55 protein-coding genes (1 of these 55 running past the window's edge) are annotated in these 57,671 nt (G+C 33.1%); 16 read left to right on the forward strand and 39 right to left on the reverse strand.

The features are described 5' to 3' along the window. Window positions 1-67 precede the first annotated feature (67 nt). Complete coding sequence (locus tag AAC024_RS06225; protein ID WP_339894363.1) at window positions 68-583, reverse strand: RNA polymerase sigma factor; 516 nt, start codon at window positions 581-583, stop codon at window positions 68-70. A 434-nt stretch (window positions 584-1,017) separates the two neighbouring features. On the opposite strand from AAC024_RS06225, the gene AAC024_RS06230 reads away from it, so the two are divergent. From AAC024_RS06230 to AAC024_RS06245, 4 genes are all read left to right on the forward strand, one after another. Beyond that, window positions 1,018-2,763 carry a hypothetical protein gene (locus AAC024_RS06230; protein WP_339894364.1) on the forward strand — a complete coding sequence of 582 codons (1,746 nt, stop codon included), beginning with the start codon at window positions 1,018-1,020 and terminating at the stop codon, window positions 2,761-2,763. Window positions 2,764-3,485: 722 nt separating this feature from the next. Continuing rightward, window positions 3,486-4,814 carry a signal recognition particle protein gene (gene ffh, locus AAC024_RS06235; RefSeq protein WP_339894365.1) on the forward strand — a complete coding sequence of 443 codons (1,329 nt, stop codon included), beginning with the start codon at window positions 3,486-3,488 and terminating at the stop codon, window positions 4,812-4,814. Between the two features lie 113 nt (window positions 4,815-4,927). Beyond that, window positions 4,928-5,806, forward strand: a complete 879-nt coding sequence (locus AAC024_RS06240; protein ID WP_339894367.1) for a tetrahydrofolate dehydrogenase/cyclohydrolase catalytic domain-containing protein — start codon at window positions 4,928-4,930, stop codon at window positions 5,804-5,806. Window positions 5,807-5,834: 28 nt separating this feature from the next. Then, window positions 5,835-6,575 (forward strand): TIGR02206 family membrane protein, encoded by a 741-nt coding sequence (locus AAC024_RS06245; protein WP_339894368.1) that lies wholly within the window; start codon window positions 5,835-5,837, stop codon window positions 6,573-6,575. On the opposite strand, the gene AAC024_RS06250 is transcribed toward AAC024_RS06245, so the two are convergent. The 8 genes from AAC024_RS06250 to AAC024_RS06285 all read right to left on the reverse strand — a co-directional run bounded on the left by AAC024_RS06250 (window position 6,568) and on the right by AAC024_RS06285 (window position 13,069). Beyond that, on the reverse strand, window positions 6,568-6,993 hold the full coding sequence (locus AAC024_RS06250) for a VOC family protein (protein WP_339894369.1): 426 nt from the start codon (window positions 6,991-6,993) through the stop codon (window positions 6,568-6,570). The genes AAC024_RS06245 and AAC024_RS06250 overlap by 8 nt on opposite strands. 71 nt (window positions 6,994-7,064) lie before the next feature. Further along, window positions 7,065-7,823, reverse strand: coding sequence for a 23S rRNA pseudouridine(2604) synthase RluF (rluF, locus tag AAC024_RS06255; protein ID WP_339894371.1), 759 nt, complete (start codon window positions 7,821-7,823; stop codon window positions 7,065-7,067). A 20-nt stretch (window positions 7,824-7,843) separates the two neighbouring features. Next, window positions 7,844-8,671 (reverse strand): alpha/beta hydrolase, encoded by an 828-nt coding sequence (locus AAC024_RS06260; RefSeq protein ID WP_339894372.1) that lies wholly within the window; start codon window positions 8,669-8,671, stop codon window positions 7,844-7,846. Then, entirely contained in the window at window positions 8,672-9,040 is a 369-nt protein-coding gene (locus AAC024_RS06265; RefSeq protein ID WP_339894374.1) for a cupin domain-containing protein, read from the reverse strand. Between the two features lie 50 nt (window positions 9,041-9,090). Beyond that, the gene (locus tag AAC024_RS06270) at window positions 9,091-10,062 is read right to left on the reverse strand and encodes a YitT family protein (protein WP_339894375.1); all 972 of its coding nucleotides are present in this window, start codon (window positions 10,060-10,062) and stop codon (window positions 9,091-9,093) included. 12 nt (window positions 10,063-10,074) lie between these two features. Further along, window positions 10,075-10,632 (reverse strand): hypothetical protein, encoded by a 558-nt coding sequence (locus AAC024_RS06275; RefSeq protein ID WP_339894376.1) that lies wholly within the window; start codon window positions 10,630-10,632, stop codon window positions 10,075-10,077. Window positions 10,633-10,732: 100 nt separating this feature from the next. Next, entirely contained in the window at window positions 10,733-12,274 is a 1,542-nt protein-coding gene (locus AAC024_RS06280) for a helicase HerA-like domain-containing protein (protein ID WP_339894378.1), read from the reverse strand. A 72-nt stretch (window positions 12,275-12,346) separates the two neighbouring features. After that, window positions 12,347-13,069: a hypothetical protein gene (locus AAC024_RS06285; protein WP_339894380.1), complete on the reverse strand. Its 723-nt coding sequence runs from the start codon at window positions 13,067-13,069 to the stop codon at window positions 12,347-12,349. Window positions 13,070-13,245: 176 nt separating this feature from the next. On the opposite strand from AAC024_RS06285, the gene AAC024_RS06290 reads away from it, so the two are divergent. After that, window positions 13,246-13,875 (forward strand): 7-carboxy-7-deazaguanine synthase QueE, encoded by a 630-nt coding sequence (locus AAC024_RS06290; RefSeq protein ID WP_339894381.1) that lies wholly within the window; start codon window positions 13,246-13,248, stop codon window positions 13,873-13,875. Window positions 13,876-14,168: 293 nt separating this feature from the next. Beyond that, the gene (locus AAC024_RS06295; protein WP_339894382.1) at window positions 14,169-16,799 is read left to right on the forward strand and encodes a chondroitinase-B domain-containing protein; all 2,631 of its coding nucleotides are present in this window, start codon (window positions 14,169-14,171) and stop codon (window positions 16,797-16,799) included. A 201-nt stretch (window positions 16,800-17,000) separates the two neighbouring features. Here AAC024_RS06295 and AAC024_RS06300 read toward each other — a convergent pair whose 3' ends face one another. From AAC024_RS06300 to AAC024_RS06320, 5 genes are all read right to left on the reverse strand, one after another. Further along, complete coding sequence (locus AAC024_RS06300; RefSeq protein WP_339894384.1) at window positions 17,001-17,534, reverse strand: DUF2911 domain-containing protein; 534 nt, start codon at window positions 17,532-17,534, stop codon at window positions 17,001-17,003. A 327-nt stretch (window positions 17,535-17,861) separates the two neighbouring features. Continuing rightward, window positions 17,862-18,638: an agmatinase gene (speB, locus tag AAC024_RS06305; protein WP_339894386.1), complete on the reverse strand. Its 777-nt coding sequence runs from the start codon at window positions 18,636-18,638 to the stop codon at window positions 17,862-17,864. A gap of 30 nt (window positions 18,639-18,668) precedes the next feature. Then, the gene (locus AAC024_RS06310; RefSeq protein WP_339894387.1) at window positions 18,669-19,196 is read right to left on the reverse strand and encodes a lactoylglutathione lyase family protein; all 528 of its coding nucleotides are present in this window, start codon (window positions 19,194-19,196) and stop codon (window positions 18,669-18,671) included. Window positions 19,197-19,876: 680 nt separating this feature from the next. Beyond that, window positions 19,877-20,665 carry a PhzF family phenazine biosynthesis protein gene (locus AAC024_RS06315; RefSeq protein WP_339894389.1) on the reverse strand — a complete coding sequence of 263 codons (789 nt, stop codon included), beginning with the start codon at window positions 20,663-20,665 and terminating at the stop codon, window positions 19,877-19,879. Window positions 20,666-20,834: 169 nt separating this feature from the next. Continuing rightward, the gene (locus AAC024_RS06320) at window positions 20,835-21,371 is read right to left on the reverse strand and encodes an acyl-CoA thioesterase (RefSeq protein WP_339894390.1); all 537 of its coding nucleotides are present in this window, start codon (window positions 21,369-21,371) and stop codon (window positions 20,835-20,837) included. Between the two features lie 113 nt (window positions 21,372-21,484). Here AAC024_RS06320 and AAC024_RS06325 point away from each other — a divergent pair, with 113 nt between their 5' ends. After that, the gene (locus tag AAC024_RS06325; RefSeq protein ID WP_339894391.1) at window positions 21,485-22,039 is read left to right on the forward strand and encodes a DUF4440 domain-containing protein; all 555 of its coding nucleotides are present in this window, start codon (window positions 21,485-21,487) and stop codon (window positions 22,037-22,039) included. A gap of 137 nt (window positions 22,040-22,176) precedes the next feature. Here AAC024_RS06325 and AAC024_RS06330 read toward each other — a convergent pair whose 3' ends face one another. From AAC024_RS06330 to AAC024_RS06355, 6 genes are all read right to left on the reverse strand, one after another. After that, complete coding sequence (locus tag AAC024_RS06330; protein WP_339894393.1) at window positions 22,177-22,611, reverse strand: DUF1801 domain-containing protein; 435 nt, start codon at window positions 22,609-22,611, stop codon at window positions 22,177-22,179. A gap of 52 nt (window positions 22,612-22,663) precedes the next feature. Further along, window positions 22,664-23,176 (reverse strand): RidA family protein, encoded by a 513-nt coding sequence (locus AAC024_RS06335; protein ID WP_339894394.1) that lies wholly within the window; start codon window positions 23,174-23,176, stop codon window positions 22,664-22,666. A gap of 86 nt (window positions 23,177-23,262) precedes the next feature. Beyond that, window positions 23,263-23,895 carry a DUF2306 domain-containing protein gene (locus tag AAC024_RS06340; RefSeq protein WP_339894396.1) on the reverse strand — a complete coding sequence of 211 codons (633 nt, stop codon included), beginning with the start codon at window positions 23,893-23,895 and terminating at the stop codon, window positions 23,263-23,265. A 48-nt stretch (window positions 23,896-23,943) separates the two neighbouring features. After that, window positions 23,944-24,936 carry a HipA domain-containing protein gene (locus AAC024_RS06345; protein ID WP_339894397.1) on the reverse strand — a complete coding sequence of 331 codons (993 nt, stop codon included), beginning with the start codon at window positions 24,934-24,936 and terminating at the stop codon, window positions 23,944-23,946. A gap of 8 nt (window positions 24,937-24,944) precedes the next feature. Continuing rightward, window positions 24,945-25,265, reverse strand: coding sequence for a HipA N-terminal domain-containing protein (locus AAC024_RS06350; RefSeq protein ID WP_339894398.1), 321 nt, complete (start codon window positions 25,263-25,265; stop codon window positions 24,945-24,947). After that, the gene (locus AAC024_RS06355) at window positions 25,265-25,471 is read right to left on the reverse strand and encodes a helix-turn-helix transcriptional regulator (protein WP_339894400.1); all 207 of its coding nucleotides are present in this window, start codon (window positions 25,469-25,471) and stop codon (window positions 25,265-25,267) included. The genes AAC024_RS06350 and AAC024_RS06355 overlap by 1 nt, the downstream gene beginning before the upstream one ends. Before the next feature lie 708 nt (window positions 25,472-26,179). Here AAC024_RS06355 and AAC024_RS06360 point away from each other — a divergent pair. Both AAC024_RS06360 and AAC024_RS06365 read left to right on the forward strand, forming a co-directional pair. After that, window positions 26,180-26,527, forward strand: a complete 348-nt coding sequence (locus AAC024_RS06360) for a hypothetical protein (protein WP_339894401.1) — start codon at window positions 26,180-26,182, stop codon at window positions 26,525-26,527. 21 nt (window positions 26,528-26,548) lie between these two features. Next, window positions 26,549-27,559, forward strand: a complete 1,011-nt coding sequence (locus tag AAC024_RS06365) for a type II toxin-antitoxin system antitoxin SocA domain-containing protein (protein WP_339894402.1) — start codon at window positions 26,549-26,551, stop codon at window positions 27,557-27,559. A gap of 457 nt (window positions 27,560-28,016) precedes the next feature. On the opposite strand, the gene AAC024_RS06370 is transcribed toward AAC024_RS06365, so the two are convergent. The 4 genes from AAC024_RS06370 to AAC024_RS06385 form a co-directional block, all read right to left on the reverse strand. Continuing rightward, a complete protein-coding gene (locus AAC024_RS06370; protein ID WP_339894404.1) occupies window positions 28,017-28,370 on the reverse strand; it encodes a DUF6567 family protein in 354 nt (117 codons plus the stop codon). Between the two features lie 217 nt (window positions 28,371-28,587). Next, on the reverse strand, window positions 28,588-31,920 hold the full coding sequence (gatB/aspS, locus tag AAC024_RS06375; protein ID WP_339894405.1) for a bifunctional amidotransferase subunit GatB/aspartate--tRNA ligase AspS: 3,333 nt from the start codon (window positions 31,918-31,920) through the stop codon (window positions 28,588-28,590). An 87-nt stretch (window positions 31,921-32,007) separates the two neighbouring features. After that, a complete protein-coding gene (locus tag AAC024_RS06380) occupies window positions 32,008-33,408 on the reverse strand; it encodes an amidase family protein (RefSeq protein ID WP_339894407.1) in 1,401 nt (466 codons plus the stop codon). A gap of 2 nt (window positions 33,409-33,410) precedes the next feature. Beyond that, the gene (locus tag AAC024_RS06385) at window positions 33,411-33,680 is read right to left on the reverse strand and encodes a hypothetical protein (protein ID WP_339894409.1); all 270 of its coding nucleotides are present in this window, start codon (window positions 33,678-33,680) and stop codon (window positions 33,411-33,413) included. A 1,361-nt stretch (window positions 33,681-35,041) separates the two neighbouring features. On the opposite strand from AAC024_RS06385, the gene gyrB reads away from it, so the two are divergent. From gyrB to secDF, 5 genes are all read left to right on the forward strand, one after another. Further along, entirely contained in the window at window positions 35,042-36,991 is a 1,950-nt protein-coding gene (gene gyrB, locus AAC024_RS06390) for a DNA topoisomerase (ATP-hydrolyzing) subunit B (protein WP_339894411.1), read from the forward strand. Window positions 36,992-37,241: 250 nt separating this feature from the next. Next, a complete protein-coding gene (locus AAC024_RS06395; RefSeq protein ID WP_339894413.1) occupies window positions 37,242-38,249 on the forward strand; it encodes a DUF6588 family protein in 1,008 nt (335 codons plus the stop codon). A gap of 202 nt (window positions 38,250-38,451) precedes the next feature. Further along, window positions 38,452-39,378 (forward strand): malate dehydrogenase, encoded by a 927-nt coding sequence (gene mdh / locus AAC024_RS06400; RefSeq protein ID WP_339894415.1) that lies wholly within the window; start codon window positions 38,452-38,454, stop codon window positions 39,376-39,378. A 436-nt stretch (window positions 39,379-39,814) separates the two neighbouring features. Continuing rightward, window positions 39,815-40,432, forward strand: a complete 618-nt coding sequence (locus AAC024_RS06405; RefSeq protein ID WP_339894416.1) for a hypothetical protein — start codon at window positions 39,815-39,817, stop codon at window positions 40,430-40,432. A gap of 227 nt (window positions 40,433-40,659) precedes the next feature. Next, the gene (gene secDF, locus AAC024_RS06410) at window positions 40,660-43,650 is read left to right on the forward strand and encodes a protein translocase subunit SecDF (RefSeq protein WP_339894417.1); all 2,991 of its coding nucleotides are present in this window, start codon (window positions 40,660-40,662) and stop codon (window positions 43,648-43,650) included. 384 nt (window positions 43,651-44,034) lie between these two features. On the opposite strand, the gene AAC024_RS06415 is transcribed toward secDF, so the two are convergent. The 10 genes from AAC024_RS06415 to AAC024_RS06460 all read right to left on the reverse strand — a co-directional run bounded on the left by AAC024_RS06415 (window position 44,035) and on the right by AAC024_RS06460 (window position 53,612). Then, window positions 44,035-45,231, reverse strand: a complete 1,197-nt coding sequence (locus tag AAC024_RS06415) for an acyltransferase family protein (RefSeq protein WP_339894419.1) — start codon at window positions 45,229-45,231, stop codon at window positions 44,035-44,037. 56 nt (window positions 45,232-45,287) lie between these two features. Continuing rightward, a complete protein-coding gene (locus AAC024_RS06420) occupies window positions 45,288-45,860 on the reverse strand; it encodes a DUF664 domain-containing protein (RefSeq protein WP_339894420.1) in 573 nt (190 codons plus the stop codon). Between the two features lie 76 nt (window positions 45,861-45,936). Further along, window positions 45,937-47,517 carry an L-serine ammonia-lyase, iron-sulfur-dependent, subunit alpha gene (locus AAC024_RS06425; RefSeq protein WP_339894422.1) on the reverse strand — a complete coding sequence of 527 codons (1,581 nt, stop codon included), beginning with the start codon at window positions 47,515-47,517 and terminating at the stop codon, window positions 45,937-45,939. A gap of 327 nt (window positions 47,518-47,844) precedes the next feature. Then, the gene (locus tag AAC024_RS06430) at window positions 47,845-48,417 is read right to left on the reverse strand and encodes an inorganic phosphate transporter (protein ID WP_339894424.1); all 573 of its coding nucleotides are present in this window, start codon (window positions 48,415-48,417) and stop codon (window positions 47,845-47,847) included. 470 nt (window positions 48,418-48,887) lie between these two features. Beyond that, window positions 48,888-49,343 (reverse strand): GNAT family N-acetyltransferase, encoded by a 456-nt coding sequence (locus AAC024_RS06435; protein WP_339894426.1) that lies wholly within the window; start codon window positions 49,341-49,343, stop codon window positions 48,888-48,890. A gap of 106 nt (window positions 49,344-49,449) precedes the next feature. Next, window positions 49,450-49,863 (reverse strand): DUF192 domain-containing protein, encoded by a 414-nt coding sequence (locus AAC024_RS06440; protein ID WP_339894427.1) that lies wholly within the window; start codon window positions 49,861-49,863, stop codon window positions 49,450-49,452. A gap of 79 nt (window positions 49,864-49,942) precedes the next feature. Beyond that, complete coding sequence (lgt, locus tag AAC024_RS06445) at window positions 49,943-50,872, reverse strand: prolipoprotein diacylglyceryl transferase (RefSeq protein ID WP_339894429.1); 930 nt, start codon at window positions 50,870-50,872, stop codon at window positions 49,943-49,945. 55 nt (window positions 50,873-50,927) lie between these two features. Continuing rightward, window positions 50,928-52,055: a peptidylprolyl isomerase gene (locus AAC024_RS06450; RefSeq protein ID WP_339894430.1), complete on the reverse strand. Its 1,128-nt coding sequence runs from the start codon at window positions 52,053-52,055 to the stop codon at window positions 50,928-50,930. A 2-nt stretch (window positions 52,056-52,057) separates the two neighbouring features. Further along, entirely contained in the window at window positions 52,058-52,600 is a 543-nt protein-coding gene (gldI, locus tag AAC024_RS06455) for a gliding motility-associated peptidyl-prolyl isomerase GldI (protein ID WP_339894432.1), read from the reverse strand. Further along, a complete protein-coding gene (locus AAC024_RS06460) occupies window positions 52,593-53,612 on the reverse strand; it encodes a bifunctional oligoribonuclease/PAP phosphatase NrnA (protein ID WP_339894433.1) in 1,020 nt (339 codons plus the stop codon). The genes gldI and AAC024_RS06460 overlap by 8 nt, the downstream gene beginning before the upstream one ends. A gap of 252 nt (window positions 53,613-53,864) precedes the next feature. Between AAC024_RS06460 and AAC024_RS06465 the strand changes: the two genes are divergently transcribed. Then, on the forward strand, window positions 53,865-54,284 hold the full coding sequence (locus AAC024_RS06465; RefSeq protein ID WP_339894434.1) for a nucleoside-diphosphate kinase: 420 nt from the start codon (window positions 53,865-53,867) through the stop codon (window positions 54,282-54,284). A 144-nt stretch (window positions 54,285-54,428) separates the two neighbouring features. Here the strand turns inward: AAC024_RS06465 and AAC024_RS06470 are convergent, their stop codons facing one another. The 5 genes from AAC024_RS06470 to AAC024_RS06490 all read right to left on the reverse strand — a co-directional run bounded on the left by AAC024_RS06470 (window position 54,429) and on the right by AAC024_RS06490 (window position 56,973). Then, window positions 54,429-54,620 (reverse strand): cold shock domain-containing protein, encoded by a 192-nt coding sequence (locus tag AAC024_RS06470; protein ID WP_339894435.1) that lies wholly within the window; start codon window positions 54,618-54,620, stop codon window positions 54,429-54,431. A 301-nt stretch (window positions 54,621-54,921) separates the two neighbouring features. Continuing rightward, window positions 54,922-55,113, reverse strand: coding sequence for a cold shock domain-containing protein (locus AAC024_RS06475; RefSeq protein WP_072402704.1), 192 nt, complete (start codon window positions 55,111-55,113; stop codon window positions 54,922-54,924). Window positions 55,114-55,241: 128 nt separating this feature from the next. Beyond that, the gene (locus AAC024_RS06480; protein WP_339894440.1) at window positions 55,242-55,433 is read right to left on the reverse strand and encodes a cold-shock protein; all 192 of its coding nucleotides are present in this window, start codon (window positions 55,431-55,433) and stop codon (window positions 55,242-55,244) included. A 97-nt stretch (window positions 55,434-55,530) separates the two neighbouring features. After that, window positions 55,531-55,827 (reverse strand): DUF721 domain-containing protein, encoded by a 297-nt coding sequence (locus AAC024_RS06485; protein ID WP_339894441.1) that lies wholly within the window; start codon window positions 55,825-55,827, stop codon window positions 55,531-55,533. A 393-nt stretch (window positions 55,828-56,220) separates the two neighbouring features. After that, the gene (locus AAC024_RS06490) at window positions 56,221-56,973 is read right to left on the reverse strand and encodes a DUF6090 family protein (RefSeq protein ID WP_339894443.1); all 753 of its coding nucleotides are present in this window, start codon (window positions 56,971-56,973) and stop codon (window positions 56,221-56,223) included. Between the two features lie 204 nt (window positions 56,974-57,177). Between AAC024_RS06490 and AAC024_RS06495 the strand changes: the two genes are divergently transcribed. Beyond that, window positions 57,178-57,671: the 5' portion of a transposase gene (locus AAC024_RS06495; protein ID WP_339894445.1), read on the forward strand. It continues 430 nt past the right edge of the window; 494 of the gene's 924 nt are visible here — the first part of the coding sequence; it begins with the start codon at window positions 57,178-57,180; its stop codon lies beyond the right edge, outside the window.

The following is a 57,671-nucleotide window of genomic DNA, read 5'->3' on the forward strand; positions in this document are numbered from 1 at the left end:
GTCTTCCGTCTTCTGTCTTCCGTCTTCCGTCTTCTGTCTTCCGTCTTCCGTCTTCCGACTTTTTCCCTCACAACTCCTTAATATCCTTCCGCAATTTCGCTAAAGCTCCATAAATTCGTTTTTCAACCGCTTTGGTCGAAATTCCTAAAATCTCAGCAATTTCCTTAAAGCGTTTGCCTTCAACACGGTTCATCATAAAAGCTTCACGTTGCGCATCCGTTAAATTAGAAAGTGCTTTTTGTAATTTATCATGATACTCAGATTCCTGCATTAAAAACTCAGGATTCTCGTTGGTTGACGTTTTAGGTTTGATTTGCTGATGCTTTAAAACTACTTTTTGATGCGCCACTTCATTCAGCATTAAATTATTGGCAGTAGTAAACACAAAACTCTTTGCTTTCTCTGGCGAAATTTTGGCGCAGTTCTCCCATAACTTAATAAAAGCTTCCTGTACTTTATCTTTTGGGTTCAGTAAATCTCCAAACTTATAGTATAAGAAGTTGTGTAAATCCTTAGCGTGTTTATTAAAGATGGAAGAAAATAAGTGTTCTTCGCAAATATTTTCATGTAGTTGTTTGCTCATTATTATTGGTAGTTGGTCAGCATCATTAAATTAAATCGTATTGCTAGTCTGAGCGCAGTCGAAGACCAATGGAGTTGCGTTTTCATTAGCATTTCGTCTGCGCTCAATGTGACAAAGCAGTAGTGTTTCATAAGCTTTAATCCTCTAAAGTAAGCCTTTTTTGGATTTTAGTTTTTGGAATTTTTTAAATTTTTTTCAAAAGTGGGGTAGGAATTTTTAAAGTTAACCTGTTTTATAATAAAATGCTTGAACTCATCTTGACTTTTAGCGTTTAACCGAAAATGAGAAAAAATTAATACAGATGAGGCAGTTTTTGAAATGCATAGCAACGATACGCATAAGGAAACTAACAAAATATGGATTAATTTTAGCCATTTTTTAGAAAATTATAAAAGTCAAGATGAGTTCACAAGTTTAACCCAAAATCATTTACTATGAAAACTACTATGAAGACATTTTTACTAATTCCTTTTTTTGCCCTTTTATTATTCACATCTTGTCAAGATGAAGTCACTGAGATTTCTCAACCAGAAGAAAGTGAAGCCCTTACTGCCGAATCTGAGCTTACAAGCTTAATGTTCTCCACATCTATCATGGACGGATCTGCTGACAATATTATCGATAATGCCAGTTGTACTTCCGTTAAACTTCCTATAACTGTGAAAGTTAACGGTCTTGAAATTATTATTGACTCTAGAGAAGACTTTAAAGTTATTGAAGCTATTTTTAATGAGTTTGAAGATGATGATGACCGTTTAGACATTATATTCCCAATTACTATTATTCTATCAGATTATGAAGAAATTGTACTTGAAAATCGCGAAGCTTTGGAAGCACTTATTGAAAAATGTAGAGGAGATAATGAAGATGATGACGATATTGAGTGTATCGATTTTCATTACCCAATTTCATTTTCAGTATTTGATACAGACTTTCAAATTATTGATGTTGTAACTATTGAAAACGACAGACAATTATACCATTTTTTAAAGCGTGTAAAAAACCATACCGTTATTGCAAGTCTTAATTTCCCTATTACACTTGAGTATGCTGATGGTACAACAGTTGAAGTTTATAACAACGAAGAATTAGCAAGAACAATTAAAGAAGCCAAAGATACTTGTGATGAAGATGACGATAATGATTACGGTGATGACGATTTCACTAAAGAACGTTTAGATGAGTATTTAAAGATTTGTCCATGGGTAGTTCATGAGTTTAAAAGAAACAATCAAGATAACACAGCAGAATATAAAGAGTATGCTTTAAACTTTAAAGAAGATGGTGTTGTGGTAATGCGAGCAAGAGGAGGTAACATGCTAACAGGTACGTGGAGCACTCGAGTAACTGATAGAGGTGCACTTTTAAAATTAGAATTTGAAACTTTAGCAGATTTTACTTTAGAATGGATTGTTTATGATATTGAATACGGTACCATAAAACTTTTTGAAGTTGGAGGTAACAGAATCATAATGAAGAAAAACTGTGATGTTGTTATAGATGTAACCAAGGAGCGAATTGAAAACTTTCTACAAGCATGTTTATGGAGAGTAGCGCGATTAAATATTGATGGTACAGATAATGAAAAAGACTATATAGGAACGCCACTTAAATTCTACGAAGATAATGTTGTTAAACTTAGAATTAACGGTGAGTTAGTACAAGGTACTTACGAGATAGGAGTTAGAAATGCTGGTTTCATCTTACAAATCAATTTAGATGGCAGACCAAATTTAAAACTAGAATGGTTAATTACATTCTTAGAAGAAGATTTAATCAAGCTTGAAAATGTAAATAATCAAATGATATTAAAGAGACATTGCCCTGATGCAGACGACGATTTAACCTATGTTGACGGCGTACTTGTAAACGGTACTTGGGAAGTTGCTTTGTATCAAGATGGTCAAGAAAATAAAACAGAAGACTATTTGGGTTATGTAATTGGTTTTAATGAAAACGGACAATTAATAGCAGAGGGTAATGGAGAAAACTTCTGGGGATCTTGGTTGTCATTCAGAAATGATGGTTTGTTTTTAGGATTGAATTTTGATGAAAAATTACCAATGGACATATTAAACCACAGATGGAAAATTAGTGATATTTCGCCTAATAGAATAGAATTAAAAAATTTCAATGCAAATGGAGAAGTAGAACGTATCCTAGTTCTAGAAAAGAAATAAACTAACATGTTTGCTTAAAAGAGAAACTTATCTTTTCGGTTGGTTTGGTTAATTAACAAAGTTTCCTTTTCAAAGGCTGTCAATTTAAATTGGCAGCCTTTTTTTTATTTGGGCGTTACCACAAGGGTCGGGCTATTCGTTACAAGTCCTCGCTCGTACCTCGCTGTGGGCTTTCCACTGCTATCCCTAACGCGCCAGTCAGCAGTTAGCAGTCATCAGTCTGCAGTCAGCGAGCATATTTGCAACGCATTAAAAAGAAATAAAATATACATTGGGCTAAAACTATGACTTAGCAAATAGTAAAGTCCTTAATCAATTCGAGGAATTGACAGCCAAGGTGCAGAATAGATTTGAAAAGCTCCGAGAACAGGAGAACGGAGTTCGACACGGAGTTTTCAAATCGGTTTTCATTCCGATAAAAATCGGGATGAAAAATTCCTCGGCTTGGGCTTGATTTTTTGGTTCGTTTTGCATCAAGGCAAAATGAACATAATAAAAAGAAATCCTATTTGGTTATTTTCATAGATTATCATGAATCCGAGACTATATTCCAATTTTAATAAGTTTAGTATTAAAAATCAATCTTTTCCAAGTAAAACAACTTTAAGTAAAAGCCTAATTCAACCCTATAAAAACAAAATATTTAGTTATTTTTGCATCTTTAAATGCAATCATATACGGCAAACTGCCCACTGCAGGCTGCCCACTGAATACTAAATACTATGTTTAATAATTTAAGCGAAAAATTAGATAAAGCCTTACACGTTCTTAAAGGACACGGTAGTATTACCGAGGTAAATGTAGCAGAAACTTTAAAAGAAGTAAGACGCGCATTACTTGATGCCGATGTTAACTTCAAAATAGCTAAGGATTTTACCAACAGAATAAAAGAAAAAGCACTAGGTCAAAATGTATTAACTACGTTACAACCAGGGCAGTTAATGGTTAAAATCGTAAAAGACGAGTTAACCGAACTTATGGGTGGCGATGCTGAAGGTCTTAACCTATCAGGTACTCCAACGGTTATTTTAATGTCTGGTTTGCAAGGTTCTGGTAAAACAACATTTTCTGGTAAGCTAGCAAATTATCTAAAAAATAAAAAGACTAAAAAACCATTGTTGGTAGCCTGTGATGTGTATCGTCCGGCAGCGATAGACCAATTACACATCGTTGGAGAACAAATAAGTGTTGAGGTTTTTAGTGATAAAGGAAATAACGATCCAGTTGCCATTTCTAAAGCAGCTCTAGAGCATGCCAAAGCAAACGGATTTAACGTCGTAATTATAGATACCGCTGGTCGTTTAGCAGTTGATGAAGCGATGATGGCCGAAATATCAAACATCCACAAAGCCGTTCAACCACAAGAAACCTTGTTTGTTGTCGATTCTATGACAGGTCAAGATGCTGTGAATACCGCAAAAGCCTTTAATGATATCTTGAATTTTGACGGGGTTATCCTTACTAAATTAGATGGTGATACTCGTGGTGGTGCAGCTATTTCTATTAAATCTGTAGTTGATAAACCAATCAAATTTATTGGTACTGGAGAGAAAATGGAGGCCATTGATGTGTTCTATCCATCACGTATGGCAGATCGTATTCTGGGGATGGGTGATGTGGTGTCTTTAGTTGAAAGAGCACAAGAACAATTTGATGAAGTAGAGGCTAGAAAACTTCAAAAGAAAATTGCAAAAAACCAATTTGGTCTTGATGATTTCTTAAAACAGATTCAGCAAATTAAGAAAATGGGGAATATGAAAGACCTTATGGGTATGATTCCTGGTGCTGGTAAAATGATGAAAGATGTTGATATTGATGATGATGCTTTCAAAGGTATTGAAGCTATTATTCATTCTATGACTCCTAAAGAACGCAGTAGCCCATCAATAATAAATTCAAGTAGAAAAATAAGAATAGGAAAAGGATCTGGTACTTCTGTACAGCAAGTCAATCAACTTTTAAAACAGTTTAACCAAATGAGCAAAATGATGAAGATGATGCAAGGTGGTGGCGGTAAAAAGATGATGCAGATGATGCAGAATATGAAGTAAGTTGGCAGTAAGCAGTCAACAGTATTCAGTAAAATAAAAAACAGATAAACTTTGCGCCTTAGCGTCTTTGCGAGAAAAAACATTCGTGAATTCGTGGCAAAAATGAATAAATCATGACAATCCTAGACGGTAAAAAAGTAAGTAACGATATTAAAGATGAAATTGCTGAACATGTAAATGCAATGATTTCTAAAGGCGAAAAAGTGCCACATCTTGCAGCAATTCTTGTGGGATCTGATGGTGCAAGTATGACTTATGTAAATGCTAAAGTAAAAGCTTGTGAGCGTATTGGTTTTAACTCGACACTTATTGAATTACCAGAGTACACTTCAGAAAAAGAATTACTAGAAAAAATACATGGTTTAAATACCAATAATGATATTGATGGATTTATAGTACAATTACCTTTACCAAAACAAATTGATGAGCAAAAAGTATTAATGGCTGTAAACCCAGATAAAGATGTGGATGGCTTTCATCCTACAAATGTTGGAAAAATGGCTTTAGACTTGCCTACTTTTTTGCCGGCAACACCTTATGGGATTCTTGAATTATTAGAACGCTATCAAGTGGAAACTTCTGGTAAAAATGTAGTTGTAATGGGACGAAGCCATATTGTTGGCCGCCCCATGAGTATATTAATGAGCCAAAAACGAAAAGCTGGAGATGCTACGGTTACAGTGGTTCATAGTCGCTCAAAAAACTTAACAGAGATTACTAAAGGAGCCGATATTATTGTTGCTGCTATTGGGATTTCAGAATTTTTAACGGGAGATATGGTAAAAGAAGATGTTGTTATTATCGACGTTGGAATTACACGTGTTCCTGATGCAACTAAAAAGAATGGTTACAGACTTGCTGGTGATGTACACTTTGAAAGCGTGAGCCAAAAAGCAAGTTATATCACCCCAGTTCCTGGTGGTGTTGGACCAATGACTATAGCTATGTTACTTAAAAACACCTTGCTGGCTAGAGAAAGACACAATAAATAGGATCAAAAATATTTAACTAAATTGCATTATGAGTTTTATAATTTATAATGCATTTTTTTTATTTAGTAGAGTTACTATAGGTAGCTTTCAACATATCTTCCCAATAATAATTGCGTTTTTGTTTAGTATTGTTTTTATAAAATATGCGCAACGCAAATTAAATAAAACGCAACAAAAACATGTGTTTCACATATTTGCCTGTACTATTAGTTTAATAGTCATTGTGTTTCACGCCCATAAAATTAGTCTAGGTTTTTATAATATATCTACAGATTTGCCTTTGTATCTATGTAGTTTATTAGGGTTAATAATTCCTGTTTTTACCTATTACAGAAAATACTGGATGTATGAAGTTTTAGTCTTCTGGATTATTGGAGGTACATTACAAGCTGTTTTAACACCAGATATACCCTTGGGCTTTCCTAGTTTTGATTATTTTAGATATTGGGTAGTTCATTTAGGACTTTTAATAGTTATTTTTTACGCCACTTTTGTTTTTGATATGCAACCAAAATTGAAGAGTGTGTTTAAATCTTTTTTGGCATTGCAGATTTATGTTATCACAATGGTTTTTATAAATAAGATTTTAGGAGCCAATTATTTTTATTTAAATGAGAAACCTCAATCAGCATCTTTGCTAGATTATTTTGGTGAATGGCCTTGGTATCTTATCATGCTACAAATACTAATTATACCCTATTTTTTGTTGATTTATTTGCCTTTCTATCTATTACAAAAAAGGCAAAAGAAGCAAAAGATATTTAGTTAGCAAACAACTGTTTTATGTCTTTAAAAGCTTTGAACTCTAAAGCATTTCCTGAGGGGTCGTAAAAAAACATGGTAGCTTGTTCTCCAACTAAACCTTTAAACCGAACATAGGGTTCTATCACAAATTGAATATGCTTGCTTTTTAATTCTTCCGCGAAAGCGTGAAAAACAGCCCAAGATAAAACAACTCCAAAATGAGGTACGGGAACATCTTTTCCGTCCACAGCATTTGTATGTAAAGCGGTTGATGTTTCTTTCGGTTTGTAGTGAATTACTAATTGATGCCCGAAGAAATTGAAATCTACCCAATGCTCGCTACTTCGGCCTTCATCACAACCTAAAACATCTCTATAAAACGTTCGGCATGCCCTTAAATTATGAACGGGTATTGCTAAATGAAAAGGTGATGTATTTTCCATATAAAAATTTAAGCAGTTTTAATTTTACTATATTTTATCAAAGAAACATCCCGTTTAAAGAACATGTAACCTTAACGTTTCTGTTTATTATTTTTAAGGAAGGTTTTTGTCGAATCTTCTAAAAGCGTGTTCAACTCGATAAATTCTTCTTTAGTTAATTCTCGATATTCACCAACAGGCGTGTTTAATTTAATATTCATAATCCTAACACGTTTCAAGCTTTTTACCTCGTAATTTAAATAATCACACATTCTACGAATTTGTCTATTTAAACCTTGTGTTAAAATGATTTTGAATTTAAATGTGCCAAGTTTTTCTACTTGACATTTTTTAGTGGTTTTGTTTAATTCAGCTAGAGGAATACCACCAGACATCCGCTCAATAAAAGTTTGAGAAATTGGCTTATCAACCGTTACCATGTATTCTTTTTCATGATTGTTACTAGCGCGAAGAATTTTGTTTACAATATCGCCATCATCTGTTAAAAGAATTAAACCTTCACTTGGTTTATCTAGCCTTCCAATAGGGAAAATACGTTTTGGGTAATTTATAAAATCAATGATATTGTCTTTTTCAACACCAGTATCAGTTGTGCAAACAATACCAACAGGTTTATTAAAAGCTAGGTAGACAAAAGATGTTTTAGTATTCTTTATTTCTTCACCATCAACGGCAACAACATCGTGAGGAGCAATTTTAGTTCCCATTTCAGGAATAACGCCATTGATGGTTACTCGACCTGCTTCTATGAGTTTGTCGGCTTCTCTTCGAGAGCAAAAACCCACTTCACTTAAAAATTTATTAATACGTTTTAATGCTACTACTGCCATGCATCAAAAGTACAATAAACTTAGTCGTTTAAAAAGTCTAAGATATGCTGATAAACTTTTTCTGATTTAAGGCTATGCCCAAAGCCTTTAGTGGTAATAAACTCAGAATTCGCATAGTTTTGTTTAAATTTTAAGCCGTCGTTATAAGGAATAATTCTATCTTTTTTATCATGAATAATGAGTCCTTTTGCTTTAATTTCTTTTGAAAAAACGGCTGGTGAGAAATATTCTGGCAGATGCTTGTAATGTTTTAGAACGTGGCTTTCAAGCGCTTTTGATACACGTGTGTTATAACCCATCATATTTTCGTAGCGATTAAAAACGCCAATAAAATCGGCGGGAGTACCTAATAAAATAAATTTCTCAATAGATTTTAGTTGATATTTATGCTGAAAAAACACAGATGCCATTCCGCCTACTGAATGACCAATTATAGTATGAACATTAAATTTTTGTGCAACCACATTAATGCATTCCGAATAAAGTAGGGCATTAAATAGTTTTCCGCCTGAGGCACCATGTGCAGGTGCGTCTAAGGCAATAATATTGTAATTTAAAGATCTTAATGTTTCAATTAAATCCATCCATCTAAATGAATTGCTTTCCCAGCCATGTACAAGTAAAATAGTTTCTTTGTCCCCTTTCCAGTTATATGTTTTTATTGAAAGGCCTTCAAAATAAACATGGTCTTGTGTTGCAGATTTGAGGTATTCAGATTCTTTAGGTTGAATATTACCTTTCTTTGGCATTGAAAATAAATCTATAGCTAGTTTCGCTGCAAAACGAGGAGAAATGTAACTTGTAAAGTTAATCGAGCCGCCTATGATTTTCGGAAGATTATTATTCATTTACTCTTCTCTGTTTACTAAATCCATAGAAAAGGCTGGAGTGCAGATAGCTATATATTCGCATACCTCGGTAAACGGATTAGAATATTGAACTCTGGTATGTCTTTCAATTTTTATAGACTGTCCTGCTTCTAAAACAATCTGTTCTCCTTCAATAATGAATTGTTTTTTACCGCTAATTATAAATGTAAATTCATCAAATTCTGGCGTTTGAAAAGGCTCGCTCCATCCTGCTGGAGCTTTCATATGAGCAATACTTATTTTAGAATTACCATCAGTTGTATTACCGAAGTGTTCTTTTATGATTTTACCATCAGTTGTTGGTACAACAAATGGATTATTTTGAATAGTGTATTTCTTTTGATTCACAATTTTAATTTTTCTTCTAACTTCTAACTTCTAACTTCTAACTTCTAACTTTATTTCATTGGTTTTTTCTTAATCATGCCGCCTTTTAAATCTTTTACAACCCCCATAATAACAAAGGCATCTCTATCAATTTTATCAATTTCGGTTTGTAGTTTAGCGAGTTCCAAACGGGTTACAACGGTATAGATGATATCTTTGTCATAGCTTTCACCACTTGTGCCATAGCCACCTTTTCCTGCATAAATAGTACAAGCACGTTGCAATTTTTTAGTTAACATGAACCTTAGTTCTTTATGTTTATTTGATATGATAGTAACACCTACATATTCTTCAACACCATCAACTACAAAATCTACGGTTTTTGCAGCAGCTAGATATGTTAAAATTGCATAAAGTGCAGTTTCAACGGATAAAACATAAGCACCAACGGAGAATATGACGATGTTAATAAGTAATAACACATCGCCAATAGTAAGTGATAGTTTTCGTCCTAAATAAATGGCTAAAACTTCTGTGCCATCAATAACACTGCCACCACGCATAGACATTCCAATCCCTAAACCTAAAAAGAATCCACCAAAAACAGCAATAAGTAACTTGTCTTCGGTTATGGTTGGATAGTTTACAAAATGTACAACAAATGCTAAAAGTGTTATGGCTATAATACTCTTTATAGCAAATTTATTACCAATAGTTTTAGATGCTAAATAGATAAATGGTAGGTTGACGATAACTAATAAAACTCCAAGGTTTAATGCCGTTATATTTTCTAAAAGTAAAGAAATACCCGTGGCGCCACCATCAATAAAACTGTTAGGCAGTAAAAACCCTTTTAAACCAAAACCGGCTGAAAATACACCAATAATAATAAAAATATATTCTTTAATAGCATGAGATACTTCTACTTCATACTTTCTTACCAACGGCACTATTTGCCTTTGTGTTATAGGCTTGTTTGCTTTTTCTTTTTCAAGCCGTTTACGCGCTACATCAATTAGTATTTTTACTAAGAAAGGATTCATTTTGCTTTTTTATTAATTATTCCAACTGATAAAAAAGTATTTTACTTTAGCGTGTTCTGGAATATGCGTGGCTTCGAATTTTAAATCCATATCAAACCTAAGGTTAGCAGGAAGTTCTTTTTTATCAATCGTAAAATTGGCATTAATTTCATCTACCGCAATGACAATAGAATTGATTAAATTGCTAATTCTTGAAATTTTATAATTGGCTTTTAAGTCTTTAAAAGTGCTTATTGCTGAAATATTTTTATTTGTTTTATAGCGTTCATCAAGTATGCGTATGCTGGCAATTGTAGAGGTAGAGTCCAAAGATTGTTTAGGTGTAAGTGTTAATAGTTTTTTTCCACCTTTCTCAAAAATTTCTATGTTATTAATATTGCCTGTAAATTCATCTCCACCAATAAATTTAACAATAGAATCATTTACGTAAACACTTTTTAAGTCTTTAACTTGCGTTGAATCGGTTAGTAAACCTATATGTTGTTTACTAATCTCAAAAGGATTTTGTTCTTTTTTACAGCAATTGAACAGAAAAGTAATAATAATGAGGCCTAAAATTGATTTATACATAAATTGAATTGGGTTTTATACTTTTATCCCTAAGTTGATTATAATATTCTCTTTTGGGGAACGGTTATGAGTTATAGCTTAATAAAAGTCCATTATCGACTTATCTTTTCATCACTTTAGTTAAAATACCAAACACACTGCGTATAAAAGTAGCACTAGTTAATACTTTAACAATGGGATTCATTGCAGTACTTTTTCGACGTGTGCTAGTTGTTCTTTTCTTCGATTCTGCTTTTTTAAGCGCTTCTTTTTCCTTTAGTGCTTTTTCTTTGGCATCTTCAGCCTCAGCTTGCTCTATTTTTTTATTGAGCATTTCATAAGCACTTTCCCTATCAATGGTTTCGTTATATTTTTTAACCATTTTAGATTTTGAAAGCAACGAACTCAATTCTATGTCGTTTAAAATATCCATTCTGCTCATGGGCGCACGCATCATGGTTGCTGCAAGTGGCGTTGGACGTCCTTTTTCATCTAAAGCAGACACTAAAGCTTCTCCAATTCCTAACGATGTTAAAACCTCTGTAGTATCATAATACTCAGAATCTGGATAATTTTGTGCTGTTAACTTTATAGCTTTTCTGTCCTTGGCTGTAAACGCTCTTAAAGCATGCTGAATTTTTAAACCAAGTTGTCCCAAAACGGCTTCTGGAACATCAGTTGGGTTTTGTGTTACAAAATATAAACCAACACCTTTACTTCTTATAAGTTTTACAATACTTTCAATTTGATTTAAGAGTGCTTTTGAAGCTTCATTGAAAATTAAATGGGCCTCATCTATAAACATAATAAGTTCTGGTCTATCACTATCGCCTTGTTCAGGGAATGTAGAATAGATTTCAGCTAACAAACTTAACATAAACGTTGAAAACAGTTTTGGTCTATCTTGAATATCTGTTAATCTTAAAATGTTTATATAACCACGACCATCGTTATCTACACGTAATAAATCATCAACATCAAAAGACGTTTCACCAAAAAACAATTCAGCACCTTGTTGTTCTAGCTCAATGACTTTACGCAAAATAGCCCCAGTTGATGCTGTTGAAATTCTTCCATAAGCCTCTGTAAATTCTGCTTTACCTTCTTGAGTGGCGTATTGTAATATTTTTTTGAAATCTTTTAAATCAAGAATAGGCATTTTATTATCATCACAATATTGAAAAATTACTGCAATTACACCCGATTGGGTTTCTGATAAATCTAGAATTCTTGAAAGTAAAACTGGTCCAAATTCACTAACTGTTGCTCTTAAACGTACACCATCTTGTTCAGAGAGCGTTAAAATTTCAACTGGAAAAGGTTTTGCTTCAAAAGGAAGACCAATTTTTTCGTGGCGTTCATCAATTTTGGCATGCCCAGGACTTGGTTGCGCTAAACCGCTTAAATCTCCTTTTATATCCATAAGCAATACAGGAATACCTTTGTCGCTTAAATTTTCAGCTAAAACTTGTAATGATTTTGTTTTACCAGTTCCCGTAGCACCAGCAATTAACCCATGACGATTCATAGTTTTTAAAGGTATTTTTACATAGGCTCCAGTTACTGTTTCGCCATCCAACATAGCAGAACCAATAGGGATGTAGTCGCCTTTAGTTGTGTTACCTTCAGTGATGTATTTAAAAAACGTTTCCTTTTTAGTCATGCCGTATAATTTTGCATAAAAATACAGGAAAAATGAAGAAGAAAAAAATAGGGTTATAAGTATAAAAGTTTACTAAATTTTTTCAACATAAATATTAGAAGAACCAGCCGATCTTAAATTTACATTCCCACCATTAGCTGTTCGACGAATGGATATGGATAGAACATCATTGGCAGTTAATTCAAAAACCTCAGTGATATGAAGCGAGCTTTCTTGATGGCCTTGATTAGTTCTAATATAACCCGTAGAACCAAAAGTGCCTCTTTGAGTACCATTAACCGATATCCACATTTCTGGTGTTAATCGGTCAGTGCCCGAAGTGGTAGATAAAGAAACATTAATACTGATGCGATATCGTCCAGTTTCGGTTACGGTAATGGTATTTGTTGCTGCATTTACGGTATATAATGTTGTATCGTCATTCCATTCTATAGTACTTATAATGGGAGCGCGAATAGTTGAATTCGAATTTACATTTACTGAAGTATCTGAGGCATCATTACTGTACTTAACAGAGGCGTTTCGAGATGTTTTAATCCAACTTGGAGAAGCGGTTGTGCCTTTATTAAACCTAAATTCTTTACGTTCGGTATTGTAAATTAACAGGCCTGTTGCTGGATTTACAATAGCATTTTCTTGTAATGTTGTTAGTCTTGGGACTAAAATGCCTTGATTGGTAGATACTACATCTAGTATTGACGAAGTGTCAGGAGCAGTTGTTCCAATACCAACTTGGGCGAAACTATAATTCAAGGCAAAACATAGCAACAGCACTAAAGACGCAATTTTTTTCATTCTTGAGAGATATGAGAGCAATTTACATTTACATATAATGTGACAAACGTAAATAAAATAAATTAAAAATACAAAATAATGTTTAACTATTTTTAACAAACATTAAACGATGCTTCGATTATTGCTGTTAGTCTTTCTTTTAAATATATGTACATTTGCACCCAAAATTATTTTGGATGAATCAAGAGGTGTTAAAATTGGTTGAAAAAGGTGAGATGTTGCCTTTAATGGAGGAGTTTTATACCATTCAAGGTGAAGGTTTTCATAAGGGAACTGCAGCTTATTTTATACGTATTGGCGGTTGCGATGTAGGTTGCCATTGGTGTGATGTGAAGGAAAGTTGGAACGCCAATTTACACCCACCAACCGAAATCAAGAAAATAGTTGAAAACGCTAAAAAATATAGCGATACCATTGTAGTTACAGGAGGCGAACCTTTAATGTGGGATATGACTTCGTTAACTACCCAATTAAAAGCTGAAGGATTGCAAGTGCATATTGAAACCTCTGGAGCTTATACCTTAACAGGCAGTTGGGATTGGATCTGTTTATCGCCTAAAAAATTAAAATTACCTACTCAAGAAGTTTATGATAAAGCTCATGAACTTAAAGTAATTGTTTATAATAAAGACGATTTCCGCTTTGCTGAAGAACAAGCTGAAAAAGTTAATAAAAACTGTATCTTATATTTACAACCAGAGTGGAGTAAACGCGATAAAGTAGTTCCTGAAATTGTAGATTATGTTATGGCTAATCCAAAATGGAAAGTGTCGTTACAAACTCATAAATATTTGAATATTCCTTAAAGTTCAAAATACTATTAACTTTTCATTCAATTTAGCATTATAGTCATAATTGTTATGCGTCATTTTGATTATCAAATATTTAAAGAACCACTTTAAAATAGGAATTTTCGACTTCATCTTATTCTGAAAAAACGACCAAACGCCATTTTTAAACGATTAAAAATAAGCAAGTTATGGCTTGTTTCAGATTCCCTTCATTTTTAACATTAATATTTTGAATTGGTTGAATTAAATCTTATATTTGGTTTACCAAATTGGTTCACCAATTATATTCACACTAAACTAAACATAAAATGATAAAAACTACGATCCCTTTTAGAACCCCAAATTTTAAATTGTCAAGTATTAAGCTTTATTTAATGGTTCTAATGGGCTTATGTTGTTCACTCAGCGGTTTTTCTCAAACTACTTATAACATTACTGACCCTGAAGCTTTAGAGGATCAGACTTACGTAGCAGGAGATATAATTATATTAGCAAATGGCACTTATAGTACCGATGCGCGCATAGATTTTATAGGTAATGGAACATCAGACGATCCAATTACTTTTAAAGCACAAACACCAGGCGGTGTTGTTTTTACGGGTGGATTACAAATGAATATTGGAGGAGATTATGTTGTTGTTGATGGTTTTCATTGGCAAGGTGGTTATGGAGCTAGTAATTTTATTCAATTCAGAAATGGCACTGATTATGCTAATTATAGTACCATTCAAAATTGTGCAATTGATGGTTTAGCAATACATCCAGATGATGTCGCCGACGATATAGCCAATGGTTCGATTACAAAACACAGATGGATTGTTCTGTACGGTACTTACAATAAAGTAATTAACTGTTCATTTATGAATAAAAATAGTGCAGGCGCTTTAATTTTAGCAGAATATCAATATAATGCATCGCCTGATGATGATGTAACAAACACGCGTTGTAACATTGTTGGACATACCATAAGCAACAATTATTTCTATAACTATGCGAAAATTGATAATACGTTAAGCAATTCTGGCGATAGTGAAACGATACGTATTGGTGCTAGTGATGATCAAAATGTAAATAGTAATGCAATAGTAAGTAATAATTATTTTGTTGAGGCTGATGGTGAAAATGAAATTATCACTAATAAAAGTAAAGGTAACACCTATACAAATAACACGTTTAGAAGATGTAGAGGGTCTTTAGTACTTCGTCATGGATCTGATGCTACAGTTGATGGAAATTACTTTTTAGGTGAAGATGTTGATGGTACTGGAGGAATTAGAATCACCGATAGTAACCACGAAATCACTAATAATTACATTCAAGATTGTATTACCGTAAACAGTCAAGCTAAATGGAATAATGGTATAACATTTATAGGAGGAGGCGATAGTGCTGCCGTTGACTGTAACTCTACTAGTGTTTCAAACGGCTATCAAAAATCTGAAAATATTATCCTATCAAATAACACAATTATAAACACGAATGCGCCTTTGTTTTATAACACTGATAAAGGGTCAACCGATCCAACAGGAACAGTTTCAAATAACTTAATTTATTTTGCTGCTGCTGATCCAAATTTATCAGACATTATTTCTGGTGATACGCCTACTTCGTATGCCGATATGGGTACAGCCTTAGCATACGCTGATAACGTTTATAACGGAACTGTTTTGGGTGTAACGAACGCAGGTTTTTCTGAAGAGACCGGAATTACGGCTACTGCTGCTGGTGAAATTTTTACTTTTTCAGAAGAAGCAGATGGTAAAGGTGCTGATATGGGTACTTATACACCAACAACTGATGCTATGGTTGGTTACGGAATTGGAGCTTGTTTTTTAGATAATTTAGGAGCTACAATAATTGATGGTGACTGTACTATTGTAATAAGTGAAACGCTAACTGTTAGTAGTTTGCCAACGCTGACTTCAGTTGCGGGTAGTTACGACGTTTCTGTTAATGCTAATGTAAGCTGGACGGCTATGTCTAACGATACTTGGGTCTCTATTGATATTAATTCGGGAACTGGTAATGCAATAGTTTCAGTTACCGTTACAGAAAATGTAGACGCAAGTAGTAGAACTGGTTCTGTAACTTTTACTCAAGATCCAGGAGGTGAAGATATTGTAAGAACGTTAACTGTAGTGCAAGAAGGTGCAGATTTAACAGCTTTGTACGATCTTATTAATACAGGTGTGGCAGGTGATCCTGTTACCGTAGATTCTTTTTCAAAAGAAGAAGTAAACGGTACTACAAAGTTTAATTATGCTGCAAATACTTTAGATAAAGATAATGGCACAGTTTGGGCTGCCGATGATGGCGCTATTTTAGCAGGAGATTACAAAGGTGATGGAGAATATATTATTTACGATTTAGGAAGTATTCACAATCTTGATTTAATTCAATTCAGCACCACAAATAAATCAGATGCTTTTGGTTTTCAAGTATGGGTGTCTACAACAGGAACCGATGTTTCAAATTTTTCTATGACTTTACCTACTGCTGGAGATTTATTGTTAACAGCTACCAGCACAACTGATTTTAATCAGTATGAAATTGATGCAGATGCACGTTATGTAAAATTATTGGGTTATGGAAGATTTAATAGTGCTGGAAATACAAGAGTAAGTCCATGGAATGCTGTTGGAGAAATAGAATTTTATGGCTCGGAAAGTCTTTCTGTAAATGAATTTGATTCAGAAAACACTTTCTTAATGTATCCTAATCCAGCGAATACAGAATTGTATATTAATTCAAAAAGAGCATCTATTGAAGCGGTTACTATTTATAGTCTAGATGGTAGAAAAGTTTTTGAAAAATTAATAAGCAATCCTACAAACGAAATGAAACTAGATGTATCAGTTATAGCAAATGGTACGTATTTGATTAAATTGTCAGATAAATTTAATTCAAGTCAATCTAAAATCGTTGTAGTTTCACATTAAAATAGCTCGAGTATTTAGTAATATTTGATTAGTCTCAATACAAAGAGGCTGTCTGAATAGTTTTGCTGGTTGTCAGTTTGAGCTCAATCGAAAATATTATAATCTTGATTTTCAATGCATTTCGACTGCACTCAATGAGACAATTTACTCCAAGATAGACTTTTCAGACAGCTTCTTTTTTGTAGAATGTATAGTTGTAAATTATTTTGTAAAAGGCACAGCAACTCTAGTTGTTCCCCAGCCTAAATGCATAGTGCCATCTTCAGAAAAAGCAATCGATAATGCTTCTAATGATTCCCCAGAGCTTACAGGAGCAGTAACTCTAACAACATCGTTAGCTTCTTTATAAGAATATGCACCCCATACATTGATGTCTTTATTTAAAATAATAGTCCATTCTTTTTCACCTGGAATAGTAAAAAGAGAGTATTCGCCAGCACTAACAGGTTTTCCTGCAATTTTCATATCCTTATATAAAATAATATTAGTCGCTTCATTAGCTCCAGTTCTCCATATTTCTCCATTTTTAGCTAGCTTACTTAATGCTCTTCCTTTAAGTTGAGGTCTGCTATAAATAACTTTAATAAGTTTATTAGGCTCCCTATTACTACTAGGATAAGTGGTTGCGTCCATTGGGCTTTTATCCAATTCGTTAAATTTTTGAGCGTTTACATTTGTAGTTAATAGCATAACAAATGCAAAAGCGATAGTTGTGAATAAGGTTGTTTTTTTCATAAGAAATAGTTTTTTCAAGTCCACTAAAGTGGAAATTTAAAGTTAAACGTTTTTAATGATTGAAAGATAAGTCGAAACTGTCTTAAAGTTTATATAAAAGTCGGGGGAGAATGTTAAAGTTTACATTTTTAAGATAAATACTTCATATTCATTTGGACGTTACCAGAAGGGTTAGGCTTTCTGTTATATCTTTTTAAAGCGTCATTGGTAGGACGAAGGACGTGGCAATCTGTTAATTATTAACACAACCATAATTAAGTTTATCATCTTTAAAAACGATTAGTTATTGAGTTTTAACTCAGTTTGTTGTTTACAATAATTAATTCTTTATATCATTTTAACTAATATTTCTTTCATCATTTTTGCAGCTAAAAAAGCAGTCATATTTTGAAAATCTCTATTTGGATTATATTCAACAATATCGGCTCCAATGACCTCGGCATCTATGTTTTGAATTAAATCAATAACTTGTCTAGAAGTTAATCCTCCAGGTTCGTGATGTGATACTCCAGGAGCAAATGCAGGATCAAAGCCATCCATATCTAGAGAAATATATAAAGGGTTTTCAAATCTCGAAATTTTAGTTAAATCTAAATTTTTCATTTGATGGATTTCAACATTAAATTTTTCAGCTTGTTCAGCCTGATGTGTGTTTAGTGTTCTAATCCCTACTTGAATCAACTTAACAGCAAGTTTACTTTCCATAATTCTTGCAAAAGGGCAAGCATGAGAATATTTATCGCCTTCAAAATTATCATATAAATCACAATGCGCATCAATATGAAGAATATCTAATTTGGGGTATGCTTTGCTATGCGCCTTAATTATTGGGAATGTTATGGAGTGGTCACCACCCAATGTAAAAACTTTAGCGCCTGAATTAAGGTGGTTTTTAGTTACTTTCTCAATATCAAAATATTCAGATATTTCAAAATCACCCTTATCTTCAATTTTTGAATTTTCGATGGAGTCTAAATTTTCAGCAAACATATTCGCAGAACCACAGTTTAATGCTTCTCTTATCAAGGCAGGAGCAAGTTTAGGACCTTTTTGATAAGAAGATTTTTCGTCGAACTTTATGCCTTGTATAATTATTTTTTTCATTCCTAGTAATTATTGCTAACGGTTTTGGTACTATGTTTTATTCAGGTTTGATTTTTGATAAGCGCCAGAAGAATATGTGAGTTCATAACTATGCGTGTAAATCTCGAATACAATTCCGAACGGATCTTCAACATAAACCATTTTATAAGGTTTTTCGTTTGGATAATATTCTCTTATTGGCATGCGTTGTTTTCCTCCGTATGCCACTATCTTTTTGGTTAAACTTTCAATTTCTGGATCTTGTACACAAAAGTGGAATAGTCCTGTGTTGAACGGATTGAACTCTTGTGCTTCTTTAATTCCGTTTGGAAAGGAAAATAATTCGATTCCAATGCCATCTGAAGTTGACATATGAGCAATTTCGAATTCCTCCCAATCTTCACCAAAAACATCAATGCACATCTGTCCAATGGCGGTATCACTTTCCTTTTGAACTTTTGATGGCGGCATAATAATATACCATCCCATAACCTCTTGATAAAATTCTACAGCTTTGCTAATATCAGGAACCGTAATTCCGATATGTGAAAACGATCTTGGGTATCTGGCTTTTTTCATAATGATTTATTTTAAATTTTATACACGTAATTGTGCATTCATTTTTCCTTTTTTATAATGTGGTCAATAAATCTATTGACATTCAATTCTTTTAATTAGTGTCTGGACGGAAACAGACGATTTTTATAATTTGAATTATTTTTGATGTCATTTTTGTTTAGTTTTTATGAGTTGATGCCTTAGTATCAAGCGATTAAAAATAAACTGAAAGGGCGCAAAAAGAAACAAATTTAATTTTGCTGTGTTTCCGTCCAGACACTAATTAGGCATACCGTTTTTTATTCTGATTTGCTTTTTCGGTCAACTCATATTTCATTTCTTGATATGTCAATCTAGCCCAATCATTGTTACGTTAAAAATTCCGCATCAGAATTTGGTTTGTTAATGCTTTGCTATGTTTCGGGCAAACATAAAGATGATGTATAATGGTGTCTAAAATGCCGTTTGATGATTTCCATTTCGTTTAAAAACTTCTCGCTTTTCAATGCCTTGTAATCCAATCAGATGCGTATTTTTTTTGATTAACATAGGGTTTTCAAATGATGCAAACGTGTTGGTGTTTGGTTAGTAGTGTTCGTTAAGTCTAAATTAGTAAAAGAAAATGAACTAGAGGAAAATCCGTATGATTTTCGTAAGTAGGGTAGAACTATCAATAAATCATACACGGTTGGTGGTGGTTTTTATTCCGTCCATAAGTTTCCAATAGAATATGTCTTCGCTTTTCCGCTTATAATCACTCTATCCTTTATGTTCTTGCAATGTAATTTTCCAACTCTATCGGATATTTGTATAGCATTTAATTCTTTTTTTCCAAGCCTTAACGACCAAAAAGGGATTAATGAACAATGCGCTGAACCCGTTACAGGGTCTTCCAATATGGATGCTTGTGGCGTAAAAAATCTTGATACAAAATCACAATTTTCTCCTTTTGCTGTAACAATAACGCCACCAGGATCAAGATTTATTTGGTCAAATATTTGTCTGTCAACTTTGATATTCTTGATGTCCTGCTCTGTATCGTAGACCAATAAATAATCTCTTGATTTATAAACTTCTTTAGGTTGTCTATTCAGAGATTTTTTTATTATTTCGGGCAGTTTTGAAGCTATAGGCATTCGTGAAGGAAAGTCTAAATAGTAGACACCATTTGCTACTAAAACAGTCAAATCTCCACTTAATGTTTCAAATATTATCTTGTCATTAGGATAGTTTAAAATAGACTTTAAGCAATGTGCAGTTGCAAGCGTTGCGTGTCCGCATAAATCCATTTCAATTTCTGGCGTAAACCATCGTAAATGTATTTTATCACCTTTATCTACAAAAAATGCAGTTTCAGCTACTGCATTTTCTTTTGTAATTTTTAATAATATATCATCGGGCAACCAATGGGTTAAGGGAATAACACAAGCTGGATTTCCACCAAATGTTGTATCCGTAAATGCATCTATTTGATATAATTCAAGCTTCATTTATGTTCCTTTTTTTTTAAATCACAGTATATGTGTATGAGTTTGGTAAGTCGTGTTGGTTAGGTCTAAATTAGTAAAAGCAAAAAGAACCAGAGGAAAATCGGTAGGATTTTTTGAGTGTACACTTAACCCCCAATTAATTATAAACACACGTTGTTAAAAGTAGTTTTTAAGTGTCCCAGTTATCAATTAGTTTTTCACTCATTTCCATGTTCTCTTTTTCATAAGTTTTAATTAATTCAGGTTTGATTGAGGGAAAACTACCAATGTTTAATTTCTGAGTTAATTCAGATATTGGAACCGTTTTTCTACCTTTTTTAATTGTTGATTTGGCTATACAAGCGGCGATAACATTTCCTTTTCTTATAATTTTTTGCTCAGTATATATCCATTTTTCATCAGCAAAAGATATTCTTGTGTATAATTGCGCTTTTTGAAAAACCTTAAGAGGCTTATAATATTGGACAGAAATAGCTTGACTAGGGAAAAACCATTTGTTTTTTGAAGCAATTTTAAAGAAATTTGATCTAACCATGACATCTATTCGTCCTGCTTCCATAACGGTTAAAATAGCAGCATGATTCATCACTGAAACATCTATATCAGTAATCCAAACTCGAAATGATAAGGAAATCGTATCAGTTGCTTTAATCTTACCTTTAAATTTGGCAAATAGCATCGCTAATAATAATCTTATCCATCTCATTATTTTTGGTTTAAATTACTTACAAATATTTGTAAATGGTTTTGTTGCGTGGTTAAGTAACTAATTTAGCAAATAAAAACTAAATAGAAACCCCTAATGCTTAGAATCGAGCAATGAATCATATTATCTCCATACTTAATTTGTATATTGATGTCCAAACCAATACAATAGAAACTATTATGAGAAAAAACATTAAATTATTTGGATTTTTAGCACTTACGGCTTTAATTCTTTCAGCCTGTGCAACTACAGAAAAAAAGGAAGTTCTAGATATGGAAATGGTTAAAGTCGAAATCCAAGCCATGGAAGATGCCTATGCCGCAGGTGAAAAATCGAAAGATGCTGATGCAGTAGCTGCGTATTACAGCGACGATGCCATAAGTTATAGTCGAAACGATCAACCGCTTGTAGGTAAGGCAGCCATCAGAGACGATATTGCTAATAATATTGCAAAAGATACCACCGATAATTATAATGTATATAAAGTTGTAGACTTATTTGCTGAAGGTAATACTGCGGTAGAGATCGGTTCCTGGACCGAATTCGATGCTTCTGGTAACCAAAAGGAGAATGGAAATTACATGTCCTATTTCCAGAAACGAAATGGGAAATATATATGTGTTCGAGATATGAGTACCACTACAGCACCTGTTAAGTCTGGTATGTAAACTAAGAAAATATTACAATACATGACATAAATTTGTGGTTACGATTTTTTAAATGTAAAGTTGCTGTTTTGTGTGCAAGGATTTTCCTGTTACACACAAAACAGCAATTAATTATACATGGTGTTGGCTGGTCGTTGTTAATGTCTACAAGCACACTCATGGTGTTCATTGAGATAAGTAATTGTTTCTGAGCAGAGTTCTTCTACGATTTTAATGTTAATGTCAGAAAGTTTCTTAAAATAAATACATGCTTTCCCCATTTTGAATTTGCCTAAATCTTTTAATAATTCATCACTTTTCTCAGTTTTCGAATATACGTAGAGAGAAAACTGTGCTTTTCGTGGCGAGAAACCTAACAAAGGCGCATCGCCTTCATGACCACTTGCATATTTATAATGATAGCTTCCAAAACCAATAATTGTTGGTCCCCACATTTTTGGTTCAAAACCTGACCATTCACTCATTAATTCTATTAATTTATGGCTGTCAGTTTTCTTTTGGTCATTGTCAACAAAGGAATTAATAAAGTCAACGACATCTACATCTGTTTCGGTTGTTTTATTCTTTGCCATGTCATATAACGTGCTTTAGTTTTTATTGAAGTATTTACTATATAAACAACTTTTATTCCGCTTTATGCACTTCCAATTCAATTTCTATCATAAATTCTGGGAGAGCTAATTCCTTAACACCTAACCAAGAACCCGTAGGGAAATGATTTTTATATATCGTGGTTCTATATCCTGCATTTTCGAGAAATAAGGGCATATTGGTAGTAAAAATGTTTTCAACTACAACATCATCAAAAGTACAACCGTAATGATTTAGTATTTTTTCCAAATCAGCATAACAATTTTTCATTTGTTGTCCTAAATCACCAATGGCGATTGGGTTTCCTTCATCATCCATACTCACAGCACCAGAAATTTTTATATCATTTCCAATTTTTACAGCATGCGAATATCCATAAGCTTTTTCAACCTCAGGGCGCAATAAAAAATATTCAGGTTTTTCTACTTTAACAATTATTTGTTGTATTTCCGTTTCAAGCTTCTGGATTCTGGCTTCTTTGTTCGGATTTATGTTACATCCAAATAGGAATAAAGAAAAAGTAGCAATTAAAAATGTTTTTTTCATAATAATGATTTTAGTTAGATTTAAATGTTTTACATCGTACTTGTGTCTGAGTAATTACTCGGTTTAAGCACTAATTTACCATTTTTTTACACACGTTGCGCGCTACTTGTCTTATCACTCCTGTTTGTATGTCTAACAATAAAATAAGCAACAATCATATTTGGAACCCAACATAACCAAGCAACAATCCTGTAAGCGCCAATAAATTCACCCATTATGCTGGTTAATGTAGGTAACCAGATTCTTAAGGTTACAGCTGCAAAACAAGCGGCATAACTATAAATCATAAATTTTTGGTGTAATGCAATGTTCCCGTTTTTAATGGCTTTGAAACCCAAAATAGTGGTGCTTAACCAGACTAAACCTAAACTAAAAAAACCAAGGATACTTATCATGCCACCTGTGGCGTGCATAGCAATATAGAGCCCACAAAAACCACTAATTAAAACAGCAATCACGTATAGTTTCCCAATGGTTCTATGGATCTTAATACGTTGTCGCCTTAACGCGCTACTAAACTGTAACCAACCAATTAAAAGCGCCAAACCACCCAGAAGGATATGACCATAAAATGCGATATTCCATGCCGTATCACTTAAAAGTTCAGCGGACTTTGATGCCAATAGCCCAAAGCGTCTATCTACCAAAAAGTAGATTAATGGATACAGCCCAATTAGAGTAGCTGAAATTCCAATTAATATCCAGGACGCTTTTTTCATTTTTTCATTTTTCTAATGGCACAAACTAGTAATTAATTATGCACGGTTTTATATGCTGTGCTTTTTAATCCTTTTCAATCTTGTTTGATATGCCTGTCTATAGTTTCGTTTTGTTTTTTCATTTAGGAATGATGCATTAACTAGGTTTTCCACGTCTTCTGATTTTGAAAGTAGATTATCAAAAACATCATCTTTCTGCATCTTATTAAGACCTGCTTTATCAGCCAATAAATTTAGTTGAATCCATACATTACCATTTGCTATGTTTTTTGGTAATAACGCATCATCTAATGCAAAATCTGAATCTTCAATATGTATGCGTGTGTTAAGTAGATCGTACACAGGGCTCAAGCGATAATCTCCTAGGGGTGTTTCTATTAGGGAGAAGTTTTTAAAATGAGCATCACCATTTGAAAACAAATAATTAAAGACAATCAATGTAAACAATTTGGAAGCCTCTAGCTTGTAAGCTGGTAAATATTTTTCCATCAATTGAAACATTTCTAAATAATTACCTAAATATTTATAATTCTCTCCATGTGTTTGAGGAGTACGACCGGCTAACGAAGCAAAGTCTTCCGTGGCTAATTTGGCCTCATCTTCTTTAACATCAAATCTTTTTGTTATATAAGCAGGTTCGCCATTTCTAAAAAATATTAATGCATTTTCAGCAGTTTCAATATTGAATACTTGTCTTGCTATCTGCATGGTAAGGTGTTCATTAGCTGGCATCTGATCAAGTTTTTTACCAACATTTGGAATAGGTTTGAGGATATATCCACCTCGCTCACCTTCTTCAATAAGCCGAAGTTTATTTTTCTCAAGTAGTACTGAAAACTTTTCCTGTACACCTGATATTGAGATTCGTTTTCTGTTTTCAAGAAAAAGATCTTTAGTTGTTCCGTTATTCGTAGGCGACTCATATGGAAGCAGATGATTTACTTTACGACCATCAAACATTCTTCTTAAACATGTTCTACTATATGTGTTATAACTGCTTGCTAAAGTTCCAGGACAATATTTTATAATTGGTAAACTCATATTAATTTTTATATTTTCTTTACTGTAACGGCACCAATCGTATCATAACGAGCAGTTATAAGTAGTAAACTAAAATAATCGTCATTGTCAATTCTCATGTGCTTGCAAACCACTTGTTTATTTGTTCCTTCAGGAAGCATGTTATAGAAAAAGGGGAATAAATAATTTGATTCATATTTCTTGTTACTTTTAGGTAATGTCAAGCTAATTGGAGGTTTGCTATTATCTGCCATCCATATATGGTCATACTCATATACAAAATGACCATTATCCAGCTGAGTTAGTAAGCCAGATTTTTCACCTTTATAATATATTTCAGCTTGTCTCATCAATCAAGTTTTTGAAGATTTTTTACTTGAAGAATGACTTCCAGACCTAATACGTCTGCAATTTTTGTCAATGTTTCTAGAGTAGGATTTGCTTGTCCTCTTTCAATTTTATAAAGCGTATTAACACTTATATTAGCAAGCTCAGCTACTTGTGGCTGCGTAACTCTAAGTGTTTTTCTTCGCTGCTTTATGCTTTTTCCTATCATTTTTATAATTCTATAATGTGATTTTAATGTAAATATATGAAAAACAAACACATAATATGTTAAAAATCATATTTTAATGTGATATTTGAATGTGTTTTATTAGAAGAGCGAGGAATATTACTAAATATCACATTATGATGTGATATTTAGGGCATTGCATACCACGGTTTTGGATAAGACTAGAAGCGTGGTTTAAGTACCTAAATTTAGCAAATAATAACGAATTGAAAACGGTCCGGTCTTTTTAAAACGTCATTGCGAGGAGTAAGCGACGTGGCAATCTGTTAAATTTTAGTAATAACTGTATTTTTAATTCCCTTAGTTTTTAAAAGGATAAATTTATCCTGAGCGGAGACGAAGGGCTGCAATCCCTAACACAGAGACGTATATGGCCATAAAAAGCGATATTCCATACCGTATCACTTAAAAGTGCTGCGGACTTTGATGCCAATAGCCCAAAGCGTCTGTCTACCAAAAAGTAGATTAATGGATATAGCCCAATTAGTGTAGCCATAATGCCTATTAATATCCATGATGCTTTTTTCATTTTACTAATGGCACAAATTAGCGATTAATTTTTTACGGTGTTGGTAAATTTTATTTATTCACTTTAAAGTTGTTTAAATGTTCATAAAATGTTAATAATTACACTTTAAAGTTGTTTAATTTAAGTTTATGCTTATATTTGCAGAGAATTTAACACGTTATATGGCGGATAAATCAATTATAAAATCTTTTTTGCAAGAACTTAAGGCGATTATAAAGTCTTTAGGTATAATCTTCTCCAATCGGCCTAAAAATAGTATTCAGAATCTTGCAGATTTAAGTATTACCGCTAAAATGCGTGAGGAAATAATTTTGAATCTAGAAGTAGAGGATTACAGCGAAGGTCCTTTAGAAGAAACTCAACAAGGAGGAACTGAAATGTGGATTTTCGGAAAGGTAATTAAAGGTCAGCAAGTCTATATTAAATTGACTATTTCGAAAATGACTGGAGGAGCAGTTTGCATCTCTTTTCATAAGGCGGAACATCCAATGGAATTTCCTCTTAAGTAATTAAACTAAAAACAAACAATTATGAAAAGTCCAATCACAGGTAAGGAAATGACCTTACAAATTGAGAAGAGTATTTTGGTTTTTCGAAAAGAAGAATTTGAGTATAATCACAAAAGTTATTTTTGTGAAGATAGTGGCGAGTCATTTACAACCACAGAGTTAGATGAATTTAATTTAAATCAAGTTTATAATCAATATAGAGATAAACATAATGTTCCATTTGCAGAAGAAATAAGAGAATTCAGAGAAAAATACTCTTTTAGCTATGCAGATATAACCAAAATATTGGGTTTAGGTGTTAATAGTTACAGTAATTATGAAAAAGGAGAAGTGCCTAGTTTGGCTAATGCTGCTTTATTAAAAGCGATAATTAATAGTGTAGGAACATTAAAAGGGTTAATAAAAAGTAATAATGAAATTTCAGAATCTCAAAGAGAGAAGTTTTTAAGAAATATAGCCAAAGTCAGAAAGGAAGTAGAACTAAATAAAAGAAAACAAGAATTGATTGACTATGTTTTTGATTATAATTTTTTGCCTGATAATTTTTCAGGATATAAAAAGCCTAATTTTGATAAACTGGTTGAAATGGTGGTGTATTTTACTGAAAGGGTAAGAGTAACTCCCACTAAAATGAATAAACTATTATTTTATTCAGATTTTTTGCATTATAAATTAAATGGTGTTTCAATAAGTGGGACACGTTATTTTGCGCATACACACGGTCCAGTTCCGAAGAAATTTAGAACGTTATTTGATTATCTTTCTGACCAACAAATTGTAGATTTAATTTCGGTACAGTATCCAAGTGGTTTAGTTGGAGAAGAATTTATTAAAATCCCATCAAAAACATTTAAGAGTTCATTGTTTGATAAAGTTGAAATAGATATTTTAGATGAAATTATTTCAAAATTCAAAAAGTACAATGCGCAAGAAATAAGAGAATTAAGTCACGAAGAAAAAGGGTGGATTGACAATGAGAAAAGTAAAGGGTTAATAGATTATAATTATTCGTTTGAACTAATACACGTTTAATTTTTCAAACGTTTGCCAACGGTTTTGTGTATGGTTATTTGAGTTGGCTAAAACTAAATTAGTAAAAGAAAACGAACTTGATTAAAGTCCATAGGTTTTTCGTAAGTAGGCGAGAACTAGCCATTGATTATATAGGTTATTCTACGCAGTTTTATTCTATAAATATAATTAATTATTCCTACTTAAAATCAAAAAATCCTGACAGAAGACTATCGGGATTTTTTTATAATCTTATTTTGGAATGTATAACCTAAAAAATAGTGTGTTAAAACCTATTTTCTAATCACTTTCACATTCATTTCCTCAACATTTTTATCAGAATAGGAGTGAAGGTGCACCAAACAGTAAATCTTCACTAGTTCCTGTTTTTGGGAATGCCATCACTTCTCTAATAGAGGTTTTTTAATTGGCCTTTATATAAAAAGGGTAATCATTTTTTTTAACTACCCTTATTTGCTTATTTAAACTCTATGATTTCTGCTGATAGCGTTGCTGTAATTCTCTTTTTTGTTTCTATGATATCCACAGATACATTAACAAGTGTTCTGCTGCCAATTAATTCTACACCTGCTGCTTTTGCTTCTTCAAGCATTTTTGCTTTAGCTTGAGAAACGATGCCTTGTTTATTCGTTATATTTCCAGTCTTTATTTTCTCGGTAGCTGTACCTGAAAAACTACCCAATACTGTGAAGTTTGAACTTGATAAAATGGTTTGTGTTTGATTATGTTGCTGATAACCACCACTGTGTAAACTTGTTCTACAAGATGAAAATGCCGCAGCAATAATCATAATAAAAATACTTTTTTTCATTTAAAAAATTTAATAAATTTTGCCTACTTCGTTTTTATGTCTTTTTTCGGCTTGTTCAGACTTAATATATATCAAAATAAAGTAATTTTTTGTTACTATTATCTTATAAATATAATTAATTTTTCCTACTTAAAACCAAAAAATCCTGACAGAAAACTATCAGGATTTATTTTATTTTGTAATGGTTTGGCCTACAAATATTTGTAGAAAAAATAATTTATTTTTTCATCACTTTAACATTCATTTCTTCCACCTTTTTATCAGAAAGGAGTGAAGGTGCACCAAAGAGTAAATCTTCACTAGTTCCTGTTTTTGGGAATGCCATTACTTCTCTAATCGAGGCTTTTTTCTCTAAAATCATCATCAATCTATCAACACCCCAAGCAATACCGCCGTGTGGTGGTGCGCCATAATGGAACGCTTTATACATGGTGCCAACACTCTTCATCATTTCGGCTTTATTATAGCCCATGTTTTTGTAAGTGGCTTCCAAAATTTCAGGTTTATGCGCACGCACAGAACCACCGCCAATTTCGTAACCATTCAAGATTAAATCGTATTGTTGCGCGATGATGCTTCCAATGGCGTCCTCTTTACCATTCATGTGTTTTTCAATATTATAAATAGCAGGCATGGAGAATGGATTGTGTGTAAACGTCCAACGGCCTTCGTCTGTTTTTTCAAACATCGGGAAATCAATAACCCAAGCAGGTCTTAATTCCTTCGGATTGATTAAACGGAGCATTTTACCTAATTCTTGTCTTACGGCATCTAAAGCTTTATTTGCAGTTGCATAATCGGCAGCAGAGAAGAATACAATATCGCCAACTTGCGCATGGGTGGTCTTGATAATTCCTGCGGCAATATCTTCGCCTAAAAACTTAATAATGGGCGATTGTAAATCATTTTCATTCACAATAATATAGGCTAAACCACCTAAACCATGTTGTTGTGCTATGGCGGTTAGTTTTTCAATCTGACCTTTAGATAAACGTTTGTTGCCTTGTTCTTCAGCAGAAACTTTAATACATTTTACAATGCCGCCTTCGTCAATAGGTTTACTAAATACTTGGAAGGTGGTATCTTTTACAATAGCTGTAATGTCTTGTAGTTTTAAACCGAAGCGTAAATCTGGACGGTCGCAGCCATAATAATCCATAGCGTCTTTATAGGTAATGATTTCAAACGGATGTAACATCCATTTTTTACCATATATTTTTTGAACAATCGCATTGAACATATTCGTATTCAAATCGATAATTTGTTGCATACTGGCATAGGCCATTTCAATATCTAACTGCGTGAATTCTGGTTGACGATCACCCCGAGAATCTTCATCTCTAAAACAACGTGCTATCTGGAAATACTTTTCATAACCAGAAACCATCAACATTTGCTTGAATTGCTGAGGTGCTTGTGGTAAGGTATAGAACAAACCGGCTTGCTTACGTGTTGGTACGATAAATTCGCGAGCGCCTTCATCAGTCCCTGCGCTTAAAATTGGGGTTTCTATTTCAAGGAACTCTTGCGCGTCTAAAATATCACGCATCATTTTGATGACTTTGTGGCGATTTACAATCACACGACGGACATCATCATTACGGTGGTCTAAATATTTATATTGGAAACGAACATTTTCATTGGTTTTTGTCGCTCGTTTTATTTCAAAAGGTAAGGTTTTAGAAAGGTTTAGGATTTCTAAATCTTTGGCTTCTAATTCAATTTTACCGGTTCTTAAAGCGGCATTATAATCATCTTCCTTACGTTGTACAATGGTTCCAGAAACTGTAATAACCGATTCTGGTTTCAATTTCACTAACTCATCTAAATTAGCAAACGATTCTCTGCTTAATCGCACTTGGAATACTTGTGTGCTGGAGTCGCGTAAATCGATAAAAATCAATTCGCCATGGTCGCGCACACTAGACACCCAACCAGAAAACGTAACGCTTTCGTTGATGCTGTCATCTGAAATATCTGAAATGACATGGGTTCTGTATTCTTCCTTTATGATTAATGGAATTTCGGGTAGAACTTCTTCTGTTTTGGTTGTTGGTTGTTGAGGTGTTTGTTGTTTAGTTGTACTTCCGTCTTCGGTCTTCAGTCCTCCGTCCTCTCCAGCCAGAGCTGCAAGAATCCCTTCTCTGATCACTTTTCCTGAAGCGCCTTTTCCAATGATCGCAATGACTTTTCCAACTAGAATACCCGCTTTTCCTTGGTTTCCAGATTGGATATCGATAGCGATGGCTTCATTTTCTGCAATCACTTTAACAATAACATCTTTTATTTGAGATTCTGAAATGGTGTTATCTTCAAAATACTGATTGTAATCAAAACTTCGGTCTTTTAAATAAGACGTTATCGCATTTTGAACTAATACCGATGTGATTTTTTCATCTTTAAAAAGCTGAAAAATTTCAGTTAAATGTTCAACGCGATGGATTTCTGTATATTCATCGGCAGCTATATTATTGACTAATGTTTTAGCAACAAAAGACGGGTCTTTAATTTCGTTATTAATCGCAATAAACGTTTCTGAACGTAAGGAATCTGCTGTAAAGAACTTAGCATCTTGCGGCAACACGCCACCTTTTATTAAAATGGATTCTACGGCGAAAGGCAAGGTGCTTAAATCGACATCAATAGATTCCACCACATTTTTTATACTTACAAAAGGTAAATCGGGCTCCGATATAAAGCGGTAATCGGCTTCAAATTCCTTTTTACGCATGGTTTTGGTTTGCTTCAATTCAGCGTCCCATAAAACCGTGGTTTGGTCTGGTCTAAATGATTTGTTTACTAAGAAATAGTTGAGTTGTTTTTCAACTTCTTCTTTTAAGGCATCGACCATAAACTTAAACGAGTTCAAGTTTTTTATTTCGGTACGTGGGTTTAAACTGTATTCGCGTTTTTTACGAAGTGATACCGATACATCCGATTTGAATTCCCCTTTTTCAAGGTTAGCTTCAGAGACGCCTATATTCTGAACAATACGATGAATGTATTGCGCGTATGTTGAAACATCTTCTATATGACGAATGCAAGGTTCGGTAACAATTTCTATTAAAGGCACACCAGCTTTATTAAAATCGACTAGCGAGATTTTTTTCTCGTGCATCAATTTTGCAGCATCTTCCTCAATATGTACTTGCGTTAGATTCACCGTAAACTGACTTCCATCATTTCGGTAACAAGAGACTTGCCCGTCAGGAATCACCGGGTTATGAAACTGTGTAATTTGTATATTTTTTGGGTTATCTGGATATTCATAATGCTTTCTATCCCAAGAAATCACTTCATTTCCGAAAGTTGATCTCACCGCTTTCCCGAAGTAAATAGCCTTTGTAATAGCTTCTTTGTTAATGGCTGGTAAAACGCCCATTTGTCCTGTACACACCGAACAGATATTTTGATTTGGCGTTTCGATTTCTTGATTGGCGCAAGAGCAAAATAATTTTGATTTGGTGTTTAATCGCACGTGCGTTTCCACGCCGATTACTAACTCTAATTCATGCTTTTTAAGCAGCTCGTTTAATTGTTCCAGTTTCATCTGCTTATTTTATTTTTTTAGAGGTCAGATGCAATATCCAAATAGAGATACTTGGTTCGATTGACAATTTTGTTAATGGATATTTCATTATATCGTGTCTTTTAAGAAGTTAGCAAACTTCAAAACGAGTTCGTCATTATTTTTTGCTGCCGTAATTTGTAAACCTGTTGCTGTGCCTTGGGGGACAGTAAGCGTTGGTAATTGCCCTAAGCTAAAACCAACCGTATACACATCAGATAAATACATAGCCAATGGGTCTTTTAAACTATCGCCAATTTTAGGTGGCGTATTTGGTGTTACTGGAGAAAGGATGATATCAACTTCCTTAAAATCATTTTCGAAATTTTCAGAAATTTGATCTCTAAGGTTTAAGCCTTTTAAATAAATTTCATCTGAAAACCCTTGAGATAATACTTGGTTTCCACCAACAATTCTGCGTTTTGTTTCTTCTGAAAAATTCTCAGAGCGTGTTACCGCATAGGTGTCTTTTAAGTTATCGCCTTCAATACGATTGCCGTAATTCGTGCCATCTAATCGTGATAGGTTAGAGGCGGTTTCAGCCATCGCTAAGGTATAGTATGTTGATACTAAAGTTTCAGACTCAAAGAAATCTAAAGCTTTTATTTGAATGCCTTTGGCTTTTATTTTTTCGATAGCTGCTAAGAAATCTGATTTGATTTTGGCATCAATCGCATCTGTTTCTATAAAATTTTTGAAGTATCCTACGGTTTTAATTTCTTTCGAAGTTAAAATGTCATTCTGAGCTATTTCCGCGGAAGCGTACGCAGTTTGATCTTTAACATCTTTTCCACTCATCGCATTTAAAACAATTCTGATATCTTCGATAGATTTTGCAATAGGGCCAACACAGTCGGTAGATGATGCGTAAGCCATTAATCCGTAGCGTGAAATACGTCCGTAAGTGGGTTTTAAACCATACGCATTATTATAACCTGCAGGCTGACGAACAGAACCACCAGTGTCGCCACCAATGGAAAAAACCGTGTAATCTTTAGCAACGTTAACCGCTGAACCGCCACTTGAACCACCACCAACTAAATCGGGATTTATAGCATTTTTAACCGCGCCAAAAATGGTGTTTTCACTAGACGACCCATGACCAAAACTATCGCAGTTTTCTTTTACTAAAGGTATAGCGCCAGCATCCAATAATTTTTGAATGGCAGTTGCGGTGTATGCCGATTTGTAATTTTTAAGTAAATCTGAACTTGCCGTGGTGTACGTGCCTTGCACCATGTAAACATCTTTTATTCCAAACGGAATACCTTCCAGTAAACCAATAGTCTCACCATTGGCTATTTTAGCATCTACTTTGGCTGCTAAATCGAGTGCCGACGTATCCAATAAAGAATTTACGGTGTTGTTCGTGTTCTGCTTTAAAGCGTCTAATTTTTCTTGGACTAAGACTGTACAAGTGATTTCTTTGTTCACCAATTGTTGATGAATTTTATGTATTTGAGAGTCCATAATTATTCTTCTATGATTTTAGAAACAACCAGAAAACCATTCTTTTCTTTCGGAAAGTTTTCAATAATGATTTGCTTTTCAATTTGTGGGCTATCAATTACCACATCTTCTCTTAAACTATCTAAAGACACGGCATGATCATGATTATTATTAAAAGCATTATTATTTGTCGTGTTAGCGTTTTTAATCACTTCAAATAATTTGTTCACCGCCTCTGATGGCTGCGCTCCTTTAATACTCGACAAGATATCGACGGTCATAATTTTACTCATGTCTTCATTTTTAAATTAAAATAATTCCCCGATAACTCTGTTTCGGGTTTTCCAAATTCACTTCCCTTTTGGGGAGGTCGAAATTACCATTTAGCAATTTCGGGTGGGGCAGAATATAAAATTTCTGTTTTTTGCTCTATGAACAAAATGAAACTGTTAAAAAATCTAAATGACTTAACGTTTAGAATAGTCCGTTTCAAGAAATTTTTTATTCAAAAAAAAGCCTTCCAAATTTGGAAGGCTTTATATATTTTTAAACAATAACCTTCCTGTCCTATAAATTAGGATTATTGAAATTATTATTATTGTTATTTTTTGTCATTGTTATTTTAACGAGTTCAAATATATGTAGAATAAATATACTACACACTATTTTTGGGGATATCCTATTAGGTATTGTCAAATTATTAAAAAAGCTAAAGTTAATTTAGAAGTTTAGTAGCTTAATTACTGTAATTGCTTATTTATGTTTAATGTATTCTTTTTTACAGCTCCCTTAACCTCTCCTTTTTAGGAGGGAAACTGTTGCTTTTAAAAAAGCACATAAGAGTTTCCCTTCTAGTAAGAGGGGATTAAGGGGTGTGTTTTTTTGCAAGGTTTTGGAGCCTTTGTAGATGTGTTAGGCTCTAGTTTAAAAGAGTGTTGATATAGTACTTGAACGCTTGATCTTTATGCTTTTGGATAATTTGTTTTACGTTTCAATCATCCAAAGTCCTTTAAAAATAAATAGTTCCAAAGTCATACCAATGTTAAACTAGGGCCATGTGTTATTCCAATTTGGAAAGACCTACAAGGTTTTTAAAACCTTGCAGGTCGCTAATTGTTGTTGGAAAAACTTTAAAACAAGAGCTAAAAAAATGAGTTCTAAGAAGTTTTTTGTTTTTGCTACTTTTAGGACTAGATAAAAAAGAGTGAAATCAATTTTAAGCTTATTTTTAGATGATTTAAGCCATTTTTAAGTAATTAACAATTGTTGATAATTATTAAATCAACTCGCTGAAATGCTTTTTAACGGCTTCAGTATTTCGTATATTTGTTTGTATCACATTGTCCCGATATACGGGATTTTTTTGTGCTAATATTTTATTGTGAATAAGTTGCTGGCAAAAACTATAGCAAACTGAAAATGATGATTGGATTGATGATTGATTTTAGTATAAAAGTGCGTTAGGGATTGCAGTGAAACATTTATGTTCATGAATTCATTAATATAAAATAGAAAGGCATGAATAAAAGCCCACAGCGACCTTTTAGGTGCGAGGACTTGTAACGGAAAGCCCGACCCCTTTTCGGGGTAACGCCCAAATAATTTTTGTGGTGTTTTGAAAAATAAATAATAGAAATAAACAATTATAAATAATATGAGCGAACCAAAAGAAGAATTTAACAAACATAATTATTCAGCAGATAGTATTCAGGCTTTAGAAGGCATGGAGCATGTACGTATGCGTCCATCCATGTATATTGGTGATGTAGGTACAAGAGGTTTACACCATTTAGTTTATGAGGTTGTAGATAACTCTATTGATGAAGCTTTAGCAGGACATTGTAACAATATTACTGTTATTATAAATGAAGATAATTCTATTACTACGGAAGATGATGGTCGTGGTATTCCTGTAGATTTACACAAGAAAGAAGGTGTTTCGGCGCTTGAGGTTGTTATGACTAAAATTGGGGCAGGAGGTAAATTCGATAAAGATTCTTATAAAGTATCTGGTGGTCTGCACGGTGTTGGTGTAAGTTGTGTGAATGCTTTGTCTGAGCATTTAAGAGCAACGGTTTATAGAGATGGCAAAATATACGAACAAGAATACGAACGTGGTAAATCCATGTATCCTGTAAAACAGATTGGAGAAACTGATAAAAGAGGGACAACAGTAACATTTAGACCAGATTCAACCATATTTACCCTAACGCTAGAGTATAGCTATGATACTTTGGCGAGTCGTTTACGTGAATTAGCTTATTTGAATAAAGGTATTACTGTTCATTTAGTTGATAAAAGACATGTAAAAGAAGATGGGGAATTTGAAGGAGAAACATTCCATTCTACTGAAGGTTTAAAAGAATTTATCCAGTATTTAGATGCTACTAGAGACCCTTTAATGAAAGATGTGATTGCTTTTGAAGGTGAAAAAAATGGGGTTCCAGTTGAGGTTGCTATGATTTATAACACATCTTATGCTGAAAACTTACATTCTTATGTTAATAACATTAATACACATGAAGGAGGTACGCACTTGTCTGGTTTCCGTCGTGGATTGACACATACCTTAAAAAAGTATGCAGATGAATCGGGCATGTTAGACAAATTGAAGTTTGATATTGCAGGTGATGATTTCCGTGAAGGCTTAACAGCTATTATTTCTGTAAAAGTTCAAGAACCACAATTTGAAGGTCAAACAAAAACGAAATTAGGTAACAGAGAAGTTTCTGCAGCGGTAAGTCAATCTGTTTCAGAAATGCTAACCGATTATTTAGAAGAAAATCCAGACGATGCTAAAATCATTGTTCAGAAAGTAATACTTGCAGCTCAAGCACGTCATGCAGCACAAAAAGCTCGTGAAATGGTGCAACGTAAAACCGTAATGAGTATTGGTGGATTGCCAGGAAAATTATCAGATTGTTCTGAGCAAGATCCATCCAAATGCGAAATATATTTAGTCGAGGGAGATTCGGCAGGTGGAACGGCAAAGCAAGGTCGTGATAGAGCATTTCAAGCTATTTTACCTTTACGTGGTAAAATTTTGAATGTTGAAAAAGCGATGACTCATAAGGTTTTTGAAAATGAAGAGATTAAAAATATCTTTACAGCTTTAGGAGTTACCATCGGAACAGAAGAAGATAGTAAAGCACTTAACCTTTCAAAATTAAGATACCACAAAATCGTAATCATGTGTGATGCCGATATTGATGGTTCGCATATTGAAACTTTAATTCTAACATTCTTTTTTAGATATATGAAAGAATTAATAGAGAATGGTCATATTTATATAGCAACGCCACCTTTATTTTTGGTTAAAAAAGGAGCTAAAAAGCAGTATGCTTGGAATGATGATGAACGTTTAGCATTAATGGAACAATATGGAGATGGCACAAAAATTCAACGTTATAAAGGTCTTGGAGAAATGAATGCATCTCAACTTTGGGATACAACCATGAACCCAGAATTTAGAACATTACGCCAAATATATGTAGAAAATGGAGCAGAAGCAGATCGCGTATTCTCGATGTTAATGGGCGATGAGGTTCCACCGCGAAGAGAGTTTATTGAGAAAAATGCTATTTATGCAAATATTGATGCATAAATAAATATTTTCAGTAAATTGAAATAGCCTTTATATCTTAGATATAGAGGCTGTTTTTTTGTTTTACAGCAAAATAAAACCGACTAAAAGCATTTTATTACGATAAAATGTTGTATTGTGTGATTTTTTTCCTATGTTTGTAAAACCAAATTTGTAATAATGAAACATTCATAACTAAAGACTAGATACACAAAGGTCTGATTATATGAATGTTACATAATGACCTATAAAAAACAATATATATAGACAGATGAAAAAGTTAATCCTACTTTTGTTACTTGGTTTAGTAACTACGATTTCAAAAGCACAAGAATTAGAAAGTATTTTACTTGCATCTGGTGATGCTGAAAATTTAACCAGAGCTTATATTAACCCTGCAATGAAGGGATTAATATATGGCATGAATAGTGGCTGGTATCATACGGCTAAGGTTCATAAAAAACTTGGGTTTGATATTTCAATCGGACTTAATGCTTCAATTGTACCCTCTAAAGATGAACTAATAAATTTGTCAGCTTTAGGATTATCAAGTAATATAGGATTTGCTCCAGGAACAACAACACCAACAGTTGCAGGTACGGGAGACGGAGCTAATTTAACCGTTGATACTACAGTTGATGGAAATGCTGTAAGTGCTTCGTTTACTATGCCTTCAGGAATTAGTGATGATTTACCGCTAAAAGCAGTTCCTACACCAGCTGTTCAGTTAAGTTTAGGATTGCCTTATAAATTTGATGTGATGTTGCGCTTAGTGCCTAGTGTAGGTGACAATGACGTTAAAGGAGAATTATTTGGTTTAGGCCTTAAAAAAGAAATAACAAGTTTATTTGGTCCTTTAGATAAATTACCATTACATGTTTCTGTATTGGCAGCATATACATCAATGAATGTAGATTATACTATTGATGGTAATGCAATTGCAGGTCAGAATCAGAGTGCTGCTTTTAAATTGAATTCATATACAGTTCAAGCAATTGGCTCTTTAAACTTTCCAATTATAAATATTTATGGAGGTTTTGGTTATACAGGGGGTAATTCAACATTAAAAATGTTAGGGACTTACGATTTAGAGTATAGTAATGGTGGTACAACAGTTGTAGATACTGTAACTGATCCTTTAAATTTAGATTTTGATGCAAGTGGTTTTAGAACCACAATCGGAGCCAGATTAAGTTTAGGGTTCTTCAAAATTTTTGGTGATTATACATTACAGGAATATAATACATTTTCTGCTGGAATAGCGTTTAGCTTTAGGTAGGGAATTTGAAAATAATAATTGTTTAGTTTTAGTTAGTTATATTTAATTTTTGTTTGAAAAGCACAGGATTTTGTCCTGTGCTTTTTTCATTTACAGTGTTTTAATTCGTAATTTTGCATGACTTAAATCATGAAATTTTTAGCTTAAAATCCTGAATTTTGTGCTTTAAATATCGATAACGAATAATTAAATAATAAATCAAATGAAAGTAACAGTTGTAGGAGCAGGAGCAGTAGGCGCAAGTTGTGCAGAGTATATTGCTATTAAAGACTTCGCTTCAGAAGTTGTATTGTTAGACATTAAAGAAGGTTATGCCGAAGGAAAAGCCATGGATTTAATGCAATGTGCATCATTAAATGGTTTTGATACTAAAATTACTGGTGTAACAAACGATTATAGCAAAACAGCAAATAGTAATATTTGTGTTATAACTTCTGGTATTCCACGTAAACCAGGTATGACACGTGAAGAATTAATTGGGATTAATGCTGGTATTGTAAAGGCCGTATCTTCAAGCTTAATAGAACACTCCCCAAATACGGTGTTAATTGTTGTAAGTAACCCTATGGATACGATGACATATTTAGCACACAAATCAACTAACCTACCAAAAAATAGAATTATAGGAATGGGTGGAGCATTAGATTCTGCTCGTTTTAAATTTAGATTAGCTGAAGCCTTAGGAGCTCCAATAAGTGATGTAGATGGCATGGTAGTTGGCGGACACAGTGATACAGGGATGGTGCCACTAGCAAGTCAAGCAACTAGAAATAGTATTAAAGTTACTGAGTTTTTAAGCAAAGAACGTTTAGAACAAGTAGTTGAAGACACTAAAGTTGGAGGTGCAACACTTACCAAATTATTAGGAACTTCAGCATGGTATGCTCCAGGAGCTGCAGTAAGCGCTTTAGTTCAGGCAATTGCTTGCGACCAAAAGAAAATGTTCCCATGTTCTACATTCTTAGAAGGTGAATATGGATTACATGATATTTGTATTGGTGTTCCTGTAATTTTAGGAAAAAACGGTATTGAGAAAATAGTTGATATTCCTTTAAGTGCTGCTGAAAAAGCACACATGCAAGCTAGTGCAGAAGGTGTTAAAAAGACTAATGCATTATTAGACGTGTAATAAAACATTTTTTTTTACCTCTCCTTTGGAGAGGTCATAATTGATTTTTGTCAATTATGGGTGAGGAAATAGATATTTAATTGAGGCTGTCTGAAAAGTTTTTCGAGTTGTCAGTTTGAGCATTAACGAGGTCAAAATGAATTTTGAACGAAGGTAGCTTACGAAGTAAGTCAAAAACGTTATAATCTTGATTTCCAATGCATTTCGACTGCGCTCAATGTGACAATTTACTCCAAAATTGACTTTTCAGACAGCCTCACTTCTTTATACTCAAAGCAAATAGGATTTAGGAAATTTATAGGCAGATAGTTTTTTGTTTGTCAAGGCAAAATTTTCAATCATAACCTTAGTTCTGTTTTAAAATTTTAACGAAGAGAAAGAGAAAAATAGCAAGTAAAAAAATCGAAAACCTATTTGTTTTGAGTATATTTGGCGCATGATTGCAAGATGGTGCATTAGTGTTTTAATTTTTAGCCTTACCTTATTTGGTGTTGTTTCTCAACAACACATTTTGGTGCCTAATCAAGAAATTGTATTGCAGTTTGAAGATGTTGACTTAACATCTAAACAAACTGAAAATACAGTAGCGATTGTAAAACAGCAATTGCAAGATATAGGTGCTGAAAACATTCAAGTACTTTCACTAGAAAACGGGACATTAAAAATCACATATTACAGTGATACCGAAGTTGCTATTATTAAAGAAACGTTTTCTGAAGAAAATAATTTAGTAATTCATCTAACATCTCCGTCTCAAGATGAAGACTCATCAAACTTTCCGTTTGAAGAATCAAATATCAGTTATAATCTTGACGTCTACGAAATACAAAACGGACATGATACTGGATGGGGCTTTGATGGTGCCATTGGTTTAGAATTTGAGCCGAAAAGCGATCGTTTTTTAGATCCAAATTATCCATCAATTGAACATATTGGATATCAATATGAAGATTACTTAATACAAGTTGCTTATAAAACTCGTAGAGAAATCACGATACAAATAAGTGACCCACTTCACACCATACCGGAAGTTAGAGCGGGGCCCATTTGCTAAAGGGTTGCATACCTTGTTTTTTTGATGTAAATATGATGACGTCAATAAAACACGGCTATTTTATAAACAACCTAAACACTTTCATAGTTCTATTTTAGATCTCATTATTAATGACGAATCTATAAAAATCATAATTAAAAAATAAAATTGTCAAATCATACGGTAAATTCTATATTTGCTCGCCCGAAAATTTTCAGGGTTAAAAATTTGACGTAAAAAAGTATAACATGCAAAACAAAGGATTAGTAAAACTATTTGCTATTTTGTTTGGTTTGGTAAGTCTTTACCAATTATCATTCACATTCACAGCAAATCAAATTGAAAATGAGGCGCAAGAAATTGCGATTACTAAAATCTCTGAATCAGAAGAAAATTATCGCGCACTTCGAAGTCAAGAAGAGGCTAATTATCTTCAAGAAAAAGGAACCGATACAGTATACAATATTGGTATAGCAAAATTCACTTATAACGAAGTGAAACAAAAAGCAATGAACCTTGGGCTTGATTTAAAAGGTGGTATTAATGTAATTCTTCAAGTATCCGTAAAAGATATCTTAAAAGGATTAGCAAATAACACTACTGACCCAGTGTTTAATAAAGCTTTAGAAGATGCTTCTGAGCTTCAAAAAAACAGTCAAAGTACGTATTTAGAAGATTTCTTTTCAGCTTTTGATGCGATTAAAGGAGATACAAAATTAGCATCTCCGGATATATTTTATACCAGAGAACTTGATGGTGAGATTGATGGTAGTATGACTGATAATGATGTTAAAAGTATTATTGAAACTAAAATAGACGAATCTATCGTTTCTGCTTTTGAAGTATTACGTAAGCGTATTGATGAGTTTGGTGTAACATCACCAAACATTCAACGTTTAGGGAACTCTGGGCGTATATTAGTGGAATTACCAGGTGTTAAAGATGTTGAGCGTGCTAAAAGTTTATTACAAAGTACGGCACAATTAGAGTTTTGGGATGCTTATAAAGGTGAACAATTCTATCAATTTATAAATCAAGCAAACGAAGTTTTAAAGGATATTGTTAAATCTGAAGATGATGTAGAAATTGAGCCTCAAGATGAAGAAAATGCCCAAAGCGATCAAATTGATGATTTATTAGGTGATGCAGAAACAGATTCTACGGCAGTTGAAGAAAACAATCCACTTGGTAAGTTAATTAGAGGTTTTGGATATCAAGGTGGCCCAATCATAGGTACGTTTGAAATTAAAGATAAAGAAACAGTTTTAGATTACTTAAACAGACCAGAAGTTAGAGCATTACTTCCTGCGGAACAACGTTATGCAAAGTTTGTTTTTGGTAAGCCAGAAAAGGATAGCGAAGTAGTAGATTTATACGCTTTAATTGGTAACAGAGAAAATGTACCTCAATTAAGTGGTGCAGTAGTAACTGATGCTAGAAACCAATTCGGTCCAACAGGAAAGTCTGAGGTATCTATGCAAATGAATGCTAAAGGTGCTAAAATCTGGGAAGAAATGACTGGTAAAGCATACACGCAAGGCAGTCAAATTGCTATTGTTTTAGATAATGTTGTGTATTCTGCTCCGGGTGTAACAACAGGTCCAATTGCTGGTGGTAATTCTTCTATTTCTGGAAACTTCTCATTAAATGAGGCCATAGATTTAGCTAATGTATTACGTGCTGGTAAATTACCTGCATCGGCAGATATTATCCAAAGTGAGGTTGTAGGACCGTCTTTAGGTAAAGAAGCTATTGAAAGTGGTACCATGTCATTCTTAATCGCATTAGTATTAGTATTACTTTGGATGATTTTTTACTATGGAAAAGCAGGTGGTTTTGCAGATCTTGCCATGTTATTAAACCTCTTGTTAATCTTCGGTATTTTATCAGGGTTAGGTGCTGTGTTAACCTTACCGGGAATTGCGGGTATTGTATTAACCATTGGTATGTCGGTGGATGCTAACGTGCTAATCTTTGAGCGTATTCGAGAAGAATTAGCCAAAGGAAAAGGACAGCTTGAAGCTATTAGAGACGGATTTAGTAACGCCTTGTCATCTATTTTAGATGCCAACGTTACTACAGGTTTAACTGCATTAATCTTATTCATTTTTGGAACAGGCCCAATTAAAGGTTTCGCAACTACTTTATTAATTGGTATTGCAACATCTTTATTTACAGCTATTTTTATCACCAGATTACTAATCGATTGGTATGCTAACCGTGGCGGGAAATTAGAGTTCTCAACCGGGATTACTAAAAACTTATTTAGAAATATCAATATTGAGTTTTTAAAGAAACGTAAAGTAGCATATATCATTTCTGGAGCCTTAATTCTTTTAAGTTTAGGCTCGTTAATTACAAACGGATTAAACCAAGGTGTCGATTTTGTTGGAGGTAGAACCTATCAAGTGCGTTTTGCGCAAGATATTAGTGCTTCTGAAATTACCGACCTATTATCACAACCAGAAGTTTTTGGTAGTGCAGATGCAAAAACCTTCGGAGATGCTAACCAGTTAAAAATCACAACCAAGTATAAAGTAAACGAATCTGGAGCAGAGATAGATGAAGAAATTAGAAACTCTCTTTACCAAGCTTTAGTGCCGCATTTAGAAGGGATTACGTATGAGCAATTCATCGATTTAAATGATGAAAACAAACAAGTTGGTTTACTAGAATCATACAAAGTAACACCAACCATTGCAGATGATATCAAACAAGCATCATTCTGGGCAATTTTAGGCTCATTAATTGTGGTATTCCTTTATATCTTAATTCGTTTTAAGAAATGGCAGTACTCATTAGGTGCTGTTGCAGCGGTGTTCCACGATGTATTAATCGTATTAGGGGTATTCTCTTTAACGTACAAATTTATGCCATTTAACATGGAAGTAAACCAAGCGTTCATCGCAGCAATACTAACAGTTATTGGTTACTCATTGAATGATACGGTGGTCGTATTCGATAGAATTCGTGAGTTCTTCAACGAGCACACCTCTTGGAAGTTCGATAAAGTAGTAAATACATCATTAAGCAGTACATTAAGTAGAACCTTAAACACCTCATTAACAACATTAGTCGTGTTGCTAGCCATCTTCATTTTTGGTGGCGATTCTATCAGAGGCTTTATGTTTGCCTTAATAGTAGGTGTTATTGTAGGTACGTATTCATCATTATTTATTGCAACACCAATAATGTATGATACTGTAAATAAATTAGAAGAAAAAAAGAAGAAAGACTAAATCAAATTTTTCTTTGTAAAGAGCCTATTAACTTATGTTGATAGGCTTTTTTTAGTACATGACAAAAATTTAGAATTAAACTATAAACCGCACAGATATAGCATATTACGGCTTTTTCGTTATGTAGATATCACAGGTTCTTATAACCTGTGAAGTCTTTGTTTTATCCTGAAAATTGCGAGTAGTTTATTTCTCAAAATTAATTTTTGTCATATACTTAAGCTTTTTTTATGGAATATATGGCATTGAGAAGGAGGGACGATTATGGTAATCTGTTTGATTATTTTTTGGGCATTACCACTCCCGATAGCTATCCGGATTTGCTGTGGACTTTTCACTCCAATCCCTAACGCAACATGTTTGTGTGTTTTACGTTTTTAGAAACTAGCTTTTATTTTGTTTTATCGAATATTTTCTACCATTTAAAAATTTTCCAACAAAAGAACCTCTTACTAAAAAGTGATAGCTTACAAAGCAAATAAATGTTGTTAGAGAGAGAACAATTAAAAACTTAATTATTGCAGGAAATGGTAAGTTCCAAATAAATGCAGGAATGATTGCTGTTAACGGTAAATGGATTAAATAAACCCAATAAGAAGCATCAGAGATGTACCGCATGCGTTCAGAATGATTACTACCATATCTAATAAAAAGACCTGTAATGCCAAATGTAAAAAGCCATACTATAATGGCATTTAAAAGCATTATTAATTCAGAACTCAAATATTGACTCATCATAGTCTTAGAATCCCAGTTTTGGGTAATTATACCTTGTGTGGTTGCAATTAGTATAGCTAAAATTAAAGATGTCCAATCATAGCGCATCATGGTGTTCAAAAGAGGTTTTGATTTAAATAAAATCCAGCCAGTTATATAGAAAAAAAAGTAAAAAAGAAATGTGTTTAAATCTGGTGATAGATAAACAGATGCTTCTACCATTGAAGTTCCCATAAATAGATATATAATAAACGTTATCCCAGAAAAAAACAAAATACGTAATATTGGTTTCTGAATTAACCAATTGAAGGCACTCGTTATTCTATTCGTAAACGTGTTTGATTTTTTTAGCAATAATGCTAATGTGGCAGCAGCAATTGTTATGAGTAGCAAATAATAAAGAAACCATAAATGAAATGTCGATGTAGGCAAAAAATCAGAAAGCGTTGATAATGATTCCATGGCTTTTCCAAAAGGATTAATATTTTCAGAAAAAACGGCTTCTGTATAACCAAATGTAAATATAATTGTTGGCCACAGTATAAATAGAAAAACGATAAACGGATAACCTATTCGAGATATTCTATTTTTTATCATTCCAAAAGGCTTTCTTTCATAAAATAACATAGAACCAAAAAATCCTGCAACTAGGAAAAAAACAGACATTCTAAAAAAATGTATTAAGAAAACAATAGAGTCAGTTGCCATATTTGTAGACTCAGGGTCTTTTAATGACCAAGTATTTCCATGATTTGTAACATTATAGGTAAGAGCAGAATGCAAAACTAATCCCAATAACATCATTATGGCTCTTAATGAGTCTAATGCGTGTATGCGTTCAGTTTTGGTTGATTTTCGTTTCAATTATTAATGTTAAATCAGAAGCAATGAATTATAAATATGGATTTCGGTAGTTTATACTATTCAATTCTTTTTAAGATTAATCGAATTTGTCCCATATGATTTGCTTGATGTTCCATGACATGATACCAAGCCCAATAGTTATTCATATGACTTCCACTTACCATAGATTCTAGCCATTTATCATCTTTTGTTTTCAATAATCTTAAGGTCTCTTTTCTTACATCATCCCATATATCGAGATAATATTTTATTGGCATATTTTTAATGACTTCTTGAGCTTTTTCTCCCAAATTTAATGCGACTTCCCACCTCGCTTTTTCTTCTTTATTAAACCCTCTATTTTCAAACGTATAAACTTGGTAGTACCTTTCGGTAGCTGCTAAATGAAGAATAAGAGATCCGATTCTATTAGCTTTTTCATCTAATAGGAAATCAGTTTCACCATCTGTTAAATTTGTTACGCTATTAGTAACTCTTCTTTTCAAATCTTCTAACATAGAAACTGTAGTTCCAATTTGTGGCGAATAACCTTGAGGTGATTCAATTATATTCTGCCCATTTAATGAGAAAACATTTAATAAAACAAGCGTTACTGATAGTTTAAGAATGTGGATAATAGAATACTTCATTTTTTTTAAATTTTAATTGCTTACAACATTGTTAGTCTTTGGTTATTTTAATTTTTTTTTTTGGATTTCAAATATTTCACGATGTAGTTAATGTGCTTTTTAGTGACAATTTTTCTTTTATTGCACAAGCTGTCTTAGTGATGGCTAAACCGCCTTTACCAGTACATTTATTACAAGTAGGCATTTGTTTACTAACTGATGATACAGTCTCAATGACTTCATTTAAAGGTATAAGTGCATTATAACCAGCACAAGCCATAGTTGCTGATGACAATGCATTAACTGCTGCACTTACATTTTTTCCTAAACATGGTGCCTCAACACGATCTGCTATTGGGTCGCAAATTAATCCAATCATATTCTGAATGGCCATGGAAGCTGCGTCAATGCCTTGTTTAGCTCTACCACCAAACAATTGCACTATTCCAGCTGCTGCCATTCCAGCTGATGCACCACATTCAACTTGGCAACCATGTTCCTCAGCAGAAAAACCAGGACCTTGAGCAAAATAAACGCCAACAATTCCTGTTGCAAAATAAGCTTGAATCAATTCATCATGAGAGGCGTTTATGTCATCAGCAACTGCTCTCAATACACCTCCTGCAACACCACAAGAACCAGCTGTTGGGTTTGCAACAACAACTTCCATAGCGCTTTTAGATTCCATAATAGCTGATACATTAGCTATGATTTTATTGACAATAGAATTTTCTAGGATTTTCCTTTTCTTTTGAGCATTATCAATTAAATGTGATTGTTGAGGTAAAATTCGGTCTTCATAATTGGTGCCTGCTAAGCCTGTTTTAATACTATTTTCTATAATTTCAACTAGGCTTTTCATTTTATCAATGACTAGATAATTGTCTAATCCACTCTGGCTTTTTTCATATGGTAAACCAAGAGCTCCTAGGTCAAGATTTTCCTGTTCTGCATATTCTAAAAGAGAGGCTATAGTTGTAAAAAGTAATTCAGATTCATTTCCTGAAATAATTGGTAATACTGGTTTTATAATTATTATTTCATCAAAAGGTATGGTATCATTCAATTTAATAATGACTTCTTTTGAAATTTCCTTTGAGAATTTAATGTTTATTAAACGCTTGTCAATATTAAAAGACTCTGAAATGGATTTGTTTTCTGTAAATAATAATGAAACGTCTTTTAAAAGAATGTCTTTAGGAACACCCTTTAGAAGTAATTCATAATACCCTCCATTAATGCTTACTTTAAAACCATCTATGTCTTGAATTTCAAAAGAGCCACCTCCAATTGATATGGCTGTGACTTGCGTTTGTTTTCCATGAGCTCCTTCTAATGCTAACCTAAATGTGTTTACATGGTTGGTTTTAAAGGTATTTATTTCATAAAGGATTGATATTCCTTTTTCTTTAGCTATTTGTTCCGTATTCTTTATTTGATCATCAGTCATGTCTATTCCTAATAATCCACCTTCAATACCAATTGTGGTGCCTTGATCTCTATAGTTAGGTGCCCAAGCGCCATCTTTGTCAAAATCAATAATAGCTTTTGTTAGAGGTTCATTTAAAATATCCAAGCATATTTTAGCTGCGCGCCATGATGCGGCTGTATGAGAACTAGACGGGCCTCTCATAATTGGTCCAATGACATCATTAAAAATCCCTGGTCTATTTTTCATAATTCTTGTTGTAAATAAATGATAATAACACTTTTAAAATTCAATAAAACTTGATTAATAAATAAAATTAGTAGCGTTGATTACTAAAACCCCTAATAGTTGTTCTACTTCAAATAGTTTAAGATATTTAACTAATACGACCTCAAATTCCTGTTTGCCTATTAATTAGTTTTTAATAATAATGGCTAACATGTTCGTAAATGATTAGTTGCGTTGCGTACTAAGTTAACAAAAAGAAAGAAACCCATTGTTCAGCAGTTAGGATTTTCCAAAATAAAAATCAGATACAATGAAATAAGCACGTTGTGGTGATCTGGCTTTTCATTCTTAAAAATTCAAAAGTAAGAAGTATAAAGTGGTGCTACAAATTGCCGCAATTGGTAAAGTTAAGAGCCACGATAATAGGATGTTTCTTATCACTTTTAAGTCAGCCTTTTTTGTAACGGTTCCTATTCCAAAAATAGAGCCTACAGATACGTGAGTTGTTGATACAGGTAATCCATGAATACTAGCTGTGGTAACTAATAATCCAGTAACTAAATTTGCAGTAAACCCTTGACCACTATTCATAGGAGTGATTTTTTTACTTATCATTTCTCCTGCTTTTTTTGCGTTTAATAAGCCTCCAATTGCCATGGCTAATGCAACAGCAATCATTCCCCATTTAATGTCTAGTGCATTAATGACTATAAGTAGTCCAACAATTTTTGGAGTATCATTTAATCCTCTTGCAAAACTCACAATTCCAGCACTTAAAAAATGAGCAAAATCAAGCATTTTTTGCGAATTTATACCAATGAAATTTCCTTTATAAATTTCAATACATTCGTTTTCGTTCAATACTCGGATAGTCTTGGAAGATAGAGTTTCAACAGTTATGTATTTGTTACTATGGGCCATTTTAACGAGGGGAATTTTTTCAGTTCCAACGCATAAACAGGTCTCTTTGGTAACACCTAGTAGTTTTCGTATTTCTCGGGAAAATAAGATAAGCTAAGAAACTAGCTACCGCTGCCAAACAAAGTCGCGACGCCTTTAAAATTATCATTTGCACCATTACTATATGCGAGAAAACAAGCTGCTAAAAAAAGGAGAAATAAAATCATTAAGTTGTGTTAAAAATCTTTGATTGAATACTTTTAATAGTCGAAGTGAAAGCGTATAAATTACAATGAAAATATTTTAGGATGGGTTACGCTTTTGTAAAACGTTTTTATATTTTTTGTTGTGTAAAAATCCGCAAGGATTTTCTGTTGTAAACCGAAGATAGTAAAAGCACGAGTAATTTTATATAGGAAATTGAGACGTAACAACACAAGCAACTAACTTTGTTTAAGCTAAAACAGCAATTTTTTATATATAAAATCGTCTTAGTTATTCGTTCTTTTCTCAAATTTTATTTTTCTAACTCCGTGGTTTGTATCCCATTGTTTAACTTCTATAAAACCAAATTTCTCATATAGTTTAGTAGCTGGTCCATTGTTTAGCCCAGTTTCAACGACGAATAATTTTGAATCAAATGTATCTAAAACAAATTTCATTAACTTATTTGCTATTCCTTGTCTGAAAAAGAGTGGATTCACGACTAAGCTTCTTATATGTGTGGAGCCATTATTCTGTTTAATTTCAATCACGCCAACTATTTCTTCATTTTTCAAGTAACCGAAAAAATCTGTACTACTTTTTACATAATTTTCAAGAGGTCTTTTTAAAGGAGGAAAGTCGGTGGCATTTAAAATTTTTGCTTCTACTTTATATGATGCTTGAAAAACCAAACGTATTTTTTTAGATATTTCTATCTCATTATTTTGGAGTTTCTCTATCATTTTTCAACAGGTTATTTTAATTAAGTACAACGTGTTATATGCAAACAAATATATAAAATCACTTCTATTTTAAAGGGTTAACAGGGCTTTACGCCTATGGTAATAGTTACTTAGATAGGTTGATGAATTTAATACTATCTCCAACCGAAAGGCGCCAAATATCAACTAAACCTGCATTAACTTCTAAAACGTATTTGGCAGATGCATTTGAGGGTAAAGAAGATTCATCAAAGGGTTTCGCATTCTTTTGAAAACTAACTATCTTACTATTAGCGTTTATGTAAATAAGGTCCAAAGGAATTTTTGTGTTCTTCATATAAAAGAAACGCTCGGTTTCATCATCAAAAACAAAAAGCATCCCCTGGTTGTTTTCCATAGAGTTTCTATACATCAATCCCGTTTGGATATCAAAATCCGTATCTGCAATTTCAATGTTTAAAGACACTTTTGTAGAATCTGAAGCATTGAAAACGGTAAGTTCACCTTCTTTGGTAAAAGTGACTTCAGTTTGCTTAATCACTTTTTTCTTCTCCTTACAGCTAATAAAAAACAAACTAAAGGATAAAGTGGTTAGCAAGGTTAACCGTTTGAATAACATTTTATTTAGTCGCAGTTTTGGATTTGTAAACAAACATAAAATAGAATCCTATTAAAACAAAAGGAATACTTAACCATTGCCCAGTATTTAAACTAAACCAATTAATATATTCGTCACCTTGCGGTTCTTTAGTGAATTCTATAAAGAAACGAATCGTCCAAAGGAGCACTAAAAACAAGCCGAATAAAAACCCTGGTTGATCTTTTTTTGTGGTTTTTGAATAAAAATACCATAAAATTAAAAACACAAAAATATAGAAAAACGACTCATAAAGTTGTGATGGATGTCTATAAGGAACAGCATCTAACAAATTTTGAAATTGCGGATTTTCCGTTACCGCATTATAAGCTTTTTGAACATCTTTAATGCCAGTACGTTGTACAATTTCACTTTTATAATATTGGTCTTGAATAAAACGAACTCCTAGAGGAAAATCTCCAGACGCTTTTCCAATAATTTCTGAATTAATAAAGTTGCCTATTCTAATAAAAATTGCTCCTGAAGCCACAGGAATAACTACTCTATCTAAAATCCAAAGTATAGATTTGTACTTATATTTTCTTCTGTAAAGATACATACCAATGATAATACCAATGGCAGCACCATGACTCGCAAGCCCTTGAAAACCTGTAAATTCTAATTTTGGATTTGTGCGAATTGGAAGAAAAATACTTAGAAAATCTTCACCAATTAATTCAGATTGATAAAACAACACATGCCCTAGTCTTGCCCCAAGCATGGTAGCTAAAACGGTATATATAAATAACGGATCTAAATAATCTATAGAAATTTTTTCTTTAGTAAAAATGCGTTTCATAATATACCAACCCAATATAAAGGCAACCACCCACATCATGCTATAAAAGTGAAGTTTAAAAAAGCCAATGTCTATTCCTGTTATCGGGTTCCAGTCAAATTTTAATAGTTGCATAGGTTTAGTTTTAGAGCGTAAATATAAAGGTTTACAATGGCTTTAATGTTAAAATTTATTTAAGAAGTTTCAAGATTTCTACCTCAAAAATAATATTAGATTTCCCTGGAATGCCTCTTGTTCCAGCTTCACCATAAGCTAAATGGTACGGGATAAATAAAGTGGCTTTGTCGCCAACACTTAATTGTTGCAATCCTTCTTTAAACCCTGGAATCATTCGTGCATCTGGACCAATATCAGCAGTAATAGGTCCATATTTATTGGCTGCTTTACGTTTTTTATTAACAACATCTTGTGCTTTTGCAACTTCTAATTTACTTGTTTCTAGTAATTTCCCGCTTTCAAAATACACAGTATAATGAGTTGATACTTGAGCTTCATTAGATAATTTTTCACCTGAGCCTTTTTCAGAAATAAAATATTTTAAGCCAGAATCTAATGTTGTTGCTTTTGCTCTTTGCGTTTCAAATTTTTCTTTAGTGGCTTTTAAAATAGCCTCAGCTTTAGCCTTTTTTTCTTTTTTAAGACGTTCATCTTTCACAAAATGATTATAAAAAATTTTAGGAGCATCAAACGATTTTGCTGATTTACCTTTTCTAATAATATTCAATTCTTCTATAATAACATCTTGAAGGGGTCTGTTTTTATCACCAACTTTCACATTTGAAATAGAATCCTGAACGTTTAATCCTAATACCAATTCTCCAAATACATTATAAACTCCATCTAGATGAGGTTTAGGGATTTCAGTAATAAAAAACTGACTTCCATTACCGTTTGGGCCAGAATGAGCCATAGATAGAATGCCAGGTTTGTCGTGTTTTAAGTCGGGGTGAAACTCATCCCTAAATTTATAACCGGGGTTTCCTTGTCCAGTGCCAATTGGGTCGCCGCCTTGAATCATGAAGCCATCCATAACCCTATGGAAAATAGTGCCATTGTAAAATTTCTTCTTTTTATATTTACTATCAACCATAGTATTGGTGCCCTCTGCTAGCGATACAAAGTTAGCTACCGTTATGGGTGCTTTGTCTTCTGCTAATTTAGCAAGCATAATACCTTTACTGGTTATGATTTCTGCATAAATTCCATCTTCTAAGTCTGGGTATTGTACTTTGCAAGATGTTAAATTTATAAAATGCACAAGTACTAAAACTTTAATAGCGTTTTTAAGTAGCGTCATTTTTAATTCGTTTGATTTTGGGCAATTGAATTTACGGTTACTTCACAAATTAGAGGTGTGTTACGACCTATTTTGTTATCGTCTCCGTAATAGCCATAGGCTTTTTGAGATGGAAATAAAAACGTTACAGTTTCTCCTGTTTTCATAAGCTTTAAACCTTCACGTAAGCCTGTAAACAATTCTTGTTTATCCATGGCGTAGGTTTGCGTTTTTATAACTTCTCTAGAGTATATAACGCTGCCATTTAGGTTTTTAACATTGTAATTATAATTCACAATATCACCAAAACTGGGTGTTTTTAAGGTGTCAATTTCAATCTTATTATTGTAGTAATACCAAAAGCCATTTTCTGAGGCAATGTAATCAATCTCTTGTTGCTTCATTAAGTTTTCAATGAACGCTTTTTCATTAGCATTAAGTTTTTTATTTCGTTCTATAGAAGCATCAATAAAAGAACCCGTTTTTACTGAAACTGGGCGTCTGGCTTCGGGTGTTTTACAACCAAATACTAGCAAAAGTATGGCTATGGTGAGTAATTTATTCATCATTTAGGGCTTTATTATAACTAGGCAATATACTAATAAATTTTTCAACGGTATCGTTTAACGATAGGTGACTTTTGCCGCCAGCGGCATTAATATGGCCTCCGCCTTCAAAATGTGCTCTAGATAATTCATTAACAGAAAAATCACCTTTTGAACGCAATGAAATTTTTATAATACCTTCTTTTTTGTCTTCTATAAAAATTGCAGCAAGTACAATCCCATCTAGAGATAAGCCATAATTTACGACGCCTTCAGTATCGCCTTTTTTATAGTTATACTTTTGTAGTTCATTCTGTGAAAGCGTTATATAGGCTGTGCGAGATTCAGGAATTACTCTTAAATTCGTTAATGCACATCCTAAAAGTTGCAAACGTTCATAGTTATTTGAGTCATATATATTGTTGTGAATCTCACTGTTATCAGCGCCTTTTTCAATAAGTTTGGCTACAATTTTATGCGTTGTGCTTGTTGTTGATCGGAACCTGAAAGAGCCAGTGTCGGTCATAATACCAACATACAAACAAGTAGCAATATTGCTGTCAATGGCATTGGAATCTCCTAACATATCTATGAAATGATATACCATTTCACAGGTAGAACTCATGTTTACATCACTAAACATATAGGTTGCATAATCATCTGGTGCTTGATGATGATCTATCATTATTTTTAAGGCACTACTTTCTGTCAGAACCGTTTCCATGTTACCAGTTCTATGAAACGCATTAAAATCTAATGTAAAAATAACGTCTGCTTCTTTGATTAAAGTATTACACTCCTTGGTTTGAATATCGTGTTTTAAAATAGTATCATTCCCAGGCAACCATTTTAAAAATGAAGGATAATCATTCGGAACTATAACATGAACATTATGATTACCTTTTATTAAATAATGAAATAGCCCTAAAGTAGAACCAATGGCATCACCATCTGGGTTTTTATGGGGTACAATTACTATCTTTTTTTTAGTATATAAAAGCTGCTTTATGCTTGTGATGTCTTGTTTATTCATAGTTGACGAAGATACAATTTTTTTAAAATGAACTCATTTAATCTTTTTGTGTTTAAGCGATAATTAGGAATTTTGAAGTTAAATGAAGACTTTTTGTAATTGCATAGCATCGCTACGGATTTATAAAAAGGGAAGATTTACCTTTAAAAGGACAATTTTTTAGCAAATAGAAAAAGTTTGAATGAGTTCAAATTGAACTATTGCAATTCAATAGAAATAGATTACTTTTGCACGCACATAAAACAAAAAATAATGGCAACAAATAGAACATTTACAATGCTTAAACCAGATGCTGTTGAGAAAGGACACATTGGGTCAATATTAGAAAAAATTTCAGCTTCAGGATTTAGAATTGTAGCTTTGAAATTAACACAAATGACAACGGCAGATGCGCAAGCATTTTATGCAATACATAACGAGCGTCCTTTTTTTGCTGATTTAGTAGAATACATGACTCGCGGACCAATTGTGGCGGCTATTTTAGAAAAAGAAAATGCAGTAGACGATTTTAGAACTTTAATTGGTGCTACAAATCCTGCTGATGCTGCAGAAGGGACTATTCGTAAGTTATACGCTGCTTCAATTGGTGAAAATGCAGTACATGGTAGTGATAGTAATGATAATGCAGCTATTGAAGGCGCATTTCATTTTTCAGGAAGAGAGCTGTTTTAATTGAATAAAATTTCTTAGAGGCTATGCCAATGAGTTTCATTTTGAAATGTGTTATTCTCATGAGTACGGGGGCAAGAAACTATTAAACAAAAAAATCCCGCTATAATTGCGGGATTTTTGTTTTAAAAAGTACTGTATATTTTACTAAACTACTTTTACGTTTACGGCATTTAAGCCTTTTCTTCCTTCTTCTAAATCAAATTCGACGATGTCGCCTTCACGAATTTCGTCGATTAATCCAGAAATGTGAACAAAATGTTCTGTGTTTGAACCTTCTTCAGTTATAAACCCGAATCCTTTTGAATCGTTGAAGAATTTTACTGTTCCTTTACTCATTGTATTAAATTTTAATTATTATAAATTCAAGAATGCAAAGTCTATGCCAAAAAAATAGAACCAAAAAGTTATTGCCATTGTTGTCAGGTTGAGCGCAGTCGAAACCTATTTAGATTTATTAGTAAGACAAAACATTTCGACTGCGCTCAATAGGACAACTGAAAACTTTTTAGATTCTATTTTTATAATGATATATAGATGGTTGAAACTCTCTTCCTTTGAAGAAAATAAAATAGGACACAAAAAAAAAGCCTATCAAATAAATGATAAGCTTTAAGTTGTAATTGTTAAGAGTATATCGTTAGATTACTTTTACGTTTACGGCGTTTAATCCTTTTTTACCTTCTTGTAAATCGAATTCTACTGCATCACCTTCACGAATTTCATCGATTAATCCAGAAATGTGTACGAAATGTTCTTTGTTGTTGTCATCTTCAGTAATGAATCCAAATCCTTTAGAATCATTGAAAAATTTTACGGTACCTTTACTCATTGTATTTGTATTATGATAATTAATATATGTCGCAAATATACTGCAATTAATTTAGAAAACATAAAAAACAAAAAAAGCCTATCAAATAAATGATAAGCTTTAAGTTGTAATTGTTAAATAGTATATCGTTAGACTACTTTTACGTTTACTGCATTTAATCCTTTTCTACCTTCTTGTAGATCGAATTCTACAACATCCCCTTCACGAATTTCATCGATTAATCCTGAAATGTGTACGAAATGTTCATTGTTGTTGTCATCCTCAGTTATGAATCCAAATCCTTTAGAATCATTGAAAAATTTTACGGTACCTTTACTCATTGTATTTGTATTATAATAAATTAAGTGGCAAAGATAAAACAAAAAACAATATTTTTTATTTTTTTTGATAAATTTTTATAATAATATTAGTGTCTAATTATCTTAGAATCAGTTTTTTAATAATTATTTTACCTAATTCTTCATTAAGCATATTAATTATTTTTTCTTTTCCGTAGCTTAATTCTTCTCTTAATACACTTGAACTTAATTGTACATATAATGTTTCGCGTTCTAAATTTACTGAAGTGGTGTAGTTATTAACGCCATTACCCAAAAGTTTTGCCCAAGCATCCACCACGTTAACTTTGTTTAAGCCTTTTTCAAGTTTATTGGTTTCTACAAACTCTTTTAAAGCGTCACTAATACTCAGATGTTCGTTGTTGCGTTTTGCCATGGTAAGGTAAAATTATATATTTTCTTTAAAAGTATTAAAATAAGTCCAAGTTGAAACAAAAATTATTTGGGCGTTCCACTCCCGATAACTATCGGGAGGTCGGGCTATCCGTTACAAGTCCTCGTGCCTGCGGGCTTTTCACTGCTATCACTAACGCAATTATTTGCTATCTTAATTTTTTAAATTTAAACTTGTTTTGTTTTTGGAAAGTGTCTAGTATAACTTAAGTTAGCTTTTAGTAATAAAGTTTTAAATTTAAGTATATAAACAGAAAGAACAAAAAGAGAAGATTAAGGTTATTTCGTATACTGAGACTAGATCTCGTTTTTCTTGAAAACCCCCTCTCTTTTCTATGTTGTGCTTTCGTTATTGTTTTTCAAGTTCAAAGGTAAATTAATTTTCCATTGATTCTAACTCGGCATTAAGAAAGGTTAAAACATTTTTAGTTTCTTCTAAATTTCTAATTAGAATAGCACCTATTATATTGCGTTGAACTTTAACCGATTTCACCATAGCTAAATAGATTATATCATCCACTAATGCATTATAATTATGGGGTGATATTGGGACACTAAACGGGTTATTCGAGTCGAATTTATTTAGTTCATAACTAAATAGTTGGTCAACTTGAGTTTGTCGATTTGTTTGAAAGGATTCAAAGTATTCCATTTCTTCCAATAAATTTTTTTGTGAAATTTCAAACAGTTCTACGATACTATTTCTTAAAAAATCGGATGAAATGATTTTATATCCTACATTTTTTAAACCTTCGTATCCAGCTGTAGACAATGAAAGGTTTGTTCCTGGTAAGCGCGCATTATGGAAATGAATATTCAAGGAATCATTGTATTCAGCTTTTTCGTGTAGTATACTAATAATAATATCGCTGGACCTATTCCAATTCACTCGTCTTAGAGAATCCTGAAGCATTTCACTATAATTGTTTTCTAAAGACTTTTTAAGCTCAACCAACACTTTTTTTTCTAACGCTTTCTCTTTTATCGATTCATTCCAATTATTAATTGAAAGCGCAATTAATATTCCAATCACCACAAGAACAATTTCTCCAATGGCATACTTTAAATACTTACCAGTTTTGTTTTTCTCCATAAGGTCGTATCGTATTTTTCTAAAGAATTTTATCATTGGTTAGCGGTTGAGTTTAATGAAGCACAACGTGTTCGTGTATGGTTTCGTTGCGTGAATTTAGCCATAAACTTTGCAAATACAAACTCAACATTGGAAAATCAGATGTTTTTCCGAATAGACTAGAAGCGAGCAATGAACTTTACACGTTGTGCCTGTTGCACAACGCCCTGCTAAATATACAGAAATTTCGTATATTTAGTAATGCAAGGCACAAAAATATTTCAAGAAAAGTTGTTTAATAATTTTCAGTTAAGCAATCGCGTTCCGCGAGACAATTTTTACCGCAGATTATCATCGGTTTTAGATTTAGAATTCCTTCGTAAAGAGACAAAAACCTATTATGGCAGTTGTGGTCAAAAAAGTTTGGACCCTATTGTTTTCTTTAAATTCTGTTTGGTGGGTTATTTAGAGAATATCACAAGCGATCGTAAATTAGTAGCACATTGTAATATGCGGATGGACCTTCTCTATTTCATAGGTTACGATATCGATGAGGAACTGCCCTGGCACTCGACAATAAGCAGAACCCGTCAATTATATCCAGAGTCCATTTTTGAAGAACTTTTTGCACATGTTTTCAACATGTGTGTATCTATGGGTATGGTAAGTGGCCATACCCAAGTTATAGACTCTGCACCTGTCAAGGCAAACGCATCTATGGACAGCCTTGAGCTCAAAGTTCCGGAAGCAGATCT

Source organism: uncultured Algibacter sp., assembly GCF_963976535.1.
Taxonomy (GTDB): Bacteria; Bacteroidota; Bacteroidia; order Flavobacteriales; family Flavobacteriaceae; genus Algibacter_B.

Coding starts and splice junctions, on each gene's coding strand:
- AAC024_RS06480 (WP_339894440.1), bottom strand. CDS start 55,433: ATGAGTAAAGGTACCGTAAAATTTTTCAATGATTCTAAAGGATTTGGA.
- lgt (WP_339894429.1), bottom strand. CDS start 50,872: ATGCAACTATTAAAATTTGACTGGAACCCGATAACAGGAATAGACATT.
- AAC024_RS06310 (WP_339894387.1), bottom strand. CDS start 19,196: ATGAAAAAAGCCAGATACCCAAGATCGTTTTCACATATCGGAATTACG.
- AAC024_RS06290 (WP_339894381.1), top strand. CDS start 13,246: ATGAATCAAGAGGTGTTAAAATTGGTTGAAAAAGGTGAGATGTTGCCT.
- mdh (WP_339894415.1), top strand. CDS start 38,452: ATGAAAGTAACAGTTGTAGGAGCAGGAGCAGTAGGCGCAAGTTGTGCA.
- AAC024_RS06370 (WP_339894404.1), bottom strand. CDS start 28,370: ATGAAAAAAAGTATTTTTATTATGATTATTGCTGCGGCATTTTCATCT.
- AAC024_RS06355 (WP_339894400.1), bottom strand. CDS start 25,471: ATGATAGGAAAAAGCATAAAGCAGCGAAGAAAAACACTTAGAGTTACG.
- AAC024_RS06470 (WP_339894435.1), bottom strand. CDS start 54,620: ATGAGTAAAGGAACAGTAAAATTCTTCAACGATTCAAAAGGATTCGGG.
- AAC024_RS06280 (WP_339894378.1), bottom strand. CDS start 12,274: ATGACTAAAAAGGAAACGTTTTTTAAATACATCACTGAAGGTAACACA.
- rluF (WP_339894371.1), bottom strand. CDS start 7,823: ATGGCAGTAGTAGCATTAAAACGTATTAATAAATTTTTAAGTGAAGTG.
- AAC024_RS06230 (WP_339894364.1), top strand. CDS start 1,018: ATGAAAACTACTATGAAGACATTTTTACTAATTCCTTTTTTTGCCCTT.
- AAC024_RS06320 (WP_339894390.1), bottom strand. CDS start 21,371: ATGAGATGGATAAGATTATTATTAGCGATGCTATTTGCCAAATTTAAA.
- speB (WP_339894386.1), bottom strand. CDS start 18,638: ATGAAAAAAATAATTATACAAGGCATAAAGTTCGACGAAAAATCTTCT.
- AAC024_RS06240 (WP_339894367.1), top strand. CDS start 4,928: ATGACAATCCTAGACGGTAAAAAAGTAAGTAACGATATTAAAGATGAA.
- AAC024_RS06430 (WP_339894424.1), bottom strand. CDS start 48,417: ATGGCCCATAGTAACAAATACATAACTGTTGAAACTCTATCTTCCAAG.
- AAC024_RS06300 (WP_339894384.1), bottom strand. CDS start 17,534: ATGAAAAAAACAACCTTATTCACAACTATCGCTTTTGCATTTGTTATG.
- AAC024_RS06490 (WP_339894443.1), bottom strand. CDS start 56,973: ATGATAAAATTCTTTAGAAAAATACGATACGACCTTATGGAGAAAAAC.
- AAC024_RS06275 (WP_339894376.1), bottom strand. CDS start 10,632: ATGTATAAATCAATTTTAGGCCTCATTATTATTACTTTTCTGTTCAAT.
- AAC024_RS06245 (WP_339894368.1), top strand. CDS start 5,835: ATGAGTTTTATAATTTATAATGCATTTTTTTTATTTAGTAGAGTTACT.
- AAC024_RS06315 (WP_339894389.1), bottom strand. CDS start 20,665: ATGAAGCTTGAATTATATCAAATAGATGCATTTACGGATACAACATTT.
- AAC024_RS06465 (WP_339894434.1), top strand. CDS start 53,865: ATGGCAACAAATAGAACATTTACAATGCTTAAACCAGATGCTGTTGAG.
- AAC024_RS06395 (WP_339894413.1), top strand. CDS start 37,242: ATGAAAAAGTTAATCCTACTTTTGTTACTTGGTTTAGTAACTACGATT.
- AAC024_RS06360 (WP_339894401.1), top strand. CDS start 26,180: ATGGCGGATAAATCAATTATAAAATCTTTTTTGCAAGAACTTAAGGCG.
- AAC024_RS06260 (WP_339894372.1), bottom strand. CDS start 8,671: ATGAATAATAATCTTCCGAAAATCATAGGCGGCTCGATTAACTTTACA.
- AAC024_RS06450 (WP_339894430.1), bottom strand. CDS start 52,055: ATGACGCTACTTAAAAACGCTATTAAAGTTTTAGTACTTGTGCATTTT.
- secDF (WP_339894417.1), top strand. CDS start 40,660: ATGCAAAACAAAGGATTAGTAAAACTATTTGCTATTTTGTTTGGTTTG.
- AAC024_RS06225 (WP_339894363.1), bottom strand. CDS start 583: ATGAGCAAACAACTACATGAAAATATTTGCGAAGAACACTTATTTTCT.
- AAC024_RS06285 (WP_339894380.1), bottom strand. CDS start 13,069: ATGAAAAAAATTGCGTCTTTAGTGCTGTTGCTATGTTTTGCCTTGAAT.
- AAC024_RS06330 (WP_339894393.1), bottom strand. CDS start 22,611: ATGGCAAAGAATAAAACAACCGAAACAGATGTAGATGTCGTTGACTTT.
- AAC024_RS06325 (WP_339894391.1), top strand. CDS start 21,485: ATGAATCATATTATCTCCATACTTAATTTGTATATTGATGTCCAAACC.
- AAC024_RS06250 (WP_339894369.1), bottom strand. CDS start 6,993: ATGGAAAATACATCACCTTTTCATTTAGCAATACCCGTTCATAATTTA.
- AAC024_RS06405 (WP_339894416.1), top strand. CDS start 39,815: ATGATTGCAAGATGGTGCATTAGTGTTTTAATTTTTAGCCTTACCTTA.
- AAC024_RS06270 (WP_339894375.1), bottom strand. CDS start 10,062: ATGAATCCTTTCTTAGTAAAAATACTAATTGATGTAGCGCGTAAACGG.
- gyrB (WP_339894411.1), top strand. CDS start 35,042: ATGAGCGAACCAAAAGAAGAATTTAACAAACATAATTATTCAGCAGAT.
- AAC024_RS06335 (WP_339894394.1), bottom strand. CDS start 23,176: ATGAAAAAAACATTTTTAATTGCTACTTTTTCTTTATTCCTATTTGGA.
- AAC024_RS06425 (WP_339894422.1), bottom strand. CDS start 47,517: ATGAAAAATAGACCAGGGATTTTTAATGATGTCATTGGACCAATTATG.
- AAC024_RS06340 (WP_339894396.1), bottom strand. CDS start 23,895: ATGAAAAAAGCGTCCTGGATATTAATTGGAATTTCAGCTACTCTAATT.
- AAC024_RS06295 (WP_339894382.1), top strand. CDS start 14,169: ATGATAAAAACTACGATCCCTTTTAGAACCCCAAATTTTAAATTGTCA.
- AAC024_RS06485 (WP_339894441.1), bottom strand. CDS start 55,827: ATGGCAAAACGCAACAACGAACATCTGAGTATTAGTGACGCTTTAAAA.
- AAC024_RS06385 (WP_339894409.1), bottom strand. CDS start 33,680: ATGAGTAAAATTATGACCGTCGATATCTTGTCGAGTATTAAAGGAGCG.
- AAC024_RS06460 (WP_339894433.1), bottom strand. CDS start 53,612: ATGAATAAACAAGACATCACAAGCATAAAGCAGCTTTTATATACTAAA.
- AAC024_RS06475 (WP_072402704.1), bottom strand. CDS start 55,113: ATGAGTAAAGGTACCGTAAAATTTTTCAATGATTCTAAAGGATTTGGA.
- gatB/aspS (WP_339894405.1), bottom strand. CDS start 31,920: ATGAAACTGGAACAATTAAACGAGCTGCTTAAAAAGCATGAATTAGAG.
- ffh (WP_339894365.1), top strand. CDS start 3,486: ATGTTTAATAATTTAAGCGAAAAATTAGATAAAGCCTTACACGTTCTT.
- AAC024_RS06345 (WP_339894397.1), bottom strand. CDS start 24,936: ATGAGTTTACCAATTATAAAATATTGTCCTGGAACTTTAGCAAGCAGT.
- AAC024_RS06420 (WP_339894420.1), bottom strand. CDS start 45,860: ATGAAGTATTCTATTATCCACATTCTTAAACTATCAGTAACGCTTGTT.
- AAC024_RS06350 (WP_339894398.1), bottom strand. CDS start 25,265: ATGAGACAAGCTGAAATATATTATAAAGGTGAAAAATCTGGCTTACTA.
- AAC024_RS06365 (WP_339894402.1), top strand. CDS start 26,549: ATGAAAAGTCCAATCACAGGTAAGGAAATGACCTTACAAATTGAGAAG.
- gldI (WP_339894432.1), bottom strand. CDS start 52,600: ATGAATAAATTACTCACCATAGCCATACTTTTGCTAGTATTTGGTTGT.
- AAC024_RS06435 (WP_339894426.1), bottom strand. CDS start 49,343: ATGATAGAGAAACTCCAAAATAATGAGATAGAAATATCTAAAAAAATA.
- AAC024_RS06380 (WP_339894407.1), bottom strand. CDS start 33,408: ATGGACTCTCAAATACATAAAATTCATCAACAATTGGTGAACAAAGAA.